Genomic DNA, 57,671 nt, shown 5'->3' with positions numbered 1-57,671 from the left:
TTAAAGTTTTGCGCTATCAAATTAAGCTCGTCTTGGCCATTTTCTGCAAGCCTAAGTGTTAAATCTCCTTCACCTTTAGCAATGTTTTCAAATGCGATAATCGTTTGCTGCATCGGCTCTGCAATGCTTCGCGTAATAACAATTAACAGGATAATAATCGGAACCCATATGATCAATAACAGCACTAAATACTGCATCACAAAAGTCGACTGTTGTATTTGAATGTCATCAATATAAATACCTGTTCCCACTACCCACCCCCACGGCTGGAAGCGCTCTACTACACTCATCTTGGGACTTGGTAAATCTTGATTAGGCTTATTCCACATATAATTAACAGTAGCATTCTTCGCTTGATTCGTGCGCTCTATCATCAATTGGAACAGTGGTACATTATCAGGGTCTCGCATAGACAACACATTGGTATCAATTAGCTTTTTTGCAAAAGCATGTTGCACCATAACCCCGTCTAAATTAATCGTGAAGAAATATTCGTTACCTGAATATCTAAGTGCATTCAAAGCCGATATTGCAGCAGCCTTAGCTTCATCCTCTGTTAGTAGACCTTCTTGAGTCTTTTGATGAAACTGAGATATAACGGAGCTGGCAACACCAACTAAAGAGGTGAGTTTTGCTTCTTTTTCTTGAACTAAAACATTATCAATTCGATTAAAAGCAAAGAAAAACATTAATATTGTTGCTAATGCTGCCACGATAATCATTGCAAGCAGTCGATTCGCGATACTTGTTTTGCGGAAAAATAGATAAACAGAATTCATGAGGTATCACCATATGATTGAAGTTTAACTTCACTTTTATCCGTTATGTTGTTGTGTAATCTATGAATTACTTAATATTTGAATAAATAAGCATAACAACCAACTGAAGAAGTGATTTATGGAAGCGTGAAACGATTTCAGCTTTAAAACACTGTAATGCATTTAGGTGCCACAAATCTCTCACTACGACTATTGTATTATCGACCGTAGACCACAAACATTGAACACTATTTAAGCAGCTATAAGTTTTGATTTGGTACTATATTGATTTAAATAAGCTTTTAATCTGACATTACCCATTATCACATTTCCGTATTAATTTATTTAAGGTCACTACCTTTTCCTTAATTAGCATTAACTTCACTAATGGCGGCACCTATTAAGGCAACACAGAATGTCATATAAGAAAAGTCACGAATCTTAAGTTAAACGTTAAACGTTAAACGTTAAACGTTAAACGAGACCGAACTTCAATATAAACCATGCCCCTAACGCTAACCGGTTGATAATCAGTGTCATCTTGAACCATTGCCATTGGCTTGTATAAATTAAGTCGCAAAAAGATAGCCCTTCAAGTAATGCTTTAAAATCAGAAGCTTGGCTGAGTCACGTATACATCAAATAATAGTGCGACCACAAAAAAGTGAAAACAGTGGAAGAAAGGAAATAGGCGAGTATCAGCTTGTCAATCTTGCTAATCAAAATAGTCAAATAATAAATAAGAAAAGCAGAAAGAACTAACCCTCAATTAGGTAATATCAGATGGTCAATATAGAAAGGTTTGAAACGTCAACAGATATATTCTGTCCAATGTGTTTACGCTGTACCCTTAAATTAATCGAACATAAAAGTCCGTATTTTAATTTAATAAAATTATTGTAGGTTATTAGTTTTTTAGATCACATATTTGCGTTTTAATCATAGTAAAGCTATTAAATTATCAGCCAATAACGCTAACTCAAATCTGTATTGCTAATCCTTTTAAAGCCAATGATGTTGAACTTTTTTGTGTTTATTAGTCATTATGTATATTAAAAAACCAATCAAATTTTATTTGATTGGTTTTTTAATATACATAGAATTGAATTCAACAAACTAATATTTTGTTAGCATGCTAATACATTTTGCTGCTTAACCACGTTAACAAAACCACTATCGTTGGACCTCGGCTAATTCATCATTTACTGTAATCATTCTTTCATTAGTTAACGAATACTTAGCCATAACAATGGCGACTAATATTCCACAAATAGCACCCGCAATACTAAAGATAAACACGATCCCCGTAAGCGCAAATGGCGTTTGCTCAGTATTAGCAACGTAACCGAAATAAGATAATAACCAACCTACAAGTGCACCACCGACTGCTAGGCCAAGCTTAATACTCAGTAAGTGCGCAGAAAAGCTCATCGCCATGATTTTACGCCCTGTCTTTAATGCACCAAAGTCTGCTGTATCTGCCACCATCGAAAACATTAATGGCACAACAATCATTTGACTGAACTGTGCCAGCATACTGATGATAAATATACTGATGAGTGCGTCAGGGGTTAAAAAATATATCACTGCATGAAACACCACGACCCCAATTAAACCCCAACGAAACAATTGAACTTTACAAAAATACTTAGAAAGTACATTCGTTGATAATGCAGCAACTAAAGATGCCAACATACCTGCTGTAATAAAGGTGCTAACTAGATCTTCTCGTCCTAAAAAATAGGTGACGTAATAAGGTGCTACAGCCCCACGCATTGACACTAAGATAAGTAAAAAAAATGCGGCAGCAGCAATCATCAGAAATGGTTTATTATGCCTTAGTGACAATAAATCACTCCAAATATTGAGCTTTGATTTACTTGTTTCAGTTGATACTTCAGGGGATGACCGCTCTTTGGTAAAGGCAAAACAAATCCAAAAACAAATAACTGCTAAACTAGATAAAATAGCCAATGTCATTGTAAAACCGTAAGCTTTATCTTCAGTACTACCAGCAAAAAAGTCGACCAAAGGCAATGTAACCGCTGTGACGATAGTCCCGCCAACCATCGCCAATGCAAAACGATATGACTGCACTGAAGCACGCTCTTTTGGGTCATTAGTAATAACACCACCCAAAGCAGAATAAGGAATATTAATGATGGTATACACAGTCATTAATGCACCATAAGTTATGTAGGCATAAATGAGCTTTCCATTTTCAGATAAATCTGGTGTGGTAAAAGCCAATACAGCTAGCACCGCATATGGAATTGATGCGTACAATAAATACGGACGATATCGACCGTATTTGCTTTTGGTTCTATCAGCAAACCCTCCCATTAATGGATCAGTAATCGCATCAAACAAGCGCACGGATAACATTAAAGTACCAACTGCTGCGGCCGAAATACCAAATACATCAGTGTAAAAGAACACCATAAAGTTAACGACGACCTGAAATACAATATTACTTGCCGTATCCCCAAGCCCGTACGCAATTTTCTCTTTTAGAAATCATAAACTGCCTTGTTATTATTCTTTTGGGTATGATGGTTTTAATAGAGCAATTAACTGAACCCTGTTAAAGGCATTCTCCTAAAAGGTAATTAAGCTATAACAATTAAATGCTATCCTACAGATTATATAATCGGCTATCGCTTAATAAACGGCTAAAGACTGAAGCAATCCCCACAATTACAACAGTCGTTAGCCGCTATTAAAATCACCTGTTCTATCTTGCGCTATTAATTAAAAACACTACTCACAGTGATGTTCTTGATAATCAAAATAATTAAATTCTGCACTAATGTCTGAACCAGTCATATCTTGGCAACACATACCGACAAAAGCCCCCGTAAAATTAGCTCCTTCACCTTTGCCTGCTTCATCTGAAATGATGCTGTAATCGAGCTCACATAGTGCAAGCCAAGCAGTTCCATCTAGAGAGTACTTAAAGATTAATGAGCCATAATTAACTTCAGCACGAAGAAAAACACGAGATGAAATTAAAGGAATTCTTTTGTCAAAAATAGGAAACTTTGCCGTTAAAGATTCATCACCTTCGCAGCTCATAACATCTAAGTGCAAACCTAACTCTTCATCGAAAGACATGTAGGCATAATGAAACTTATGGGCGTTGTAATAACAAATTAGCCCCGCCTGTTGCTGAAAATTATCAGGATTGAATACTAACTCTGTTTCAGCACTAAATGAAAAATAGCGCTGCCTTGTCGCTATTAAGGCTTGTTCAAATGTACTACCAACAGAGTGCTTACCTGTTATTATTAATTCAGCAGATTGCGGCTCTAAACGATAAAATGTTTCAGGAGTTGGCGTTCTTAACCATTGGAAATTATTTGAAATACTCCCGCCATCAAAGTTATCTCTGAATGAAAAGTCGCGCTGTGGTGTCGCTGTTAAGCTTGGTGGGTTCAACTGAGCAAGCTTATCGCCAGTGACTAACCTAAACCAGCCATCTTCAGTAAATGTTACTTCCTCAATAGCGGACTCTCGGCCTAAAGGACTTCGACGTTTCTCAACAGGTTGATTTAAATCTAAAGGCCTTGAAGTTAAGTGCGTTAAATACCACTTACCGTCAGGGGTTTCGACTAAGCCGCCGTGCCCGTTTCGCTGTAACCCATGGTGAAGATCATCTTTAGAACTCACAATTGGGCCTTGGGGATCAACTTCATAAGGCCCATCAATACTTTTACTACGAGCCATAGTACAAGCATGGTTATAACCCGTCCCCCCTTCTGCCGTTAACAGATAGTAATATCCGGACTTTTTATATAAATGCGGACCTTCGGTAAAACCAATCTCGCTACCCGCAAATATGTTCTTCGGTTTACCTATTAATTTTTCCGTTTTCTCACAGTATTCCTGTAATAGTGTTCCACCAAAAAAAGTACGATCAGGACGGTGATCCCAAACCATATTTAAAAACCATTTACGACCATCTTCATCATGGAATAAAGATGCATCAAAACCGCTACTGTTCATATAAATAGGTTTTGACCACTCACCATCAATTGTTTCACAGCAAGTAAGATAATTCGGTGTGTCTTTAAAGTTGCCATCGAAGCGCTTTACATTAGAATAAACCAGATAAAACATTCCGTTGTCATAGCTCAAGCAAGGTGCCCAAACGCCACAAGAATCTGGTACGCCGGTCATATCCAGTAAATCTTTTCTATTAAGAGGCCTATGAGCTAACGTCCAATTAACCAAATCATTTGAGTGAAAAATTTGTACCCCTGGATACCACTCGAAAGTCGAAACGGCAATATAGTAATCATCACCGACTCTTACAATACTAGGATCTGGATTAAACCCAGGCAATATGGGATTAATGTTTGGTTTCATAATAGCTTACCTTCTTTGAGTACTATTTTATTTCACGTTGTTAATACGTTTCTTTTGCTTTAATAAAGCTTTAATTGCATGAGCGCTGCGTTTTAAAGTTCTTTGTTGCGTTTGATAATCAACATGAACAATTCCGAATCGTTTGTTATAACCAAAAGCCCATTCAAAATTATCCATAAGGCTCCAGACGAAATAACCTTTAATTGGAACGCCAAAGTTGAACATATTTTCAACTTCTAACAAATGCTGATAAATATATTCACAACGAGCATCATCGTTGACCTCGCCTTCAACAACTTGATCATCAAAAGCAGCACCATTTTCTAATATGTATATTGCTTTAGGCTGATAAGAGTCATTAAGTTGTTTACAAAATTGAGTTAGACCTTGTGGGTATACTTCCCATCCCATAGCAGTAACAATTGCATCAGGGGAGACCTTGGTTTGATAACCGATATGATCTTGAGCATCCGTGACAAAGTTACGGGTGTAATAATTAACGCCCAAGTAATCTAATGCTTGCGAGATGATGTCTAAATCCCCAGGTAAAACCATGTCAAACAAATCGGGAAAGACTTTACGAAGTAATGACGGGTATTGAGCTTTATAAATTGGTTCGGCAAAAAAACTCACCATTTCATGATAGGCAAGCTCTGCTTTTAAATTATCTTCTATTGAATCAGTAAGACCTTGGGTAGGCCCGCCATTTAATACAATCCCTATTTGTGCGTTACTAACATTTTTACGAATAACTCGACAGGCTTTACCATGAGCAAGTAATAAATGATGTCCGACAATATAAGCTGTTTTTCTATCAGTGTTACCTGGCGCGTGAACACCGTATAAATTACCTAAAAATGCACTGCACCATGGCTCATTTAAAGTAGAGAAATGTTGTACTCTATCTTTAAAATGTTGGCTAATAACATCGACATATTGAGCAAATAAATCTGTTGTAACTCTATTTTGCCAGCCACCGGACATTTGTAGATATTCAGGTAAATCCCAATGATATAACGTGATATAAGGAGTAATGCCATTTGCTAATAATGCATCAACAATTCGATCATAAAAGGCTAACCCTAAAGGATTTACCTCACCTTGTTCATTCATCACTCTGGGCCAAGCTATCGAAAATCGATAAGCGTCAACGCCCAAATCAATAATCATCGCTATATCTTGATCTAGAAGGCGGTAATGCTCGCAAGCATTAGTTGGAGTGTCGCCGTTCTCAATAGTATCTTTGCGAGCAGCATAAGCATCCCAGATAGAATCAATTCGGCCATCTAGTGAACGCCCGCCTTCAATTTGTTGAGCCGCGGTTGCTACACCCAAGGTAAACTCATCAGTCAGTACGATGGCATTATTATTAAACTGCAACTTCACTATAATTTACTCCGACCAAAGTCAAAAAATGACAGTTTTGTAGCGATGCAAATAAAAGTTCAGTTGAATAACCAACTGTTTTATGTGTTGTAACATCGCATTCATGTTACCGATAACATATTTTGTTATTAACACAATGTCAACAAATAATGCTTTTCTCATTTCTTTTGTTTGAACCTTGCTCTATATAAATTATTAAATGGTTTGAGACAAACCATCAAAAAAGCAGCCATAAGGCTGCTTTTTAGTTTTGAGTTAGGTAACAATCGTTTTTGATTAATTTATCTCGACAGAGTCTCGCTCTTTAATCTCAAAATCAAGTACATGACGTAACTCAGAAAGGCTAGTCTGATCGAGCTTATCGACCTTGCCAGAGGTTAATAAGCTAATTGAAGTTTCTGCCATTGCTGCAATAGGCTGCTTCACTGTGGTGATATGTGGCCAGATAGTGGTTGCTAAAGGAGTATCATCGTAGCCTACTACACTTAAATCCGCAGGAACATTAAGCCCTAAAGAATTACCTACCGATACTACAGCAGCTGCCATATCATCATTACTTGCAAATATGGCTGTAGGTTTGTTTACCCTCTCCAACAATGACTTAGCTGCAATTAACCCCGATTTATAGCTAAACATACCTTGTTCAATATGCTCTGGCGGTACTGGTAACTTTTTAGAACGCATAGCATCTAAAAAACCCTGATAACGTAATCGACTTGCACCGACTTCAGGATGGCCAATAATGAAGCCAATATCAGTATGGCCTTTGGCAATTAATAAATTTGTCATGTCATATGCGGCTTGATAATCATCCATACAAACAAATGGCGATAATCCAAGTTCAATATCAGGTGAGACACGGATATAGGGTACATTTAATGATTTTAATTCATTAAGGATCTCTATGTTATTGCAAAATGGTGGCAATAAAATCACCCCATCAACTCTTGTCTCTTCTACAAGATCACGAGTGATTTTTAATTTTTCATCCTGAGTCCCATCACATTCATCAACAACTAAGTGATATCCACGTTTGCGGCAGCTTTTTAACGCCGACAACATAAACTGGCTAACATAGCCGCCTTCACTAGGGTTTTCATACAGTAAACCGATGAAATATGACTTTGAGCTTGCTAAACGCCTAGCGGAAATATTAGGACGGTAGTTTAATTGGCTCGCAGCTTTTTGTACTTTAGTCCGAGTTTTATCGCTGACTTTCTCATCATTATTTAACACTCTCGAGACAGTCATCTTTGAGACACCTGCCAATTCAGCCACATCTTGGATGGTGGTTTTTACTCTTGCATTTGTCTTGGTAGTTGAACTCATAAAGGGAACTCATATAAAGAATAATAATTGTTACAAGATAACAAGGTAACAAGCTCTGTTTAAAAATCAAAGTAAATAGTGCACATCCCCCATTATAAATGGGTGCGGACAAGCTAAAACTGACTTATAGCCTTAGAAAAAATTAGTTTTATAATCATTAGCTAAGCATTAAACATTACATATATGTTAACAAAGTACTGGACAAATTGTAACCTGCAACACTAGTATTGTTAGCGATAACAAAGGTTTTTAAAGTCACATTGTCAATAAATATCAAAAACCTCTTCACTGTCAAAACATCTTGTCAATACAATTATCGTTATTGGGTGGGGCCAAATGAAATTTGTAAATAAAACAACAGCAGCAGGATTACTGCTAGCAACTTATGGGCTAACAGCCTGTAGTCAATCAGATAAAGACAATAATCAAAGTGCTTCTGAATTAATACAATCTAACAAACAAACCATTACAGAGTCAGTGCAATATCAAGCATCTTCAACATTTGAAGGAGCAAAATTTTTACCTCCCAATAATAAGCAACTGCTTTTTATAGGCCAAGATTCAGACACCATTTCAGAATATATTGCTGGAAACCCAGAAGATAATATTGAAGCAATAACCTTATACACTACGTTAAAAACGGCCAATCCAGCCCAAGCATTGCCAGCTGTTTATCAAGTAGCTAACTGGCAAGCGGGAGACGTTTCATTTACACAAAGCTTATCAGAGTCACCCAATGCTGCATTAGCGATTGGTTTGGCACTCGACCGCTGCAATGATGTTGATCATGCTCAGAACATTGCCGATGGCAAGTACGACGAGAGCATCACATTAATGAACCAGTACTTTGCCTCTATTGCACCAAGAAAAGTCTTTCTTCGCATTGGTTATGAATTTGATGGTGCCTGGAATTGTTATTCACCTGAAAGTTACAAGAAAGCATTTATACGCATCAGTAACAAAATCGCCCAAGCCAATCTCGATAATGTGGCAACTGTTTGGCAATCTGCCGCTTGGCCAGATCCAACCATTGCCGGTGATGACGCTGCTAAATATGATTTCACTAACCCAGATCATTTAAATCAATGGTACCCAGGTGACCAATATGTCGACTGGATTTCATTATCTGTATTTTATCGAGATTTAACTCAATGGAATTATGAGCCTAAATACACACCTGATTTCGCTCAACAGCAAATCCTCCGCTTTGCCAAAGAACAGAAAAAACCTGTCATGATTGCAGAAGCTGCACCGCAAGGATATCGCACCTCGGCTTTGACCCACAGTTATATACAGTTAAACGAGCAAACGCCAATTACAGCGGAAGCATTATGGGATGCATGGTACCAACCCTTCTTTGACTTTGTTAAAACTAATCAAGATGTCATTAGAGCGGTTGCCTATATTAATACCAACTGGGAATCGCAAGCTATGTGGTACTGCGCAGAAAAATCAGGCCCACCTGCAGCAGATTGCGCCAATGGCAATTGGGGCGATTCACGCGTTCAAGCTAACCCGTTAATCAAGCAAAAATGGTTAGACGAAATTAACGATGCACAACGCTGGATCCAAACGAGCGAATATTAAGACGCTAAGTGAAAGGTAACCCTATGAACTATGAAAAATTAGCAGCTCAATTTCATCAAGACGGCTATTTAGTCATCGAAAATTTTTTTGATACCTCACTGATGAACTCACTGAATGCAGACATCTGTCAACATTTTGGTACTACGCCTGAATTTTTACATAATGATGAGTTTTTATCGAAAGCAGCAACTGAAGTTATACCTTGGTTCCCGCAGCGTGAGGGACATGAACAATTCGATAGAGTCGACCAAGACCCAAGGCTATTAGCGCTTACAGAAGCTATTCTGGGGAAAGAGTGGTACTCACAATATTCCATGGTAATGTTTTCTAAACAAGGTACAAAGGGGCAAGCTTGGCATCAAGATTGTCCACCAGAAAATGCTCAACAATTTAACTTAAATCGGCTGATGTACACCATGGATATCACCGAGGTAACGGGTGGTTTTACCATGGTCGTACCGGGTAGCCATAAGCGTGGTTTATTACCAGCCAGCGAGCATGATACTCACTTTGAAAATGAAGTCACACTGGTGCCTAAAACCGGCACATTAGTCTTGTTACATGGTCATTGCTGGCATAAAGTCACAGAAGTTACAGGTCAATATCGAGTATCAACCAACTTTAGAAGTGCACCTCATGGTACACCAGAAGACATCACCGATGTGTGTGTCTATCGTAATATGCGCTACCGATTCTCAACAAGTGAAGTGATTGAAAAAAGAGCCTAAGGATCCAAAAACACTGAGTCACTAAATTCATATTATTCACACAATACTGAAATTAATGACCGCATGAATAAACATTAAACAAAAAGCCAAATCATATGATTTGGCTTTTTTATACCATGACATTACTCTTTCAGCGACTTCAACATCCAAACATCACATCCACCGTGAATAGTGCCATCTAAAGGCTTATCTAAGTGTTTAAACCCTTCTTTTTCATATAAAGTAATTGCTGCTCTCATACTGGTTAAGGTGTCTAAATAACATTGTGTGTAACCAACATCGTTCGCATAAGCTAAGCATTGCCGAGTTAACAGCTTACCAAGTCCTAAGCCACGGCTTTGGGGTAATAAAAACAGCTTTCTTAATTCGCAGGTTTCTACTGAGCCATTAAAAGAAGCAATTCCCGCACCGCCGACAATTTCACCATCAACACTAGCCACTAAATATCTTGCTCTCTGCTTTGCTAAGTAATGCTGGCTCATATTATCCACTTCGGCATCTGAAGGACCAAACCCCTCTCCTACTGCGCCAAATTCCCTTCCAACAGCTTTAATGATGATTGCAATTTGTTTGTCTTGTAAACTGGAAATAGGAGAAATTTCAATACTAGGTAGACTCATAAATGTCCTCAAAAATTAAGCAAAAAAGTCTTCACCGATAAATTAAATACTATCGACAAAGACCTCAAAGCACAATTTAAGATAAGCAGTATAATTGAGTTAAATAACTCGTAATGGCTACTATTTAATGTATGTCTTCACTTGATTGATTAACTGCTGAAACGTATTTGACGAGTTAGGAGTGACAATATCTGACGTTAACCTTCCAGATAAGATATCGTCGCTTACTGCATTGATCTCGTAATCAAAACCAATAGTAATACGTTGATCGTTAAAACTGTCAACCTGAGTATCAAGCTCATATAAGTAACATTGACTTGCACGCCAGAAATCAGGAATCGCGATATAGCCCTTGTCACCGATAATATAAGCCCAGTTCTGTAATTTACATTTAAACGAAGTACCTAACGTGGCTGTCATATCGGGATAGTTGATAATAAAGCTGACATCATCTTCTACTCCGTTTGGTGCAAAGCTGGCGGTGGCATAAATCGAGTCTGGCGATAAACTAGAAAATAATTGAGCAATTGCAATGGGGTAAATACCCATTTCGAATACACAACCACCCGCTAGATCGACATCAAATTCTCTGGCATCAGGCGAATATACCTGAGGGTAACCAAAGTCAGCTTTAACATGTAAAAGTTTACCTATCTTGCCTTCTTCAACCCATTGCTGAGCCTGTTTTATGGCTGGCAAAAAATAAGTCCACATTCCTTCTATTAAATAAACCTGCTGCTCTTTCGCGATTTGAAATAATGCTTCTGATTCTTGCTGACTTACCGTTATCGGCTTTTCACATAATACAGACTTACCTGCCAACATCGCTGCTTTTGCTTGTTCAAAATGAAGGTTATGAGGAGTGGCGATATACACAGCGTCAACATTCTCATCATTAAATAGTTGCTGGTAATCCCCATAGGCAACGTCTGCTTGATACTGCTCAGCAAAGGCTTGCGCTCTTGTCTCATCACGGGCTGCCACAGCATATAACTCACTGTTGGCTACTGTTGCCATATCTGCAGCAAATTGATGTGCAATTCTTCCTGCGCCAACTATTCCCCAATTTAACTTTTTCATTTTAATTCCTTTTGTAAGTCCTTATATTTGCAATAAGGTTTAACCTCAATCCTAAATAATTGACTATTAACCCATTTCAGGCGTCAGTTTTCGCTCTAATTCTTCAAGGGTTAAACCACTAGTTTCAGGTAACAGCTTAAACACAAGTACAAAACCAATTAATGCAAAAGCGGCATATATAGCAAAAGTTAAACTTGCTCCTAAATTATCTAATTGCCAAGGAAAAACCAATTGAACTAAATAGCTAACAATACTGTTAACGACGCCAACACTTGCAATAGCAAGCGCTCTAATGTTATTTGGGAATATTTCAGAAAGTAGTACCCACATAACAGGGCCTAATGACATTGCAAAGGAAGCGACAAATCCTAATATTCCCATCAAAATAAGTTGAGCATTCAATTCAGTTTGAGCAAAACCATAAGCACATACACTCATACTGATACAAACTCCCACTAAACCAGTGAGCATTAATGGTTTCCGTCCTACTTTATCTATCAATAACATAGCAATAATGGTGAAAATTAAATTAATAATGCCTACTAGGACAGCTTGAGCGAATGCAGCATCTTTACCCACTCCTGTTTGTTCGAAAATGGTAGGTGCATAAAAATATATGGCATTAATACCGGTAATTTGCTGAATAATACCAATCACTAAACCAAGAACCAGCACGGCACGCATTTTTGGACTAATGATTTTTAGCATCCCCTCTTTCAAGGGCAAATGGTAATTACACTGTGACGAATTTATTTCTTTCCATTGATGCTTAGCCTCTTCAGGAGACATAATATTATCGAGTACTTTCTTCGCTGCTACATGGCTTTTATTAAGTGCCAGCCATCTAGGGCTTCTAGGAATAAAACTCAGTAATAAAGCATAGAAAATAGCAGGTATCGCTTCAATACCTAACATCCAACGCCAAATATTTTCTTTTAAACCCAATGAAAGCGCTAATGATGATTGGCTATCCTGAAAGTACAGAAATAGATAGTTTGCGAAATATGCAGCTGAAAAACCAATCATGATATTAAGTTGGTTGAATGAGACAAACCGACCTCGTTTATGCGCGGGAGAAATTTCTGCGATATAAAGAGGGCCTAAAATTAATGAGGCAAACGCCAATCCGCCAATAAACCTTGCAGTAATCAGCATTTCATAACTAAATGCGAAGGCTGACAAAATAGCGGAAACTGAATATAAAACTGCAATAATAATTAGAACGGGCTTTCGGCCTAATCGGTCACTGAAATAACCCGCGCCAAAGTTGGCTAAAATAGCTCCAAGAGTCGGTGCACTTACCACAAAACCTTGTTGCCAGGTGCTTAAGTTAAATTCTTCTTCAACAAAACCAATAACACCCGAAATCACAGATGCATCGAACCCAAAAATAAACCCACCTAACGAAACAATAAAGGCAATTTTCCAACTAGAACGGTAAAAAGACAGCATAATAACTTTCCTTGATATGCTGAAATTTCAGCCAGTTATTTTAAAATTTGAAAAAAAGCCGTTAACATAGATTAACGGCTGATCTTGTAGTGCTTACCCGACAAGCACTAGCTCAGAAAGTTGAGCAGATAAAAAAGCACTAAAGTAATACTACGAGCGACCTTTCTCACTTACCTTTAATGCGATGGACATACTTCTCAATTAGAAAATCATACGATTAACATAATTTTCTAATAATTCTTGCTGACCACTTTGTGGTTTTGGATCTAGCTGTTGTGCTTGAGCGAATTCACTTAAGCCCGCTAGGTCCATGCCACCATTTAAGATTTTTTGACCTAAATCGCCATCCCATCCTGCATAACGTTGCGCTACTTTTTTCTCTAACGTTGCATCAGTGAACATATCTGCAGCTTTTAATAACGCCACTGCAATCGTGTCCATACCACCAATGTGACCATGGAATAAATCATTTGGATCAATACTTTGACGACGGATTTTAGTATCAAAGTTAAAGCCACCAGATTTAAAACCACCACCTTTTAAGATTTCATGGATAATCAGTGTCATTTCTTCAACACTATTTGGGAACTGATCCGTATCCCAACCCAGTTGAGGATCACCACGGTTAGCATCGATAGAGCCAAACACATCGAGTGCAAACGCATTAGCAATTTCGTGATGGAATGAATGTCCTGCTAGCGTTGCATGGTTAGCTTCGATGTTCACTTGGAACTCTTTTTCTAAACCGTACTGAGATAAGAAGCCATGTACCGTTGCTGTATCGTAATCATACTGATGCTTAGTCGGCTCTTGTGGTTTAGGTTCGATTAATAGAGAACCTTTAAATCCAATTTTATGTTTATGCTCAACAACCATGGTAAGGAATCGAGCAAACTGTTCGCGTTCACGCTTTAAATCTGTATTTAATAGTGTTTCGTAACCTTCACGACCACCCCATAATACGTAGTTCTCACCGCCTAATCGCTGGGTTGCATTCATCGCTGTACAAACTTGGGTAGCACCATAAGCAAACACTTCAGGGTCTGGATTAGTCGCGCCACCTGACATATAACGTTTATTGCTGAATAAATTGGCCGTACCCCATAATAATTTCATGCCCGTTTCTTCTTGTTTTTGTGCAAGAACATCGGTCATTTCAGCAAAGTTATTTAGGTATTCACGAATATTTGCGCCTTCTGGTGACACATCAACATCGTGGAAACAGTAATAAGGCGCACCCAACTTTTGAAAAACTCAAAAGCAACATCGGCTTTTTGTTTTGCCATGGCTAAAGGATCACCTCCTTTTAACCAAGGTCGGTCAAATGTATTAGCACCAAAAATATCAAAACCATCCCAACAAAAGTTATGCCAGTAACATGCAGCAAATCGCAGATGCTCTTTCATCGTTTTGCCAAGCACAACTTTATTTTCATCGTAATAGCGAAAAGCCAAAGGGTTAGTTGATTCTGGGCCTTCATATTTTATCTTGTTAACGCCACTAAAGAATTCACTCATAGTTCTCTCCAAACAGTAAGGTAGATACGCATGTATTAAGTGTTAACTTATTCAATACGCTTATTTTTAATCATTAAAATAATGAATTTAAATTCTGATAAATCTGGCTAAATTTCTCGCGACGTTCTTTATGTCGTGTAAACTCTGCTAAATCGGGTTCGTAAGACTCCACGAGAGGTGGAACAGGACAAATATCTTCAATGCTGGCATTGGGTGTTACCGCGAGTTGCGCAAGTCTTGCAGCCCCAAGCGCAGGTCCTACATCGCCGCCTTGTCTATAAACTAAGTTTTGCCCGAGAATATTTGCCAACAATATGCGCCAATATTCACTTTTAGCACCACCGCCTATGAGAGATACTTCATCAGGTTTAACCCCTGATGCGTGCAAAGCATCGCAGCCATCAGCAAATGCATATCCAACCCCTTCAAGTACCGCTTTCGTCATATCAGCACGCTCTGTTGAATGGGTTAAGCCAAAGAAAACACCCTTAGCGTGTGGATTATTATGAGGAGTACGCTCACCGCTTAAATACGGTAAGAAAATCAAATCTGATGCGACATCAGATTGCTGCTGCGCTAATTCATTTAATAGTTCTGGTACACTGACATTGCCCACAAGATTTGCTAACCAGCTAAGACAAGATGCTGCGCTTAACACAACAGACATAAGGTGCCATGTACCAGGAAGAGCATGGCAAAAACTGTGAACTGCACTATCTGGATTAGATTTGTAACCGTCAGTTACCGCAAAATAAACACCAGAAGTTCCAAGAGACAACATAGCTTGACCAGACTTAATGATGCCTACACCCACTGCACCAGCAGCATTATCGCCACCACCAGCAACAACTGGTACCTGCTTAATACCCCATCGCTTTGCTAAATCTGATTTGATATAACCTGTGATTTCTGAGCCTTCAAAGAGTTTCGGCATATGGTCACGAGATAAACCTGTTGCAGATAATAAATTGTCATCCCAATCGCGTTTAGCGACATCAGTCCAGACAGTACCTGTTGCATCTGACATATCAGAGGCGAAATCACCGATAAGCAAGTAACGAACATAATCTTTTGGTAATAAGACTTTAGCCACTTGGTCAAAGATTGCAGGTTCATTCTCTTTCACCCATAACAATTTAGGTGCAGTAAAACCTGGCATGATCATGTTACCGCTAAGCTGGCGTGCATTTGGTACAAGTTCTTCTATGTCTAAACATTGCTGTGCGCTTCTACCATCATTCCAGAGCATTGCTGGTCGAAGTACATTGCCTTGCTTATCGAGTAAAGTGGCGCCGTGCATTTGACCAGAAAGACCAATCGCTTTTAAATCTGCAAGTTGTCCATTGGCGGCAAGTTTGTCCATAGCCTCCATGGCTGCATCGCCCCAAGACTCAGCTGATTGCTCAGACCATAATGGTTGTGGGCGTGAAACCGTTAATGGCACACTTACGGTATCAACGACTGTGCCAGCTTCAGTGACCAAAACTAGCTTTATACAAGATGTTCCTAAATCAATACCTAAGTACACAGTCTTTTCCTCGGAAATTATATTAAACGAACTAAAGGGGATTAAATACAATGCCCAAGTTCATACTTAACATAAACATTACATTAAAATGTTACCGCTCACAATTAAAAAGTTACTTTTTAAAGTGATTATTTCAGATGCCATTTTAAAACAGTAACTTACAAAGGTGCAGGTAATAAAAAAGCTACCATTTAACATCAATGGTAGCTTTGGGGAGAGAGATTTAAGACTCTATTTGATTGTGATTAGAAGCTGCCACGAACACCAAAACTAAAGCGAGGGCCAAAGCTTTGAGCACTGATCAATTGATTTTCAAATCGACCATGTTGACGTAACACTTCATCGGTAAGGTTTAATCCTTCTACAAACACGGTAAAGTTCTCAGTGATGTCATAACTCACGTTAGCATCTAACTGACCATATTCTTCAGTGAATACCGGCTCGTCAGGTGCACGTAACTGATCCGTTCCAGAAAGGAACTCATCACGCCAGTTATAAGCAACACGCGCTTGGAAACCATAGTTTTCATAGAAAGCAACCAAGTTAGCTGAGTCACTCAAACCCGTTAGTGCAGTTTGAGGTTGCGTGGTATACACATCATACTCAATATCGCCATTAACATAGGTATAGTTAGCTTGAGCGCCAAAACCAGATTCACCAAAAAGGTGCTGTACAGCTAATTCAAAACCATCAACTTCTGCAGAGTCTGAGTTAATTGGTGTAGTAATTTGCCAATCAATAACTGGCGAACCAGGAACATTAGTTCCATCACAAGCTGGTATATCACCACCAGTCGCACTACAACCAGCAGCAGCTAAATCACCTTGACTTGGGTCAGTATAAGCTACGCCATCTGCATTATATACTGGGCCACTTGTTGTACTATTTGTAATGTAGTTATCAACCCACTTTTTGAAGTAACCTACTGACGCATAACTACCTGGTGCGTAATACCATTCAAGAGATAAGTCCAAGTTATCAGAGACATAAGGTTTCAAGTTCGCGTTACCTTGATAAGCAAGGTAAGGACCATTTGGTCGTGAATTGGCAAGACTCACTGCAGGTCTAAGTGCGGTTAAATCGTTTCGTGTTAACGTTCGACCAGCAGATAAACGTGTTATCACATCATCAGCCACTTCTAAGCTAATATCTAAGCTTGGTAAGAAGTAAGAATAATCACCGTTAATTTCCGTTTCATTGTACACAGGGACTTCATCAAACTGAGTACGTAATTCCGTTAGACTCACATAACGTAATGCATACGGAGTTACTTGATTAGTCGTACCTGTCACATCCGTTTCTTCATAACGTACACCAGTAACAATATTTAATGGCATATCATTAAAATCAGATTGGAAGTTAAACTGAATATAAGCTGAAGCTGTTGCTTCATTAACTTCATTGTAAACTTCAGGGTTAAAATCAAATCCGTTTTTCTCAAGTTCTTTATACATTTTTTGTACATCGAACTCTAAGAACGACTCAAAAATACGGTCTCCACCACTGAAATCACTGCCAACGTCCCCACGCGGAACAGTTGTAAATAAGCTCATATCAGGATAAGTACCACCGATCCCAGTAAAATTCATTCGCCATGTAGTGTCATATTGAAAATCAACATAACCCACACCAAAATTAACTTTGGCTAAAGAATCATTGCTATCATTTACCCATTCGAAGTCTAGTTTGAATTGATCAATGGTATTTTCTACTTCATTACCACGGCCAATAACAAGGTTGTTACCTACGAAACCGTATTGGGAACTCTTTCTTTCGCCATCATATAAGTAATTTACATCAGCATTTGTAAAACCTGCTGCAGCAAATTGATCTGGATCATTCAAAACTGGCAGTTGAGTACCTTGACCATAATCAACAGTAAAACGACCTGCATAACAGCCATCACGGTAATCACAATTAAATTCTGAGTTAGTTAAGAGAATTGATTGTTCTGATAAATTACCATCTGGTTGAGCGTGTGAAACACTGTGATGATAATCAAAATTTGCTTTAAAATTATCTTGTATTTGCCAATCTAAATTAAAACCAATTGAATCATTTTCTGTTTTAATTTCATCATAATATCCAATGAAATCAGTACCACCTGCACCATTAACAATTTGAGCTATGGTACCGTTTTCGTCAGTAGTACCTGTAACCCAGTTGCCAAACCAGTGCGCTGTTTGATAGCGCTCAACTGTATCCTCATATTCCGAGAAAAAGTAGTCAACTTTAGCCACGATATTATCTGTCGGCGCGTATTGCACTACAAACTGCGCATTTTGACGAACGCGTTCATGATTACTAAAATCCATATTAAAGTTTTGTGGTAACCAGATAGCACCTTCAGGGTTTGTATTTGCACTATCGTCAATCGTGTTACCACCACAAGCATCGATTGAGGTAGAAAAACCTAATTCACAGTTACCTGCAGTTTGACGTAACCAGCCATCTGTCGCGATAATTTCTTGGCCACTATCACGTTGTGAATAAGAATAAGAGGCCAATAAACCTAATTTTCCGTCTAAAAAAACATTACTGATTAATCCAGAAACCTCTGGTGTAACAGAGTCCCCTTTATCGACAGAAGTATCAGCAGTCCCCTTAACGCTAAATGCTGATTTAAACCCATCATAATCAAACGGCTGTGCAGTTTGAATATCAACTGTCGCACCAATACCACCTGATGCTTGATCGGCGCGTGATGTTTTATAAATATTAACACCGCTGACAGATTCAGAAGCGATTTGCTCAAAGTTAAAACTACGGTTTTGTGTGCCGCCAGCCCCTTCTTGCTTAGGTGAATCTGCAAATGGCATATTACGACCATTTAACGTCACAAGGTTAAAGCTTGGGCCAAAGCCACGTACAGTGATTTGATTGCCTTCGCCGTTTTTACGGTCAATAGAAACACCCGTGACACGTTGTAAAGATTCAGCCAAGTTAGTATCAGGGAATTTACCCATATCTTCAGCTGAAATGGCATCTACAACACCGTCCGAAGTACGTTTAATATCCTGTGTTCGAGATAAACTACTACGAATACCTTTTACTGATAGTACTTCAATCGGTTCATCAGCTGCTGCTGTTTGAGTTTCTTCGGCAGACGCAGCAAAAGATGCAGTCCCCATAATCGATGCGACTGCTACCCAAAGCAGATTTGGTTTTAGTTTATTGATTTTCATATCCCCCCACAGGGCTAGTTACAATAATGTGATTTTTATTTACTTATTTACCAAACAAAAAACGTACTTCTAAACCGCCTTGTTATCGATAACATTTATTTGTTACACGTCAAACCTAACACCACAAATACAACTTTACAACAATTTACAAACAAAAGAATTGTTCGAACAAGCGACCAAGCATGAACAGTCAATAGAGAGAAATAATATAAACCATTCCAAAACAATAAGTTAATAGTTTTAAAAAATAAAAAAACAAATAGCATTTAAAGAGGGATTATAGATGTGAAATGATACTACGACTGCGATAGCAGCTATATTTCATGATTAAACAGCAAAACAAGTTGAAATTTTGTTTAAAACAGCAGAATTAAACTCATGTTACAGGTAACATTTTAGGTTATTCTAAAAGTGTTTTGATTAAAAGAATAAATACTTTATATGGTCTAATCAAAAGTGATAGTTAAACCATTACAGTCATTAACTGGCATAAAATTCTGTTTTAAATGACAGAGACATAACCTATTCCCGAAAGGATTTACTATTTTTTGAATAGAGAAAGCTGAACAATATTTTTAAGTAATCAACTGTGTGCATTCTTCTGTGAATTTTTGTACTAATTGGTTTGTGCAATGCATAAATAGAGTTATTGGATAAGAGAATAAGTCATATGCTCACCTCATCTTGGCAAATTATTCCAAATTTTGAATTGGTTAAATAGTAAGGTAATTACAGAATAGAAATTTAACTTTGTCATAACAAGACTAGCAACTAGCAAGATAAATACTAACGATAGATTAAAGTAAGTAAGGCAAGTTGGCAGGTTATAGCGTAGGAAATATAAACAGGATTTTTATCGTATAAAGAATTTCGAACTAAGAGTAACGAATTAATATATTTTGATTAAAAACATGTCGAATTAACACATGTCAGACTGAAATATAGCGGTAATTAAGATTGAACAATAGGCAACTGTGTAATACTAACCTAAAAAGAAATTAAATATCAGAGTAAGCCTGTCAAGCCTGAACACAATCATCTAACTCATGCACACTTTAGAATGAATTAATCAATCTAGAGTTATGCTGCCACAACGAGTTGTGCTTTTCTAAGTGGATTAAGTCTATTGTGCATCACTTTTATTGTTTCAAACTGCTGAAGGGTTTTATTTTCAGATAGTGGGCACTCTTTTGATAACACCATCACTAACGCAGCTTGTAAGCTATTTTCTACCACCATAACCAATACACGAGTCCCATTGGCATTAAGATTAAATAACTTACCTACTTCGCAATAAACACATTCTTGGCTAATTTCAAAAAACCAAGATTTTGGCATTTGAGGTTTTAACAAAAAGTGCGCAGCTGTTGCATTTAATGCTGTTTGAACAACAGCAGCATCAGACATGTTAATAATTTTAGGAAGGCTTTCAAGTAAGTGGATATAGAATTTAGCGTGCTCGACACTAAATTCTGATGTTATTAACGCATCAGGAATGAGGGTTTTAGTTTTGTATGGGGTTAAGAACTCCATCTCGGAACCTAATGAAATACTTAATTGCTTATAGCTTTCATTATATTCCCACTGCCAGTCCTTATTTGGCATTAATAACATTTTTGAGTACCTAATTATAAGAATACAAACTGATAATAGATTATATTTCGGACAATATCAAAACTTAATTTAAAATATTTGATATAAAGATCATAAAGTTATAACGATCGAAAGATCGAAAGATCGTAATTGCGATCGCTATAACTTTTTTAGATCTATAAATGAGATCGTTAGATTATTAATTAAACTAATTGGATCTTATTTAGCCTTATAGGCATTAACAATATCTTTAATTAATCCTGGGCCTTGATAAATAAACCCTGTATATATTTGAACTAATTGAGAACCAGCATCAAATTTAGCTAGAGCATCTTCTGCACTATTAATTCCGCCGACACCAATAATTGGGATCTCGCCGTTCAAATAACCAGCTAATTCTTTGATCACTTTAGTTGATAGATCCGTTAACGGCTTACCACTCAAGCCACCCATCTCATTGGCATTATCTAAACCAACCACTGCATCACGTGTTAACGTCGTATTTGTGGCAATTGCACCATCAAATTTACTCTTCAATAGAGACTCAGCAATTTTCTCAATCTCTTCACTGGTTAAGTCTGGTGCAATTTTAAGTGCAATTGGAACATACTTATTATATTTCTCGGCTAGCTCTGTTTGTTTTGCTTTTAATGAGGTTAATAAATCATCTAATAATTCACCGTACTGCATGGTTCGCAGACCGGGAGTATTTGGAGAAGAAATATTGACCGCGATATAATCTGAATGCTGATATACCTTTTCCATACAGATTAAGTAATCATTTTTACCTTCATCTACTGGGGTATCTTTATTTTTACCAATATTGACACCAACAATAATGTCAGTTTTCTTAGCCATTAAATTTCTGACTAAATTATCTACACCTTTATTATTAAAACCCATGCGATTAATAATCGCCTTAGCAGGTTTTAATCTAAATAAACGTGGTTGCTCATTTCCAGGTTGAGGACGAGGAGTGACTGTACCGACTTCAACATGACCAAATCCCATGGCATGAAAAGCATCAATTGACTCACCATCTTTATCTAAACCTGCAGCAAGTCCAACAGGGTTATTAAAGGTGATCCCCATGCAAGTCACAGGAGCAGCACTTACATCTTGGCTGTAAAATAGGTTTAAAGGGTTGTTTCCAGTGTTTTTTAAACTCCCAATAGCGATGTTATGCGCTACTTCTGGATCCATTTGAAACATTACTTTTTGTGCCATTTTGTAAAAAAACATGCTTTCTCCTAAACCTAAAAAAAGCCCCGGCTAATTGCCAGGGCTTGTTCATTTATTATAAATAATTATCTTGGCCCTTCGCAATGAAGAATCAATAAATTAAGTTCACGTAACGCTACCGAGAATTTAGCAAAGTCATGACTTTGAGAAACTTTAAAGTCAGCTAATAGATGGAACCAGCGCTCTAACAGCTTCTCATTATTATCAATCCATTGCTGAATGATCGAATCAGCATCACAGGTATCTGTACAAGCTCTTAGCACTGTAGAACTGAGTGCACGTTGCTGCCAATCTAGTTCTTCTCTAAATGCTGCACGAGCAAGTGCTTGCCAATGGTTAGATACTGGTTGATTACTGATTTGTTCAAGGAACCAATGTAATTCAACTTTTGCACCCAATCTAAAGTAAGTTTCAGCGACTAACTGAACTGACTTACCTTCAATTTGTGCAATCTGGGCAATATCTAACGCTGAGAACAATGTACTCATTTTAGCAACAACTTGTGCTAACTCTTGTGGTACCTTCTGTTCTGTTAATGATTTAATTTCAGTTGAAATTGCAATCACTTCAGCAGCAATCATGTACTGATCAACATTGGTTTTCAGCTCTTCAAACACAGGTTTAAAGAACGCAACCGTTTGCTCAATATTCTCACCTTTACTGCGATGACGTATGAACCAACGACAAGCACGGCGCATATTGCGGCGCAATTGATGCAGCATTTCACTTTGTACATCAGCAGATACCACACCATTCAATTCAGTAATCGAATGAGTTAAGTCAGCTAAACCAAAAACTTCGCGGGCCATAGTATAGCAAATTGCAGCTTCAGCTACTGTGGCACCAGTCTCATCTTGCATGCGTTGTACGAAGTTAAAGCCCATGTCATTCACTAGCTCATTAGCTAATGACGTAGCAATAATTTCACCGCGTAATGGATGAGCAATCATCTTATCAGCGTATTTATCTTGTAACTGCTGCGGGAAGTAGGCTGTTAGTAATTTACTTAAGAAAGTATCTTCAGTAATTTCAGCTGTCACTAACTGCTCTTTCAACACCATTTTGCCGTAGGCAACTAGCACAGATAGTTCAGGTCTTGTTAGCGGTCGGTTGTTAGCTAAACGCTCTGCTAATTCATCATCTGTCGGCAAGAACTCTAATGCTCTATCGAGCTTGCCATCTTTTTCAAGATACTGAATATAACGGATATGCTCTTTAAGCTGTGAAATACCGTGCGCTTGCGTCACTGAAATAGTACGTGTTTGATCATTACAATCTTGCAGTACAATTTCACCCACCTCGTCAGTCATTTCTTCAAGTAGACGGTTACGTTGTTTAACCGTTAACTCGCCATCAGCCACTAAAGTATTCAGAAGAATTTTGATGTTAACTTCGTTATCTGAACAATCTACCCCGCCGACGTTATCAACAAAGTCGGTATTAACGCGGCCACCATTAGCTGCAAACTCAATACGACCTAACTGGGTCGCACCTAAATTACCGCCCTCGCCAATAATTTTAGCATTAAGCTCATTACCATTAACTCGAATAGCATCATTAGCACGGTCGCCAACTTCAGCATGGGTTTCTGAAGTTGCTTTAACGTAAGTACCAATACCGCCGTTCCAAATTAAATCAACACGCATTTTAAGCAGTGCTTGCATCAATTGGTTTGGCGTCATGGTGTCTAAATCAGTCTCAAGCATTGCTTTGATTTCTTTCGTCAGCTTAAGTGACTTAGCTGAGCGATTGAAAATAACCCCGCCTTTAGACATTAATTTAGTGTTGTAATCTTCCCAGCTTGAACGCGGTAAGTTAAACAAACGCTCACGCTCTACATAACTTTTTTCAATGTCAGGATTTGGGTCAACAAAAATGTGCATGTGGTTAAATGCAGCCACAAGTTTAGTGTGACGTGATAACAACATACCATTACCGAATACGTCACCTGCCATGTCACCTACTGCTAAACATGTAAAGTCTGTGGTTTGGCAATCAATACCTTCTTCGCGGAAGTGACGCTTAACTGATTCCCAAGCACCTTTTGCAGTAATGCCCATTTTCTTATGGTCATAACCGTTGCTACCACCTGATGCAAACGCATCACCTAACCAGAAGTCATACTCAATGGCGATTTCGTTAGCAATATCTGAGAATGTCGCAGTACCTTTATCAGCAGCCACAACAAGGTATGCATCGTCTTCATCATGACGGACAACGTCTTTAGGTGGTACCACTTTGCCTTCGATGATGTTGTCACTAATGTCGAGCAGACCGCGGATAAATAAACGGTAACAAGCTTGTCCTTCATTGAAGAATGCTTCTCGGCCACCATCTGTAGGTAGTTGTTTACAAACAAAACCACCTTTGGCACCCACTGGTACAATTACCGTGTTTTTAACTTGCTGTGCTTTAACAAGACCCAGTACCTCAGTACGGAAATCTTCACGTCTATCAGACCAACGTAAACCACCACGGGCAACTTTACCGCCGCGTAAATGCACACCTTCAACTCTTGGAGAGTAAACGAAGATTTCAAATTTCGGCAATGGACGAGGCATTTCCGGAATATCTTCAGGTAAAAACTTAAACGAAATGTAAGGCTTGTTTTCGTTTGTAGGTAATGTCTGATAGAAGTTAGTACGCAGTGTTGCGTTAATTAAATCTAGGTAACGACGAATAATACGATCGTCATCTAAGCTAGAAACATCTTCAAGACGTAAATCCACCTGCTCTAAAAACTTACTTAACGTACGTGTTTTAAGCTTAGGGTTGAACTTACGAATAAACATTTTAACCAACAGATCTGCTATTTGCGGATATCGGTTAAAGGTTTCTTCAATGTAAGATTGACTAAACGTTGCATCAATTTGGCGCATGTATTTAGCGTATGCACGTAAAATAGAGACTTCACGACCGGTTAAACTGGTCGCTAAAATCATTCTGTTAAAGCCATCATCTTCAAGCTCTTTATCCCATACTTGAGATAAAGCATTTTGGAATCTATCTTGGCTATCAGCCAAGTTATCAATAGCAGCGCCCTGCACTGTCATTAAGAAATCTAAGATCCAGAATGTATGACCATCAGCAGTTTTGACTTCGTAAGGTCGTTCGTTAATAACGCGCAATCCAAAGTTTTCGAGCATAGGTAATACATCAGAAAGATGAATAGGTTCATCTTTATGGAATAGTTTTAAACGTACGTTATTGTCATTCAGCGCTGTCTCTTGCGGCTGATAGAAAAGCATGCCTAATTTGTGCTCATCATTTAATGCTTCAAGGTGTTGAATATCAACAACTGCAGAGCTAGGCAGTACATCTTCTTTATAACTTGGTGAAAATGCCGTTAAATAACGTTTTGTCAGACCCGTACCTGACTGCTCACCTAACGCATTGTTAAGTGAACTATGTAATTTATCTTCCCATGAGCGAGCCGCTTCAATTAGGTTTTTCTCAATAGCAGCCACATCGACGTCCATATTATTGTTATCAACTTTAATGATGTAATGCGTTCGCGCTAAAGTTGATTCTGAGAAGTAAGTGGTAAACTCCACATCTTCATTACTGTTAAAATGCTGAGCTAAAATGCGCTGAGTATCTTGGCGTAATTTAGTGTTGTATCTATCTTTTGATACATACACTAAGCAAGATAAGAAACGGCCAAAGCCATCTTTTCGAACAAACAATTTAAGTTTGTCACGATCTTGCATTTGTAATACACCACGGGCGATATGCGCCAGTTGATCTTCTTTTGCTTGTATTAGCTCATCGCGAGGAAGGTTTTCAAGAATGTTCATCAACGCTTTGTAATCATGAGAGCGAGGTGTAAGACCCGACTGCTCCATTACACGTTCGACTTTTCCTGCAAGTAGTGGGATTTCTCTTGGACTGCGGTTATACAAATTAGATGCATACAAACCTAAGAAACGGTCTTCGCCAATCACATTACCCGCTTTATCAAAGCGTTTAATACCAACATAATCGACATAGGCTGGACGATGAACACGGCTCTTAGTCGAACTCTTAGTCAATACTAGTAAGCTTTCATCAAGCGCTTCTTTACGAGCAGATGCTGAGAAAGTTGATAATAATAATCCGCGATCAGATTGTTGATTACGTGAACGTGTCATTAAGCCTAAGCTAGACTCTAAATCAGGAACCAGCTCTACATCCCCTTCAACACGTTTTAGCTCGTAATAACGATAACCTAACAGTGTAAAGTGATGATTGTTTAAGTAAGTTAAGAATTTAGTGGCTTCTTCCATTTCAGCTTTTTCGCCAGGAAATGGTTGCTTAGGTAATTTCTTAATGGTGTCTGATAATTTATCAGACATTTGTTGCCAGTCATCGACTGATGAAACAACATCAGCAAATACTGACTCTAGCTCTTTGCCAATGGCTTTAATATCGGCTTCACTGCTTTGACGGTCAATTTCAATTAAAAATACCGCAACGTTTTCAGTTGCTTCAGGTGCATCTTTAATAAAAGAAACTTCTTTAACCAATTCCTCATCACGGACTAATGCTAATGGTGTATGTAACACCATGTGCGCCGTGATCCCCATGCGGTTTAATGCCATAGTCACTGAATCAACCAAGAAAGGCATATCTGGTTGAATAATTTCAATAATGCTATGGGTAGATTGCCAGCCATGTTTTGACTGACTTGGGTTAAACACACGGATGTGGCTGTTGGTTTTAGCAGATTTGTTTAGCGCATTCCAAAGGCTTAATACCGCACCATAAAGGTCGCTGTCATTACGAGCATTTAAGTCGTCTTTTGACATATGGGCGTATATACAATTGGCAAATTGCTCAACTTGTTTAGCTTGAGAATTAGGGATTTTTTTATGAATTAAATTGACTACATTTTCTAGTAGTACTGAAGGCATTGCATCTTTAAAGGCCATGTTGCAGTTTCCTTAAGCGTTTATGGCAGCGCTTTTATCATTATATTGGATGCTTCGGCTTGTTGATTCAGTCTAAAACTGAGATCTGGAGCAAAGTTTATTACTAATTAACTGCTATATCGAGCACTATTTTAGTGGTAGATCCTCTAAAATCCTTGTTAACACAAGAATTATAGTCACTATTTGACCAATCAAGCGTTTAGACAGACTAACTATGCAAAAAAAAGAGGAGCCTAAGCTCCTCTTGTTGATTCTAAACCGTTTGTTTACTTGGGTTTGCGCCAGAAAACCGCTGATAATGCAGGTAAAATAATTATCGCGCCCAACATATTTACTAAAAACATGAAAGTTAACAAAATACCCATGTCCATTTGGAACTTAAGTGCTGAGAAGAACCAAGTACTCACACCAATCGCTAAAGTAAGGCCAGTAAATATCACAGCACTGCCTCGCTCAACCAATGCTTCAAAGTAAGCTTGCTGAACCGCCATACCTTGGGTGAGTTTGCCAGACATGGTAGATAAAATATAAATACCATAATCGACACCAATACCGACACCTAATGCAATAACAGGTAAAGTGCTTACAGCAAGGCCAATATCCAACCAAGTCATTAACGCTTGCGCCAAGGTCGAGACCACATATAAAGGTACAATTACAGCAACTGTTGCTTTGATTGAGCGGAAACTAATAAGACACAATACAAACACGGCGCCATAAACGTAAATCATCATTGGCAATTGCGCTTCACTTACCGCTTCATTAGTAGCAGCCATTACGCCAACAGGACCAGATGCCAGCTTGAACTGCAATGTATCAGTGTTTAATTGCTCTGCAACTTGCTTAACCTTAGCAACAACAACTTCAATCGTTTCAGCTTTATGATCTTTTAAGAATAAGAACACTGGCATAACTGAGCAATTGCCATTAAGTAAACCTGAAGTCGTTGGTACTTGCCCCACTGCTTGCACTAAACTCGCTGTAGTGCGAGGCAGAACTTGCCACTTAGGATTACCTTCGTTAAAACCTGCGTTAACACGCTTAGAAACTGAAGCTAAACTGGCTGTTGACTCCACACCAGGCGTATTACCAACCATCCATTCAAATTGATCAATTTCATTTAGAATTTCATGATAAGTACAGGCTTCAGGTGTCGCTTCGACAATCACTGTCATGTAATCAGTCGTAATTGAATAATTATCTGTGATATGGAAAGTATCTTGATTATAACGAGAGTCTAAATGCAGTGCCGGTGCCCCACCTTGTAAATCACCGATTTTCATATTGCTAGCTTGCTGGAAGCCAAATCCATATAAAATCGCAGTACCGGTTAATACAATCACCGCATACTTTGGTGTAGCAAAGCGTGAAAGGCTACGCCATAAATTCTCAATTTTAGCTTTTTTAACCGGATCTTCTTTAGTTGGTTTAATCGTCGTGTATGAAATAACCAAAGGTAATAAAATCAAGTTGGTTAAAATAATAACCGCTACACCAAGAGATGCAGAAATAGCCAGCTCTCGAATGATACCAATATCAATTGCCAGTAGAGTTAAGAAACCGACTGTATCAGATAACAATGCGACGCCACCCGGTACCAGCAAACTACGAAAAGCTGAAGCTGACGCAGCTTTAGTATTTTGACCATCAAGAACACGTCTTCTTACGGCATTAATCATTTGTACGCCGTGACTTACTCCAATCGCAAACACTAAAAATGGTACAAGAATCGACATTGGATCAAGGCCGAAGCCAACAACAGTCAATAAGCCTAACTGCCACGTTACTGCAACCAAACTACATACAAGCGGCAAAATGGTAAGAATGAGTGATTTTGAAAACAGGTAAACCATCACCGCAGTAATTAATATTGCGATTAAAAAGAACAGTAATACGCCTTGCGCACCTTCTGCCACATCACCAGCCATTTTAGCAAAACCGATAATGTGAATTTTGATGGTCTCTGTTTCGTACTTACCACGTAATTGCTGTTCTAGTTGTTTAGCAAATTGGATGGTATTAAGTGGCTTAGTCGTAATATCTTTTTCAGCACCTTCCGACTCAGCCATTTCTTCATCAGTTTTTGCCACAAAATCCATCAACTGAGCCGTCAACATAGCTGACGAATAATCATTAGACACTAATCGACCAACGATACCCGCTTTTTCAACATTATCGCGGACAATATTGAGTCCATAGTCATCATTGCGAAAATCTGCAGGGATCACAGGGCCGCCAGCAAAGCCATCTTCGACAACTTCGGTGAAACGTGTTGAAGGAGAATATAAGGACTTAACTTGCGAGCGTTCTACACCAGGAATGAAAAACAGTTCATCATGAACTTTTTTAAGCGTATCAAAGTATTCAGGATTAAATATATTTCCGCTGGTATCTTCAACAGACACCATAATCCTATTCGCACCACCAAAGTCTTTTTGATGCTTAGTATAGGTTTTCATGTACTCATGATTTAGCGGTATATTTTTACTGAAAGCCGCGTCCATTTTTAATTGGCTAGCTTGGTAACCAAGAAAAACAGTGATAAGCATGAATGATAAAATCACCCACATGCGGTTTCTAAAAAGATGGGTTTCAAATCCATTGACCAGTTTTTCTAACATCTTATCGGCCCTATTATTGTTGTTTTATTTTTATGCAAACTTAGTATTTATTTTGTTCAATTCAAACAGTAACAGATCCCAGTTGAAACTGTTACTCGCCCCCGACATTGAACACTCTCGTCCTGAGAAACCTACTCCAACTCTATTTGAGCTGAAATAATCCTTTAGAACCTGCAAACCAAACTTGTCCTTGGTTATCACTTTCTATCGCAACAATGTTCTCGCCCTGTCTGCGTGCGACAATTGTTGCTTTATCTGAACTATCAAGCTCAATAACAACACCTGCATTACCCACAAGGTATAATGAACCTGTGTCTGTAACGAACGCATTATTGATTGATGATTTGACTGGTAATTCAATTTCTTGCCATTGACTAAATTGTTTATCAGTTTTGAAAACATGGCCGCGCAGACCCATCACAAAAACAGCACCATTGACTTCAATAGCATTAAACATTGAGCCTTCATAATTGAAAGCAAGTGCACTAAAAGTCTGTCCGTTATCTGAAGATGTTGCGACTAAGCCTAATTCACCGACCATGAGTAATTGACTGTCAGATAACTGAATAACACGGTTAAAATGAGGTAATAAAGCTGAACGCTCTGACAGATATAATGCTTCATCCTCCGCTTTTAAATCGGCTAGATAAGAAACGTCTTCTGGAAATAGTAACTCTTCATGGAACTCTTGAACCCAGTTTTTACCGCCATCTAACGTGCGATAAAATAAACCGTAAGCTCCAACTGCAATGCCATCTTTCTCGTTGAAGAATAAGATGTCCATTAACGGCTTTTCAACTTCAGTTGACTGAAATTGAACTTGCCAAGTCTTACCACCATCAATTGTATGAATAATGGTGGCATCATGGCCTACTGCCCAGCCTTGATTCTCATTTAAAAAGAATACTTTGGTGAGTTGAGAAACCACAGGAGAATTAATCTGTATCCAATCTTGCTGCTGGTTAATTAATACATGACCACGCTCGCCAACGGCCACTAGGTTATCGCCTGCTTTAGCGATATCGAGAACTAAAGATGACTCTGCGAGTGGTTGTATTTGAACAGAAAGTGGATCGAATTGAGCATGGACTGGCGCAGTAGAAATAAAACAGCCTAAGCTGAGTGCGACAACATGGCGAAGTGTGCGAAACGACATACAAACTTCCTTAAAAATAATAGGGGCGCAATGCGCCCCTGATAGGTCTTAGCGAATACCTGCACGACGTAGTGCGTCAGGTGTGAAATTAGCTTCAGAAAGCTTGGCATCAAAATCGTACATGCGGCCTTCGTTATCTAATCCCATAGCTAAATAACGGCGAGATTGTAAATCATGGAAAATTTCTAACGTGCTCCAATGAGTAGGAACTTCATAGTAGTTAATCGAATGGGCTGTACCTACACGGTAAAGTTCATCACGGTTATCATACATATCTGTTAGAGAAACCTGCCAAGAATCTTCATCGATGTAGAAAACACGAGTTTTATAAATATGGCGCATGCCATCTTTGAGGGTCGCTTTAACTTCCCATACACGATGTTTTTCCCAACGCGCAAATTCTGGATTGATATGACCCGGTTTTAAGATTTGATCATATTCAAGTGAATCAGAATGTAGCTTGTAGTCATTGTAAGGAATATATAGCTCTTTCTTACCAACTAATTCCCAGTTATATCGAACAGGCGATCCATTGAACATATCGAAATCATCTGTCGTTCTTAAACCATCAGATACTGTACCTGGCGTATCAAAAGCCACATTCGGCGCTTTACGTACACGGCGTTGTCCAGTGTTGTAGGTCCAAGCTTGGCGAGGTAACGCTTCTTGGTCCATGGTTTCTTTAACAAGCAATGCAGTACCAGCAAGACGAGCTGGCTGACGTACAACTTGTTTGAAGAAGAACAAGGTATTGGATTCTTTTAGCTGATCCAAGGTAACTTCTGGGCGACTGTAGCTAAAACGAATTTCTTCAGCGGTTTCAATAAGCGTATAAGAACCACCTGCAGTTGGAGCCGCTTGGCTACGTGCAGTTTTAATATCAACACCACGATAGCGAAGAATATGGTTCCAAATGACTTCTAAACCACTGTTAGGAATTGGAAACGGCACACTAATAGACGCGCCACTTACACCATTACCATTTGCTACAAGTTCAGCATTTAATGCATTTGCTTTAGTTGCATCATAGACATACTGAGGTAACGAAGCTGTACGGCGGGTTTCATAAACATTCATTTTGTATGTATCAGGATACAGTTCAAAAAGCTTGTTTTGGCCCGGCGTTAAAAATTCTGCATACTGCGCTTTATTAGCGTTAGTAATGGTGAATAGAATTTTATCTGAAGGAAAAGGGTCTGGATGATGCATGCCCTTTTCATAGCCAGCAACTGGAGATGTAATGCCATTATCCCAAGCAGGGATAGAACCATCAGCATTACCTGCTTTAACAGCACCAATGGGTGTAAGTTCATTACCCAGTTTAGCTGCTTCAGCTTCAGATACTTTCGCCATCGCTGCAGGTGCGCTAAACGCCATGATTACTGCAGCCGATAATATCGTCAGTTTCTTCATTATTATTATCCTTCTAGATAGAATACTTGACGTTGAACGAGACGTAATCTCGATCAGTCATCGCATTAGTTGTTCCTACACCACCAAAGAAGCTGTTGTAAGAAATATCAGCGCCCCAGCGACTGCGGTAATCGAAATTAACACCCACAGCGACAGATTTACGACCTTCAGTAAATAAGAACATTGGGTCTGGTGTAATACCATCAACATCATGTGAGAAAATCACACGTGGTGACATATTCACACCAGCGAAGATATTATTGTAGTCAGCTTTAGCCACTAAACGATAACCCCAAGCAAAATCAGTTGGGAATGGATTCGTTTCAGGACCATCATGCAGTGCTTCGATAATACCTGGCATATCAGGGTTACCACCTGAACGCGCAGTACCTGGGCCATTTAAACGTAGTTCATCAAAACCAGGCATATCATGGATCCAAACACCACCGATTTCAGCAAGCATAGTCAGGTTATCCGTTCCTAATGTAGGGCCAAATAAGTGAGTAAAAGTTGCCTGCGCTTGAGTGGTATCAGATAAAATAAATCCATCGATAGATTCACCTGGCTGAACACCTTCAATTTGAGAAATACCATCTAAATCTGGACGAATACCTGCTTCAGCTAATTGCTGAGGCATACCTGCGAACAATAGTTCAACATCATCGATTTGTAATGGTTCATCGACACGGTGTGAAATTTCACCGGCTACCGAGGTGTCACCCACTAATGTGTTGAAGCTAAAACCATAAAGCTGAATATCTTCAGGATAAACAATTTGTGCTTTGGTGAAGGTTTCCATACTTAGCATAAGTTCACGGTCAATTTCGCCGCCACTTGCAGCTAAACGGCCATAATCACGAGCAACAGCTTCATCGGTGAAGTTAGACGCAGTACCACTAATCAATGGACGACGGCTATGGTAATTCATGTAGTACAAACCAAACTCGGTTTCGCCCAGTGTTGGGGCGTAATAACCCAACTTGATACCGTACTGACCATCATCACTTGGCTTTTCTTCATCTTGCACTAATGCCACTTTGGTTGCATAAGGCACCATATAAGCCGCATAAGCTGGATCAAAGTTTGCTGCCGCTGCAGCGCCATAAAGTGAAGCGTATTCATCCATTAAAAATTCAAGATTGATATCTGGATTGGCATTGAAACCTAACTGAGCATTTTGAGCATAACCACCAAAACCTGCGAAGTCATTGGTTGCAAAGTTTGAGCCCGGAGTAGGCACCCAAATCGGCTCCCAATCATATTGATAAAATGCTTCAACTGATAAATTCTCTGTGACACCTAAAGAAGCCCAAACCATACCTTGTGGACGGAATGCTTCTTTAAGCTCTGCACCTGGTGCATTCAAAATATTCAAATCGACAGAGTTAATAACACCAATACCATGTGGGATTAATGTACTTTCACCCCATGAAACTACTTGATTACCCACACGGACAGATAGTGGGTTTTTACCGTCATTTAAATCAAAATTACCGTAAACGAATGCATCTAATAGACGAACATCTTTACATTGCACTTCTGATGCGCGGTCATCTTCACACGGATCAAATTCATTGCCAGTAAGTGGGTCGTTGAAATCGTAATCACCATCGTTTAATTTGCGATCGTAGAAATACATTCCTCGCACAAATAAACCAAAGTTCTTATATTCTAAAGACAATTCATGTAAGCCTTTAAAAATTTCTGAAGTGGTATCACCTTGCGAGTAAAGTAAATTACTTAAGTCGTTGTTACTTGAATAAGAACCAGGTTGGCTCCAAATTTGAGAAGTAGTGTATTTTGGTGTTTGGCCAAACGGCGCACCAAAAGCAGAATAACCAGACCAATCAAATTGTGGTTGGTTAACTTTACCGATTTGCCCTTCCCAATCACGCTCAGAAACACGCCAGCTTGCGCCAACCGTCCAAATCGAGTCAAAGGTGCCTCGTACTTCACCCCAATCAAATGAAACAGCATTAGCGCTACTGCTCATCCCTAAAGTCAATGCCGACACCACCCCCAAAGCGAGTGCCGACTTGTTAAAGCGTCTTTTAACAATATTCATTTTTGCTTCTCTCCGTAACCTGCCGGATTCGTTGTTATAGGATTTGAACCAACATTTTGTTAGCCTGCAGGCAACACCATTGTTACAGCAATTAACATCATTGAGCAAGTTCAAAAAACATTAAATTTGTTAACGAAATGGTGTAGTTAGGAGAAATTTACTAAGAATAATCGAACGCTTATTTGAATTAGATCACACAAAATGACTACAGAGGAAGAAAAATTGAATAAAAAGAAGATATTTCATAGACTTAACTAAAACCAAGTGAAGCTAAATTACCATTTAACAATCAATTGGTCGTTTGAAGTAATTACTCTAAATTTTATTTAAAGAAATAAATTTACCTGAAGATTCTAAGCGCAAAATGAACTGTCCGTGGATACCTGAAGAAGTGACAAATGGTCTAAAGTATTTACCATTTATATGCAATATTTTGCCGTTAACATCCTTTACCTCGACATTTTTTACTGTTCCTTGGTAATAAGGAAGAAAATCTTTAAAGCTAATGTACATCGAAAATATAAATTGCATGACTGTAATCGCACATTGGAATAATGAACTGAAAATGTAACACAGGCAACGATATCGCTAAGTACAGCTCAACCGTTACCTGTTATTTACCAAAATTAATTAAGCTTGTTCTAACGCTTTTTCAACTTTCTCGAATAAATCCTTAGACAAATTCGGCAAGGCTTTTAATTGCAATAAACAACCTTTCATTTTTTGCTGGCGATCAGCATCAAATTTACTAAATTGAATAAGTGGTGTGATCATTCTTGCTGCAATTTGTGGGTTTAGCTCATTCAATTTAATCAGAATATCGGTTAAATACTCGTAACCTACTCCACTAGCATCATGAAATTGATACGTATTCGCTGCAACGTAGAAACCAATCAAAGAACGAACTCGGTTAGGGTTATTAAAGCTAAAGCTTTCATGGTGAGTCAACGCTTTAATTTGCTCTAATACATCTGCAGTATTTTGCGAAGCTTGTAGGCTAAACCATTTATCCATCACTAAGGGTGTAGACACCCATTTCTTTTCAAAATCATGCATTAATGCTTGTTGGCAAGATAACTGACCAGAAACAGCCGCTTTAAGAGCAGCTAGACTGTCTGTCATGTTAGCCGCAGATTGATACTGCTGTGTCACTAAGTCTTCATATTCTGAAGACACACGAGATAACAGCACTAAACAAATGTTTTTAAATGCACGTGATGCCGCATTGTCTTCATTAACTAATGAGCGATAACGAGTCACTAATTCATCTAAACAGGCTTCTGCTAGCTCATCAACAACAAACTCTCGTGCTGCCTGCAAAGCATCTAAATCGACAGTTTCAACCTGCTCAATAAGTGCTGCTGCACTTGGGAAAGCTAAAATTTCAGCAACAAGTGCTTTATCTATGTTCTCATCTAGAATAATGCCTCTAACTGCTTCAATGACTCTAGCATCAAGATGCATGGTTTCTTTTGCTGCTAAACTTGCAACATTTTGCCAAACCGCTTGGCTAAATAAACCGACTGAAGCTTCCCAGCGAGCCACTTCGCTGGAAGCAAAACGGGTAAGATGTACTAGCTGATCAACATTAAACTCATAATCTAAACGTACTGGCGCTGAGAAATCTTGTAATAATGAAGGCACTGGCATTGAGGCGATATTATCAAAAGTAAATGTCTGCTGCCCTTGTTTAACATCTAAAACTTGATTAACTAACGACTGACCCTGTGAGTCAAGTAGCTCAAGACTAAATGGAATATGAAGAGCTTGGCCTTTTACACCTTGTGAAGTAACAGACTGACTTACGGTTAATTGGTACTGTTTTTTCTGAGCATCATATTGATCAACTACAGTTACAATAGGCGTTCCAGCTTGGCTATACCAATTTCTGAACAACCCAAGGTCAATTCCGCTAGCTGTTTCCATCGCATTGACAAAATCATCACAGGTAACAGCTTGGCCATCGTGGCGCTCAAAGTAACACTTCATTCCCAGTTGGAAGTTTTGCTCACCTAGTATAGTGTGCATCATGCGAATAACTTCTGCGCCCTTGTTATAGACAGTCACGGTATAAAAGTTATTCATCTCGATGACAGATTCTGGACGAATTGGATGTGACATTGGGCCAGCATCTTCGGCAAATTGTTGATTTTTCATAACACGAATGGCTTGAATTCGGTTTACCGCACGTGAGCCAAGGTCTGAACTGAACTCTTGGTCCCTAAATACGGTTAAACCTTCTTTTAGACTTAACTGAAACCAATCACGGCACGTTACTCGGTTGCCAGTCCAGTTATGAAAATATTCATGGCCAACTACTGACTCGATTCCATGATAATCTTCATCGGTTGCACTGGCTGTATCTGCTAATACGTATTTTGTATTGAAGACATTCAGGCCTTTGTTTTCCATTGCTCCCATGTTGAAAAAATCAACAGCAACAATCATGTAAATATCAAGGTCGTACTCTAAGTCAAAACGTGTTTCGTCCCAAGCCATCGACTTTTGGAGAGAAACCATCGCATGATCCGCTTTATGTAAGTTTCCTTTATCAACAAAAACTTGTAATTTCACTTCGCGGCCACTGCGGGTGATGAACTTATCTTCAAGTAAATCAAAATCACCGGCGACTAACGCGAATAAATAACTTGGTTTAGGGAATGGATCTTCCCAGCGTACAAATTGACGAGTTTCACTGACATCGCCCTTTTCGACTAAATTACCGTTACTTAATAAAAACGGAAAAGCAGTTTTGTCAGCTTCAATGCGAACAGTATAAATTGCGAGTACATCTGGACGATCTAAAAAGTAGGTAATTCTTCTGAAACCTTCAGCTTCACACTGAGTACAGTATGCGCCATCTGACATATATAAGCCTTCAAGGCTTGAGTTAGCTTCAGGATCTTGCTTGGTGACTATGGTTAATTCAAAGTCATTTAATGGGGTGTTAATCAATAATTGATTGTCTTCTTCTTTGTACTCAACAGCCTCACCATTAATGTGAACAGAGATTAAATTAATCTGCTCACCTACGAGCACTAATGCTTCGTTGTGTTCGCCTACCCTTTGTACCTTACTAACAGCAACAACTTCGGTTTCAGCACCATCTAAATTAAAACCTAACTCGATGTGACTTATGGTAAAAGTCGGTGCTTGGTAATCTTTTAAATGTTTTGCTTGAGCTTGAGTCATAATTAATCCTTGTATAACACTTAGCACTTTCGGGCATAAAATTTACATAATAAAAAACGCGCTTAAAGCGCGTTTTTTGACAATGAAATAGTGGTTATTTCACTGCTGATTTTTTCGCATCAACCATGTCTAAAGTGATTAACGCTGTTTCTTCTAAGAATGCATCTGGCACTTCTAATTCATCTTCTTCAGACTCATCAGCTTCAGTCGTGTCATTTTCTACCACTTCTGTAGATTCAGCTTCTGTTTCAGTCACTTCTTCATCTTCTTCATCAAGAGAAGCTAACGGCTCTAAACCATTCTTAACACGTCGCTCATTAGTACGATCAAGTATGCGTTTTTCGTCCTCTTCACGAGAAGCAATACGTTCACTTTCAACTAAAGAAATCGTTTTATCATCATGATGCTTTTTAAACTCAGCAATATCATCGAAAATATAGCCAAATTCTACATCTGTTTTAATACGTTGTTGATGTTTAGTATCTAGTTTAGCCACTAGCTCAGGGTAAATATTACCTAAAGTTCCGTATTGCGCTACTGGCACTTTATCCCATGGTAAAGCATTCTTCTCTTCAGACTCACCGTATTCACCAGGCTCTAGTGCACTTGGGAATTTAATGTCTGGAGTAACACCTTTTAATTGTGTGCTGCCACCATTAATACGGTAAAACTTAGCGATAGTATATTGCACATGGCCAATTGGTTTTTCGTACATATCATATATACGACCTAGGCTCTTATGCTGCTGCACTGTGCCTTTACCGAAACTGGCTTCACCAACAATCAATGCACGATCATAGTCTTGTAGTGCTGCGGCAAAAATTTCCGAAGCTGAAGCACTGTAACGGTCGACCATAACGGTTAATGGTCCACTATATGCACTTTTCCCGTCATTATCACGGTTTTGGGTAACGCGACCATTGGCATCACGGATTTGAACCACTGGGCCCATATCAATAAACAAACCAGTTAATAAAGTTGCTTCGGTTAATGCACCGCCACCATTACCACGTAAATCTATGATAATGCCTTCAACTTTATCTTCTTTAAGTTTGGCGATTTCTTTTTCAACATCAACAGATAAGTTCATGTAGAAACCAGGAATTTGAATAACGCCCACTTTACGGTTTGCAAATTCACCTTCTGTTGGCTCGACTACTTTTGATGTCGCTGCGCGGTCTTCTAGACGAATTTTGTCACGAATAATGGTGACTTCGAATGTTTTAGCATTAGCGCCGCCTTTTTTAGGCAAAATTTCTAAGTTAACTTCACTGCCTTTAGGCCCTTTGATTAACTCAACAACATCATCTAAACGCCAACCAATAACATCGACTATTTCACCGTCTTTTTGGCCAACACCGATAATTTTATCTTCTGGAGAAAGCTTTTCACTGCTTGCTGCAGGGCCACCAGCAACTAAACTTTTAATTACAGTGTAGTCATCATCCATTTGCAATACCGCACCAATGCCTTCAAGGCTTAGGTTCATTTCCATTTGGAAACGTTCAGCATTACGAGGAGATAAGTAACTTGTATGAGGCTCTACAGTGCGAGCAAAGGCATTCATGACACCTTGGAATACATCTTCACTGTGAGTTTGACTTAAACGCTTAATGGCATTGTTATAACGCTTTCCTAATATTTCGACTGTTTCTTCCCAGTCTTTATCAGCAAGCTTTAAGTTTAACGCATCATATTTAACACGTTGGCGCCACAATTCATTTAGTTCTGCTTCATCTTTAGGCCACGCCGCTTCTTCACGATCAAATTCGTAGGCATCGCCCGCTTCAGCGAAGTCGAATTCTTTGTCTAATAAAGTCAAAGCGTAAGCAAAACGTTCATAACGACGTTTTTGCAATAAAGAGAACATATTAAAGGCAGGTTCGATATTGCCAGTTTTGACCATATCGTCAAACAGATGCTGATATTGTTTAAAGCTATCAACATCTGCTTGGGTAAGCACGTTACGTCTGAAATCTAGCTGTTGTAGATATCGGTCGTAAATCAACTCGGAAAAAGCATCATCAAGCTCAAAGCGATGGTAGTGAGAACGAGTGAATAAATTCGTTACCCTCTTACTCGCAACCTTGTGTTGAGGCTCTTGCTCAAGTTTAGGTAACTCGTTGATTTGAATAGTTGGTGAAATTGCCCAAGCCGAAAAACCGACAAATAAAGTGGCAATCGACGCAGCCAAAGTGAGTTTTCGCATCAACAAGTTACTCCTTAAATGATCACGATAATAAAATATGCTCTGCACGTACTTTAACGACTAAACCAGAATCAAGTTGTACATGGACATCTTCTTTCTTGATATCAGTGATAACGCCAGCAACAGGATTTTGTCCTAACTTGACACTAACACGTTGTTTTTGTTTAAGCTCGTCAAATTTTGCAGCGACATAATTAACTTTAGGTGCAGCAGGCTTTTTAGCCTTTGCTGGACGGTCTTTCTTAACAGGAGCCGCTTTTGAAGAAGGTGCTTTTTTAGCAGGCTTCTTAGGATTTGCTTTAGCTGCTTGTGCTTGACGCTTAGCTTTAGCTTTTTCTTGACCTTCTTTTAAGGTCTGCTGAGCATGATCAATATGCTCTTGTTCAAGTTCGCCACAGTCTTGGCCATCAAGGTCAATACGTTGAACGCCGGTTTTAACACCTTTAAGGTAACGCCAGCTACTTGTATAACGTCTAAGTGCAACACGTAGTTGTGTTTTACTTACTTTAGAATCTTCAGCCAACCTTTCAGCTAAATCTTGAAACAACCCAATTTTTAATGGCTTAGTTTCACCTTCTGCTATAAAGCATAAAGGAAATGTTTCATATAAATACGCTAAAACTGCGTTGGTGTCGGTCAACTTGTCTGTTGATTCCATTTTTACTTCCACGTTATATAAGGGGACTGGTTTATAGCTATCTTAGCTAGTTACAGTCGTTTATCTTTCGTTAAACAGAGTCTTGCTTAACGTTCAAATTAGCATTTCCTACATGATTGCTAAAGCAATTGAAACATGCCTTAACAAATTAACTTACTTACCTGCATATTTACAGTAAATAAATTTTGAACATAGTTATGCGTGCAGCTCAGTATTATAAAGCTCGTGTCAGCGATTGCGACCTGCAATTTGGCTTATTTGGTCGCAAATTAAGCAAATAAGCAAGATTCGAAGCTTTTAACTAAGTTTTCTAGGCCTTTTTGATCATCTTTATCAAAACGATTCAAAGAAGGACTATCAATATCTAACACTGCGATCACATCTTTACCATGGTGCACAGGCACTACAATTTCAGAATTACTGGCTGCATCGCATGCAATATGACCTTCAAATTGATGTACATCTTCAACAAGTTGAGTTTGATCTAGTGCTGCAGCTGTACCACAAACACCTTTTCCGATAACAATACGAGTACAAGCCACTTTTCCTTGAAATGGGCCCAGCACTAATTGGTCATTACGTTTAATGTAAAAGCCAGCCCAATTGATATCGTCTAAATTATCATTCAACAACGCCGAAAAGTTTGCCATACCTGCAATAAGGTCGTCTTCGCCGTCCATTAAAGCCAGCACTTGTCGATTTAAGGTGTCATATAATTCAGCTTTCATTCTACTTCCTAACAATTATTTTATTCTGCTGCCGCTTTTTTAGTGGCTTTTTTCGCCGCAGGTTTCGCCGCTGACGGTTTTGCCTTTACGACGCCTTTGAGTAAATTTGCGAGTTCATCTTTATTAGATGCAAGATAAAATGCAAGTTTCTCTACACTATTTTCGTCAATTTTTAACTCAGCGCTAGTAATAAAAGGAACTAAGTTATCCGCAATGTCGAGCATTTTGTCATAGGCATCGGCTTCTTTTTTAGATGTGAACGTCATCTTTTCCACCCCTTCTCTGACCACGACAAACTTTGTAATTACCGCCATGATTAACCTCTTACTGTTTTTATATACAGTGCATAGAGTGTCATATAACTAACTTCTGATGCAAGTATTCTGATTATTCTGGTATTATCTCATTTCATTGTAACTTGAATCCTGACAAATAAACTCAGATTGAGCTCATATTTAAGGCTAAATAGCCGATAAAACATGTCTCAAATTGCATCAGGAGTTCGCTGCTCATATTTACTAAATGGATGGTTTACGCTTTTATATGCCAAAAAATTTAGATCAAGACACCATAATATTGTGCCGCTCTTGTGATTTAGCTGTACAGCGACGTGCTCTGCCCTCTAATGTCCGGGCGTTATGCCCTCGTTGTCATACGGCACTTTACGATGTACCGTACTGCTCGGTTAATGGCATGCTTGCTTTATGTATTGCCGCTATCCTTTTCTATATCCCGGCAAACTTTCTACCTGTTTTAGAAATACATTTCATGGGCAGTATAAGAGCAACAACTGTCTATGAAACTGCAGTCGCTGTATGGAATCATGATTATTGGATTGTTGCTATCGCAGTCATTGCTTCAGCAGTAATTGCACCAGGTTTGCTTATCTTATCTATTTTATTTCAAATCATAATTGTTAAACTCAGGCTTCACTCCACCTTCTGGCAACAAACTTACAGAAGACTACTGAAAAATCATGAGTTACTTTCACAATTATCAATGTTAGAAATTTATGTTATTTCGTTCTTAGTTGCTGCCTTCAATCTTTCTGATTTTGCTGAAATATACTTGGGCATGGGTACCCTTTGTTTTGGTATTTTATTTTTAGTTATTTTATTTTTACAACGTGAATATAATTTAGAGCACATGTGGAGAATGGTCCATGACAAGTAAATTTGCTCAACAAGGCAAAGATGTCGGCATGTGCCTGTGTAATGTTTGTCGAAATATAAACCCAATTAATCAAACCCATTGCAGTCGTTGTGAGTCAAAAATACAACCACGAAATTATGCTAGCTTACAACAAAGTTGGGCACTTTTGATTACTGCAGCAATATTACTTATACCTGCAAATATTTACCCTATAACAATGCTCACAAATCAGGGAAAAGTCACTTATGACACTATTTATACCGGAATAGTTCATTTGGTCTATTTAGATATGTTCCCGATTGCAATCATTGTTTTCACCGCCAGTATTCTAGTACCACTGCTTAAAATAGTAGGGTTAGCTATTTACTTGTCTGCCATTAGTTTTAATTTACCTCTGTCAAAAAAGAAACTGATGGCGGGCTTTCATATTATTGAGTGGATTGGACGATGGTCTATGCTTGATTTATTCGTTATCGCGCTAACCGTTGCGGTAGTGAATATGGGACAACTTCTTGATGCAAAACCAGCACCTGCCGCTACAGCGTTCGCGCTGGTCATTCTATTGACTCAATTAGCTGCAAAGGTACTTGATACACGTTTACTTTGGGATCGCTTGGAAAAAAACAATGACACAAATTGAATCACCAAAAGTCGTTAAAAAGAAACTCTTCTCACCTATTTGGTTACTACCGATCGTGGCACTTGCTCTAGGCGCTTGGCTTGGGGTTAAAAGTATCAAAGAATCAGGAATTGAAATACAAGTTCATTTCCCAAGTGCCATAGGAATCGATATAGGTAAAACCCTTGTCAAATACCAAGGGTTAACAGTAGGTAAAGTGACAGATATCAGTCTTGATAAAGATTTATCAGGGGTAAATGTAAAAATTGTCATGGATTATCGCTCAGACCCATTCCTTAACAAAAATACCCTCTTCTGGTTAGTCATGCCTAAGGCCAGTATTACGGGAATTGAAGGTTTAGATACCTTGTTTTCAGGTAATTACATTGCCATTAAGCCTGGTGATGGTAGTTCTACATCTGAATTTGTTGCGTCAACAGAAGCCCCATCTATGACCCCAAATGAAGAAGAAGGTATTGTGGTAAAACTGACCACCCCGACTTTAGGCTCTCTTGATGTCGGCTCATTAGTTTTTTATCGCCAAGTTCCTGTTGGTAAAGTTGTTAATTATCGTTTAATTAACAGTGATACGATTATTATCAGCACCTTTATCGAGCAGCAATATGCTCACCTCGTTAATCAAGACTCACAATTTTGGAATGTATCAGGTCTTAAGATTGATGCATCCCTATCGGGTATCAAGGTCAACACAGAAAGCCTAGCGTCTCTATTAGCTGGCGGTATCAGCTTTAATTCTAAAACTAAAGCTGCTAAAGCCGTTACGGGAGATAACTACGTTTTATACCCAGATGAACAAAGTGCTGTTAAAGGTGTTGAATTTGTTTTAACAGCTGATAATGCAGATGATATTAATCAAGGCTCGGTTATCGTTTATCGCGGTATCGAAGTAGGTAAAATCCATCAAACCAAACTCACCGAAAACGGGGTTAAATTTTTAGCCAAATTTGATAGCCAGTATCAACAACTACTCAATGCTGATAGCCAGTTTTGGGTAGCGGGCGCCGATATCTCAATGGATGGTGTAAAGCATGCAAGTCGTTTATTAACGGGTAGTGTAGTTAATGTCTTACCTGGAGTGGCTGATACAAGTTTACCGGCACAATTCACATTACTCGATGAAGCCCCTGACCTTCTTAGCGGAGATAAACTTCATATTAAACTCACATCTGAAGAACATAGCGGGTTAACCGAAGGCGCGGAAGTAAGATACAAACAAATGCCAATTGGTGAAGTAACTCAAGTGACCTTCTCTAAAGACTTTAGTGGTGTTGAGTACAGCGTTGAAATACTGCCAGAATTTCAAACTTTATTAACCACTGACAGTCACTTTGTTTCAGAGTCAGCTCTAACTATTGATGCATCTTTAGATGGCGTTACTGTCACCACTCGTGATTTAAATACCGTTGTCGCAGGCGCTGTATCTTTGGTCAGAGGAAAAACCAAAGCGTTAGTTAGACCTAATAGCCAATTCGCGCTTTATACCTCTAGTGAGCATGCCCTTGAATCTTTAAATCAGAATAAACTAACCACAATGTCGCTTGAGAGTATTGATGGTGCAGGTTTATCTGCTGGCTCACCTATTTATTACAAAAAAATGCAAATAGGCTCAGTTAAAGCTGTCAACTGGGAAAGCCAAACTGATCAATTTTCAATAACTTTGGCTATCCAAAATAAATTTAGCCAATTAGTTCGTGATAATAGCGTTTTCTGGCGTAATGACGCAGCAAGCATAGATGCAAGTTTATCAGGAGTTGAAGTCAATATTGCCCCACTTGAAGGCGCACTAAAAGGCAGCATCAGCTTAGGGTTACTCGATGAAGATAAAATGGGTAATCAACAGCGTTTGTATGACTCAAAAGAATTAGCCCTCAAACAAGCTAAAGCCATTACCCTAACCTTACCGGCAGAGGCTAAAGTGGCATCTAAAGCCGCAATCCGATATCAAGGTCATCAAATTGGTGTTATTCAACAAGTAAAACTCAATCAAGATCTAGATAGCTTGACGGCATCGGCTTACCTCTATGGCGAATATGCGGATCATTTTACTAAAACCGATACTGAATACTTTGTCGTTGATGCTCAAATATCATTAGCTGGAATTAAAGCCCCTGAAACCTTAATCACTGGTCCATATGTGGGTGTATTACCTGGTAAGCAAGCTGAAGCGACTGATTCTTTTGAAGCACATTTAGCAGCTAGATATGACGCTGATATCGACGAAGACGCTGTCACGCTAGTTTTAGAAGATAAGCAGCTTGGCTCAATTAAAGTAGGCACACCGATATTCTTTAGAGGGATCTCGATTGGTCAAGTAGATGGATACTCGCTATCAGATAACGGCAATAAAGTATTAATGTACTCGCACATTGAAAAGCAATACACACACCTTGTTAATCAATCTAGTCGATTCTGGGATGCTTCTGGCATTAAATTGGAAGTAGGTATTTTCTCTGGGGCGCAAATCGAAACAGGTTCTTTAGAAACCTTGTTATCAGGTGGTATTTCGGTAGTCACTGAAGATGTGACGACTGATGTGAACGCTTTGTCATCAGGTGCTAGCTTTATTCTTTATAATAAGATGAAAGAAGAATGGCGCAGGTGGCAACCTGAGCAAGTTAAGCAATAAGCACAACTAATAGCTAAACAATAACGCTTCATTTATTAACAAGTCGGCTTAGGCCGACTTTTTTATTACTACTGAGAATTAAAGATTTAGCCATAAAACCAGTAACACACCCCAATAGCAGCCATAATGCCACCGACGTCAGCAGCTAAACCACACCCTAAAGCGTGACGACTATTTCTAATACCAACCGAACCAAAATAAACCGCTAAGACATAGAATGTAGTCTCTGTACTGCCCTGAAAGATTGCAGATAAACGTCCAGCGAATGAATCAACGCCGTGATGATCCATTGTTTCAAGCATCATAGCTCTGGCGCCTGAACCGCTAAACGGTTTCATCAAGGCTGTTGGCATAGCATCAACAAACCGATTATCAAAACCAAATAGCAAAACGAGATTAGATAAACCCTGCAAGGCGTAATCTAACGCACCTGATGCCCTTAAAAGCCCAATAGCCAATAACATTGCAAGTAAATATGGAATAAGCATTACAGCTTGCGAAAAACCGCCTTTAGCGCCTTCGACAAATTCATCGTATATCGCGACCTTTCGATAACCTGCGATCAAAATAAAGCTTAAAATGAGCACTAATAAAATACCGTTACCTAAGGCCGTTGATAAAGTGCCAATAGCCTCAGCTGATAAGGTCATTAAATAAAAAACACTGGCAATCAACACGCTTATCAACGTCGCGCCATAGGCGAGAACTACACTATTGAATAAGGAAATTCGCTGCACAATAGCAACAATCGTTAAACCCACTAATGTCGATGCCACTGTGGCGAGTAAGATAGGTAAAAACACGTCAGCAGGTGCAGCTGCGCCCTGTTGAGCCCGATATAAAAACACAGTGACCGGAACTAAAGTAACAGAAGAAGTATTGAGTACTAGAAATAAAATTTGCGCATTAGTTGCTACGGTTTTTTCTGGGTTAAGACTTTGAAGGTCTTGCATCGCCTTTAAACCCAATGGCGTCGCAGCGTTATCAAGGCCGAGCATATTAGCCGTTAAATTCATCGACATACTGCCGTAGGCAGGGTGCCCTCTTGGTACATCAGGCATTAATTTTGATAACAAAGGTTCAAATAAGCGAGCGAAAACGGCTACAACCCCTGCCTTTTCCCCAACCTGCATTAATCCCATCCACAGCGCTAACACGCCAATAAGACCAATAGATATTTCTGCAGCGAGTTTTGCGCTGCTAAATATGGCATTAACTGAATCACTTAAGACTTCAACATGACCATTAAACAATTGCACAAGGATAGCAATCGCAGCTGTTAGGAAAAAGAATAACCACACTCTATTCAGCACTTAATACTCCATCATTATCGACCGACGCTATTCGCGTTTTTGTTTAGCTTTTATATTACGGGGAACCTAAGCCTTATTAATGCATGATATAATCTATTTCATTATTACACAGTTGTTTTATCGAAATTTTTTACTATGGCTCAAATTAACCCTGATTACCTGACACACATTGCGGCAGAACTTCCTGAACACCTTGATATGGATGAGTTTATCTCAGCCTGTCAACGTCCATTAAGAAAATCAATTCGCGTAAATACACTAAAAATATCGGTGGTTGATTTTAAACACATCATGCAATCCAAAGGTTGGGAGTTTGAACCTATCCCATGGTGTGATGAAGGATTTTGGGTTATCCATGATGAAACACAACAACCAGGAAATAGTGTCGAGCACATTCAGGGGCTGTTCTACATTCAAGAAGCCAGCTCTATGCTGCCTCCAGAAGCATTATTCGATGATTTCGATACTACTGATTTAGACAACCAGCCAATTGTATTGGATGTTGCCTCAGCGCCAGGTTCAAAAACCACTCAACTCGCTGCATTAATGAAAAATCACGGCTTATTAATTGCCAACGAATACTCAGCAAGCCGCGTTAAAATTTTACATGCCAATGTCCAACGCATGGGCGTTCGCCAAACAGCCTTAACTCATTTTGATGGCAAGGTATTTGGTGAATATCTCTATGAGAAATTTGACGCGATTTTACTTGATGCCCCTTGTGGCGGCGAAGGCACAGTGCGAAAAGATGTTAATGCACTTAAAAACTGGCAACTGGATGATGTCACCGATATTGCTGAAACCCAAAAGCAATTGATCGAATCTGCTTTCTTAGCATTAAAGCCCGGTGGTTCACTGGTTTACTCAACTTGTACGTTAAGTCAGATTGAAAACCAACAAATATGTCATTTTATTCAGCAACAATATCCAGACTCAGTAGAGTTTTTACCGCTAAACCATTTATTCCAAGATGCAGAAAAAGCCTGTACACCCGAGGGCTTTTTACATGTTTGGCCGCAAATATTTGATAGTGAAGGATTCTTTGTCGCCAAAATCAAAAAGACAGAGTCGGTTCCAAGATTAAAAAAATGCCCTAAACAGCAACGCAACTTCCCTTTTGTCTCAGCTAAAGCGAAACAAACTGAAGAAGTCGCTGAGTATTTAGCTAAGTCATTTAATATTCAGTTACCGCAGAAATTTGATGTGATGATCCGTGATGATGAATACTGGTTATTCCCAGCCCAGTTTAGTCAATTTATTGGATTAATGCGTTTTCAACGTATTGGATTCAAACTCGCAGACGTGCTCAAAAAAGGCTTTAAAGTTAAACATGAGGCTATCATTGCCTTAAGTGATTTTATTAACAACCAAGATAGAGTTATTGAATTAAATCGTTCCCAAGCAATTGAATTTTTAATGGGCCGTGATATTCCAACCAGTGATATAGAAGGGTTAGATACCACACCAGCAGGTGAGATGATTGTTAGCTTTCATCACAAACCACTTGGCGTGGTAAAGCATTTGGGGCATCGCCTTAAAAATAATTTACCAAGAGAATTGGTTAAAGATAAAATTGAAGCAATTTAGTTGGTGCAACAATCAAACAGCTAAAAGTGACGAGTCAGATATTATCTGAAAAGTTTAATTGACTCTAATTCAATTAATTTACTGTTTTTTCAGTCAGTATTGCAGCTGACATAAGCCATTAATTCGTTTAAAAACCAATTTTAGCGCATTAATTGTGCAAATTTTAAATAGGCAACTATAATTTGTGCAGACGATTTGTTTCGAGAATAAAGCGGCTCGGTAGCTTTATTCTCGTTTATGTTTACTGAGAATAGCCTCTCAACAGTAGCGCAGGGCTCTTTTTAATAAGAGCCATTCCCCTAGACCCAGAACAATTGGATAGTTTTGGGTCTTTTTTTTGTCTTCGCAAAAGGGAATAAATGACTTTATAGGTGACTAGCGACCAATCAACTTGGCTGCATCTGTGAATAGATTAAAGAAGTTCTCAGATGTGTAATCCGCTAAATCTTGATATTTTTCACCGCGAAGCTCAGCGACAAACTCCGCTACATCACGAACATATGCAGGTTGATTTTCTTTACCACGATGAGGAACTGGGGCTAAGTAAGGCGAGTCTGTTTCGACTAATAATCTATCTCGAGGAACTTGACGAATAACGCTACGCAATTCACCAGCATTCTTAAAGGTCACAATACCGGATACCGAAATATAAAAACCTAAATCAATTGCGGCTTTAGCCATTTCCCAGTTTTCAGTGAAGCAATGCAGCACACCGCCCACTTTGTCAGCATTGCCTGCTTTTAACATGGCAATGGTATCTTGTCGGGCATCACGGGTATGGACGATTAAGGGTTTATTCACCTCAACAGCTAATGATATTTGTTGTTCAAAGCACTGCTGTTGTAGGGTTTTCGTTTCTGGTGCATAAAAATAATCTAGCCCAGTTTCACCAATGGCAACTACTTTTCGGTCGGTGGCGAACTGTTTAATTTCAGCGACATTTAAGCCATCTTGGACATCAAGCGGGTGAACACCAGAGGAAAGAAACACATTATCAAATTGCGCCATCTTTTCACGCATAGATTCGAAACCTTGCTGGCGCACATTGACGCACAGCAGGTAATCTACACCGCGGGATTTAGCGCCATCAACAATGGCTTGTAAACTAGAATGGTCAGGTGCCGCTTTTAAACGGTCTAAGTGGCAATGTGAATCAATTAACATGGGAATTCTATCAAAAGCTAAAATAAGCCAGCAAGAATACCTAGCTACATAGTGCAGGTCAAATCACTTGAAGAAAGTTCACTTGAGAGTAATTTTTCAATGTGATGCTTATGACTTTCAGGATCCGTTTTAATCTTAACGCCAATCCCTGCAGGTCGACCGCCTGATGCCCCTAATGGGTTTATCCAAACTACCACGCCTTTAAAGTCGGTCATTTGCATAGTGCCGGGTAACTTGTACGAAATCGACAGCTCTTGACCCAAAAAATGGCTTTCGGTTGTCGAGATAAATAAACCCGCAGGCTTAATAAACGGCATATAAGCTCTGTACAATTGGTGCAGAGTATCAAAATTTACAACAAGATCGGTCATAATCTCAGTCTATTATTTAAGATGAATAAGTTGTCTAAATTCGAGTATGTAATCCTGACATAAAGCAGGTGCATTGATACTCGCCATAGTCGCTAGTCGTTGGCACATTTGTGCCACTTTTGAAGACAAACCAATAATGTTACTCACAGCTAATGCATCTAGCTCTTTACTTTTTAACACATATTGTCTTAAGTACAAATATAAAACATTAAGTGCATCAACAATTTGATGCTCAGATACTTTAATTAAACTGCCGCTTAAGTGGCCCGACTTAATACTTATCGCCCAATCAGTTCGAAACTGTATCAACTGCTGATAGTGATTGCTGTCAAGGCTCTCAGCTAACTTTAAAGGTCCGCCTATCATACTCAAACACCAAGTGACATCATGTGGCTTCTCGCCAGCGCTGACAGGAGGCAACAATTGATTCGCTTGTAACCACTGATAAACTTGCTTTCTGTCGGGTGCGTGAAAAGCCACTTGCTGGCAACGACTTTTAATTGTCGCAAGCAACCTAGAAGGCACATCAGTCTGCAAAATAATTAAAATATTATTGCCTGGTTCTTCTAGGGTCTTAAGTAATGCATTCGCCGACGCTAAGTTAAATTGCTCACAATTAAGAATAATAGCAACTCGTTGGCCACCTTGCTGAGCCGTTACGGTAAGCTTTTGACATAAATCACGGATCTGGTCGACCTTAATCTGCGTTCCATCAGCTTTAATTAGATGACAATCAGGGTGAGTGCCGGCCTTAAAAAGTAAGCAACTCTTACAATGCCCACACGCACCGACAGGTGTTAATGCCGTGCACATAGCCGCTTCAGCCATCTCATTTGCTAGAATATGGCCACCTAAACCTTGGTCAATACTGACCAACTGGGCATGGGCACTATGGCCACTGCTTCGCTCTTTAACAAAGCGCTCAAATGGCGCATCTAACCAAGGTAGCTGTTGTAAACCAAATGCTTGCATTATCTGCTTGCCTTATTGAACATTCTTGACATGTATTAGCTTAACCTAGCAGTTAATTCACGAGTAATTTGTGCATGAACTTGCTCAATCGTCTGACTTGCATCAATCACAATGATGGAGTCATCTTCAGCTGCAAAAGATAAAAATGTTGCTCTAGCTCGTTCAAAAAATTCAATTTTTTGTACTTCAATTCTGTCTAATTCGCCGCGATTTGCAGCTCTTGCAAGACCTAATTGTGGGTCAATATCCAAGTACAGAGTCAAATCAGGCTTAAAGCCTTTTAAGGTAATGTCACTAATTGATTTAACTAAAGGCATAAGCCCTCGCCCACCGCCTTGATAAGCTAATGAAGATAAATTATGACGGTCACCTAACACCCAAGTTCCTTTGGCTAACGCAGGTTTAATCACATTAGCAATCAGCTGCGCTCTTGCGGCATAAAAAAGTAAACATTCAGCTTCATCACAAAGAGGGTCTGTTTCATCAGCGATTTTAACTAAATCTCGCATTTTTTCAGCAAGCGGTGTACCACCTGGCTCGCGAGTACATACTGGTTCTTGATGACTATGCTGAGTGATGATTTTTTTTACCAGTTCAATCGCGCTAGATTTGCCTGCGCCTTCTAGTCCTTCAATAACGATAAACTTTGCTTGCTTTTGGGTCATTTTCTATTTCTCTGGTATTCGTTTACTGCGCGGTTATGCTGCGCTAACGTCTCTGAAAACACATGGCTGCCATCATTACGTGAGACAAAATATAAATAGTTTACATCTGCAGGTTTTGCTGCAGCAAAAATCGCTGCTTTGCTTGGCGCTGCAATGGGGGTCGGCGGTAAACCGTTAATGCGATAGGTATTAAATGCAGTATGTTCGCGTAAATCACTGCGGGTAATATTACCCTTATATCGCTCTCCCATACCGTAAATGACAGTTGGATCGGTCTGTAAACGCATCCCCAATTTCAAGCGGTTATTAAATACAGCGGCAACCCAATCTCTTTCAGATGGTTTACCCGTTTCCTTTTCAATAATCGACGCTATGGTCAGTAATTCATACGGCGTTGTTAATTTAAGATCAGGGTCTCGCTCATCCCAAGCAGCTGCAAGTGTTTTTTGCATCATTTGGTAGCTACGCTCTAAAATCGACTCAAGTGAATCGCTCGCTTGGTATTGATAAGTCTCTGGAAAAAACTTGCCTTCAGGTAGCCCAGAGTCATCACCATTGTTGACCAAAATACGATTAAACACATCTTCATCAAAACTCAAATGCGGTAAATCAATCAAGGATTCATGCCACTCTTTAATGGTCTTACCTTCAATTAAGGTGACTGAAAAAGTCATTTCATCGCCGCGATTAAGCTTGGTGAGTAAACTGTCGATGCTATCACCAGGAGTGATTTGATATAGCCCAGTTCGAATATGTGCATATTCAGGCTTAATTTTAACAAGGTACTTGAGTTTCCAACTATCAGAAATAATCTGTTTAGATTCTAAATCTGCCCCAAGTTTAGTGACATTCATGCCTTGAGCGATAGTCAATTCAGTGGGTTCATCAATTGTTAACACCTGATTTGGGTAAGCAATAATTTGCTGGTAGCCCCAAAAGCCGATGACACATGCGACTGTTGTCAATGTCATTAGCGATGTAAGTATGATTGTTATGGTTTTTTTCATATTATTTTTAATAAAAACCTTAGTATAAAAGTTTAAGCTGAGTTAATAAATTATGGGTCATTGCCCAAGGTTTATAGTGAGAGGTAGAGCTTAAATTGGCATTAATCGCGCCTAAATTAATGTGATTGATATTCACCATACCTAATAAACTATTACTGATAAATACGTGGTCGGCATTTTGTAAGTCACTTAAGGTCACGGTTTGCGCCATTACTGCAATATTATTCTTTAATAACGCATCAATTATTTGTTCACGCATAACACCTGACACACCACTTTGTGACATGGCAGGAGTGATAACTTGATTACCTTTGACAATAAAGACATTTGCCATGGAGGATTCTATAACATGGTCATCAGTGTCTAACACTAGCCAATCATCGATCCCTTGCGGAAGCGCTTGTTGTTTTATCAATACCTGCTCAAGACGATTTAGGTGCTTCATACCCGCTAATAATGGCTGCTTCGCTAATGCCACTGGAGAAAGCGCTAAAGCAATACCATTGGTTTGCCACTGGGCATATATTGCAGGTAATTCATGTAATGAAATGACTTCACAAACTTCTGGTGATTCTGGAGCGGTATAACCTCGACCACCAACACCTCGGCTTAACAGTAATTTAATGCAACCTTGTGTGAGTGTTTTAGCATGGAGATTTAATCGATTAATTAATGAGGTTGTATCTTGAATATTAAAACCTAAACGGTGACAAGCTTGCTGCAACCTTTGTAAATGCTCATTCAAAAACAGAATCTGACCTTGTGCAACGCGCATAGTCGCAAACGCACCATCGCCATAGGCAAGCCCTCTATCAAGCGCTTGAACCGTATTATCAGATTGTCCATTCACAAATACCGAAACCATGATTTCCCTGTCTTAAGGTGTTGTAAAACTTGTCTATTATTTTAGTCAGACTTAGCTAATTTAACTAACTATTTATGCGAATAAGTTAAGTTTAATAATCGCTGCGATTAGCAAGCATTGCAAAATGGCAAATTAAAGATAGCGGCAAAAGTGAATGTGAGAGCATGGAAACACTGATACCAGAGTAGTCTCAGTTTAGAAATAGGCTCCACAGTAATGAAGCCTTTATCTAGCAAATCTGAGATCACATCCTTGTTATCTTAAGATTATCTCGCTAACAGATGTTGGATCCTTGCTTTAAGGATATCTGTTGCAATACGGTTTTTACCACCGCGAGGGACAATAATATCAGCGTGTTGCTTTGATGGTTCAATGAACTGTAAGAACATTGGACGAACAGTCGCTTTATATTGAGCAATCACTGACTCCATAGTACGTCCGCGCTCTGCAACATCACGAGTTAAACGACGTAAGAAACAAATATCCAGCGGTGTATCCATAAATACGCTCGCATCCATAAGTTCGCGTAATTTAGGGTCAGTTAATAGTAAAATACCTTCTAAGATAATCACCTTTTTAGGTTGCATATCAAGGGTTTTACTCATGCGAGTATGTTCTTTGTAGCTATAACAAGGAATGTTTACCTGCTCACCCTTCTTTAATTGCTTAAGATGTTCAGCTAATAACTGATGATCCAGTGCTTTAGGATGATCATAGTTAGTTTTAACACGGTCTTCCATTGTCATATGACTTTGGTCACGGTAATAAGCGTCTTCATTAATCACACCGATTTGATCGGTGCCTAGGTCGCGCTTTAGCTCTTCAAAAATCGTTTGGGCAATTAAACTTTTGCCTGATGCTGAAGCACCTGCGATACCAATAATGACACATTGCTGAGAATTCATTACTTAACCTTACTCGTCGTCTGAAATACTGATTGAAACTGTGTTTTTGTTTTGCTGCTTCGCAAGTTGAGCGCCCACTTTACGAGCAATTTCACGATAAATAGCAGCAACTTCTGAATCTGGGTTACTGACAACCGCAGGGTTACCTTCATCCATTGACTCACGAATATTAATATTAAGCGGTAATGCGCCCAATAATGGCACTTCATAACGTTCAGCAATCTTGCTGCCGCCATGGGTACCAAAAGGATGTTCTTTATGGCCACATTCAGGACATAAATGAAAACTCATGTTTTCAATAATACCTAAAACTGGAATATCTACTTTTTGGAACATAGTGATGCCCTTTTTAGCATCTTCAAGTGCGATATCTTGCGGCGTTGTCACTACAACGGTGCCACTAACTGGAAACTTTTGTGACAGTGTTAATTGTATGTCACCCGTTCCAGGTGGCAAATCTATTACCAAATAATCTAATTCTGGCCACTGAGTTTCAGTTAATAACTGGTTCAATGCACCTGCTGCCATTGGACCGCGCCAAACAGCGGCTTCACCATCACCTAGCATAAAGCCAATTGATTGAGCAGAAATGCCATGCGCAGACGCTGCAGTCATCATTTTGCCATCTGGTGATGTAGGTTTAAAACCTTGAAGTCCCAACATCATCGGAATTGATGGACCATAAATATCAGCATCTAAAATACCGACTTCAGCGCCTTCAGCTTTCAATGCCAACGCAAGGTTTACAGCAGTGGTCGATTTACCAACACCACCTTTACCAGAAGCCACAGCAATCACTTGCTTGATATTTGGAATAGGCTCTACTGAGGCTATGGCTGAAAATACACGAGGCTGGAAATCAATTTCGCATTCTACTTCGTCGATAGCGTCTAACACGGCGAGTTTTTTTGTCACATCCATAACCGTATCACGATATTGCGTCATACAAGGATAAGGGTATACCAAGCCAAGAAGCAGTCGTTTGCCTTCTATGGCAAGCTTATTAACACAACCTGCAGACACTAACCCTTCGGTTAAATATGGATCTTGATGTGCATCTAAAATACTCAATACTGGACCAAGAAGGTCATCACTTAATTGATAATCTGTATGCGAAGTAGACAAAAGCAGAACTCCCTGCGAAAAATTTGCCCAAGTGTACCAGAATTAGAGAAAAATGAGCGCTAATTTAGCCGTTTTTGTTGTTGTTTGATGAAATAATCACTTTGATCGGTTAGTATCTTGACCATATATTTAGTGTAATCGATTGTTGAGACAAAATGACAAATTCACAACGTAAAATCCTGGTGACAAGTGCCCTCCCATATGCCAATGGTCCTATCCATTTAGGTCATATGCTTGAGTATATTCAAACTGATATTTGGTCTCGTTACCAAAAGCTTCGTGGACATGAATGTCACTATATTTGTGCTGATGATGCCCATGGCACACCAATCATGCTCAAAGCTCAACAAATGGGTATCACCCCAGAAGAAATGATTGCACAAGTTCAAAAAGAACATGAACAAGATTTCGCTGACTTTAATATTCAATTTGATAACTTTCATAGCACTCACAGTGATGAAAACCGTGAACTGTCTACTCAGATTTATCTAAAACTGAGAGAAGGCGGTTACATCAAAAGTAAAACTATCTCGCAGTTATTTGACCCTGAAAAAGAAATGTTCTTACCTGATCGTTTCGTTAAAGGTACTTGCCCGAAATGTAAGAGTGAAGACCAATACGGTGACAACTGTGATAATTGCGGCGCGACATACAGCACGACTGATTTAATCAATCCGTACTCTTCTGTATCTGGTGCCACACCGGTCATGAAAGACAGCGAGCATTTCTTCTTTGATTTGCCAGCATTTGAAACCATGCTTGGCGAATGGTTGTCTTCTGGTTCAATGCAAGCAGAAATTGCCAATAAATTGAGAGAATGGTTCGACCAAGGTTTGCAACAATGGGATATCTCTCGTGATGCACCATACTTTGGGTTTGAAATACCAGATCAACCAGGTAAGTTTTTCTATGTTTGGCTAGATGCACCGATTGGCTATATGGGTTCATTCAAAAACCTATGTGACCGTCGTGATGATATCAATTTTGATGATTTCTGGAGTAAAGATTCAACAGCTGAACTTTACCACTTCATTGGTAAAGACATTGTCAACTTCCACGGTTTATTTTGGCCAGCAGTATTAGACGGCGCAGGTATTCGTAAACCTACTGGTATTTTCGCTCACGGTTATGTGACAGTGAATGGCGCTAAAATGTCTAAATCAAAAGGTACGTTCATTAAAGCGCGTACTTATTTAGATAACCTAGATCCAGAATACTTGCGTTACTACTACGCCGCTAAGTTAAACAACCGTGTTGATGACTTAGATTTAAATCTTGAAGACTTCGCCCAGCGCGTTAACTCAGATTTAGTCGGTAAATTAGTTAACCTTGCATCGCGCACCGCAGGTTTCATTAGCAAACGTTTTGACGGTAAATTAGCTAAAATTAACGACAGCACGTTAACTGACACTTTCCTAGCGAAACAAGACACCATTGCAGAGCTTTACGAAACCCGTGAGTTCGGTAAAGCAATGCGTGAAATTATGGCGCTTGCTGATTTAGCCAACGCATACGTTGCTGAAGCTGCACCATGGCAGTTAATTAAACAAGAAGATAAGCAGGAAGAAGCGCATCAAGTATGCAGTAATGCACTTAACTTGTTCCGCATTCTTGTAACTTACTTAAAGCCTGTACTACCAACTCTTGCTGAAAATGTGGAAAGCTTCCTGCAAATCACATTAACTTGGGATAACTTAGACCAAGACTTAGCTGGACATGAAATTGCTAAGTTCAAAGCGTTAATGCAGCGCATTGAAATGAAAAGCATTGAAGCGATTATTGAATCTTCAACTGAAAACCTTCAAGTTTCGCAAGCAAAAGCACCGCAAGCTGAAGCATCTAAAGAAGAAGTTGAGCAAACGGAACTTGAAAAAGAACCATTAGCACCTGAAATTACTTTTGATGATTTTGCTAAAATTGATTTACGGATCGCATTAATTGCTAAAGCAGAACA

At 39.1% G+C, this 57,671-nt stretch carries 39 protein-coding genes and 1 pseudogene (2 of these 40 only partly in view); 7 read left to right on the top strand and 33 right to left on the bottom strand.

The window, feature by feature from the left end; genetic code table 11:
• The 5 genes from AC0L4E_RS07635 to AC0L4E_RS07615 form a co-directional block, all read right to left on the bottom strand.
• Positions 1–779: the start of a methyl-accepting chemotaxis protein gene (locus AC0L4E_RS07635; protein ID WP_473678694.1), read on the bottom strand. The gene continues 868 nt to the left of window position 1, outside the view; 779 of the gene's 1,647 nt are visible here — the first part of the coding sequence; its start codon is at positions 777–779; the stop codon falls past the left edge of the window.
• Positions 780–1,931: 1,152 nt separating this feature from the next.
• Positions 1,932–3,260: a glycoside-pentoside-hexuronide (GPH):cation symporter gene (locus tag AC0L4E_RS07630; RefSeq protein WP_473681562.1), complete on the bottom strand. Its 1,329-nt coding sequence runs from the start codon at positions 3,258–3,260 to the stop codon at positions 1,932–1,934.
• 258 nt (positions 3,261–3,518) lie between these two features.
• Complete coding sequence (locus AC0L4E_RS07625; RefSeq protein ID WP_473678693.1) at positions 3,519–5,126, bottom strand: glycoside hydrolase family 43 protein; 1,608 nt, start codon at positions 5,124–5,126, stop codon at positions 3,519–3,521.
• Between the two features lie 27 nt (positions 5,127–5,153).
• Positions 5,154–6,512: a GH1 family beta-glucosidase gene (locus AC0L4E_RS07620; RefSeq protein ID WP_473678692.1), complete on the bottom strand. Its 1,359-nt coding sequence runs from the start codon at positions 6,510–6,512 to the stop codon at positions 5,154–5,156.
• A 276-nt stretch (positions 6,513–6,788) separates the two neighbouring features.
• Positions 6,789–7,841, bottom strand: a complete 1,053-nt coding sequence (locus tag AC0L4E_RS07615) for a LacI family DNA-binding transcriptional regulator (RefSeq protein WP_473678691.1) — start codon at positions 7,839–7,841, stop codon at positions 6,789–6,791.
• A 336-nt stretch (positions 7,842–8,177) separates the two neighbouring features.
• On the opposite strand from AC0L4E_RS07615, the gene AC0L4E_RS07610 reads away from it, so the two are divergent.
• Together AC0L4E_RS07610 and AC0L4E_RS07605 are read left to right on the top strand one after the other, a co-directional pair.
• Entirely contained in the window at positions 8,178–9,428 is a 1,251-nt protein-coding gene (locus AC0L4E_RS07610) for a glycoside hydrolase family 26 protein (protein WP_473678690.1), read from the top strand.
• A gap of 23 nt (positions 9,429–9,451) precedes the next feature.
• Positions 9,452–10,156 carry a phytanoyl-CoA dioxygenase family protein gene (locus tag AC0L4E_RS07605; protein ID WP_473678689.1) on the top strand — a complete coding sequence of 235 codons (705 nt, stop codon included), beginning with the start codon at positions 9,452–9,454 and terminating at the stop codon, positions 10,154–10,156.
• Between the two features lie 122 nt (positions 10,157–10,278).
• Here the strand turns inward: AC0L4E_RS07605 and AC0L4E_RS07600 are convergent, their stop codons facing one another.
• From AC0L4E_RS07600 to AC0L4E_RS07510, 19 genes and pseudogenes are all read right to left on the bottom strand, one after another.
• A complete protein-coding gene (locus AC0L4E_RS07600) occupies positions 10,279–10,776 on the bottom strand; it encodes a GNAT family N-acetyltransferase (protein WP_473678688.1) in 498 nt (165 codons plus the stop codon).
• 120 nt (positions 10,777–10,896) lie between these two features.
• Positions 10,897–11,856, bottom strand: a complete 960-nt coding sequence (locus AC0L4E_RS07595; protein ID WP_473678687.1) for a Gfo/Idh/MocA family protein — start codon at positions 11,854–11,856, stop codon at positions 10,897–10,899.
• 66 nt (positions 11,857–11,922) lie between these two features.
• Positions 11,923–13,308, bottom strand: coding sequence for a sugar porter family MFS transporter (locus tag AC0L4E_RS07590; protein WP_473678686.1), 1,386 nt, complete (start codon positions 13,306–13,308; stop codon positions 11,923–11,925).
• 201 nt (positions 13,309–13,509) lie between these two features.
• Positions 13,510–14,825, bottom strand: a pseudogene (gene xylA / locus AC0L4E_RS07585) (xylose isomerase).
• Between the two features lie 73 nt (positions 14,826–14,898).
• Positions 14,899–16,353 carry a xylulokinase gene (gene xylB / locus AC0L4E_RS07580; RefSeq protein ID WP_473678685.1) on the bottom strand — a complete coding sequence of 485 codons (1,455 nt, stop codon included), beginning with the start codon at positions 16,351–16,353 and terminating at the stop codon, positions 14,899–14,901.
• A 245-nt stretch (positions 16,354–16,598) separates the two neighbouring features.
• The gene (locus tag AC0L4E_RS07575) at positions 16,599–19,538 is read right to left on the bottom strand and encodes a TonB-dependent receptor (RefSeq protein ID WP_473678684.1); all 2,940 of its coding nucleotides are present in this window, start codon (positions 19,536–19,538) and stop codon (positions 16,599–16,601) included.
• A 1,080-nt stretch (positions 19,539–20,618) separates the two neighbouring features.
• Positions 20,619–21,152: a cell division protein ZapC gene (locus AC0L4E_RS07570; protein ID WP_473678683.1), complete on the bottom strand. Its 534-nt coding sequence runs from the start codon at positions 21,150–21,152 to the stop codon at positions 20,619–20,621.
• A gap of 198 nt (positions 21,153–21,350) precedes the next feature.
• A complete protein-coding gene (gene pyrD, locus AC0L4E_RS07565) occupies positions 21,351–22,373 on the bottom strand; it encodes a quinone-dependent dihydroorotate dehydrogenase (RefSeq protein WP_473678682.1) in 1,023 nt (340 codons plus the stop codon).
• A gap of 65 nt (positions 22,374–22,438) precedes the next feature.
• Positions 22,439–27,283 (bottom strand): NAD-glutamate dehydrogenase, encoded by a 4,845-nt coding sequence (locus AC0L4E_RS07560; RefSeq protein WP_473678681.1) that lies wholly within the window; start codon positions 27,281–27,283, stop codon positions 22,439–22,441.
• 266 nt (positions 27,284–27,549) lie between these two features.
• A complete protein-coding gene (locus tag AC0L4E_RS07555) occupies positions 27,550–29,904 on the bottom strand; it encodes an efflux RND transporter permease subunit (protein WP_473678680.1) in 2,355 nt (784 codons plus the stop codon).
• A 142-nt stretch (positions 29,905–30,046) separates the two neighbouring features.
• Positions 30,047–31,060, bottom strand: a complete 1,014-nt coding sequence (locus tag AC0L4E_RS07550; RefSeq protein WP_473678679.1) for a WD40/YVTN/BNR-like repeat-containing protein — start codon at positions 31,058–31,060, stop codon at positions 30,047–30,049.
• A 48-nt stretch (positions 31,061–31,108) separates the two neighbouring features.
• A complete protein-coding gene (locus tag AC0L4E_RS07545) occupies positions 31,109–32,473 on the bottom strand; it encodes a DUF1329 domain-containing protein (protein ID WP_473678678.1) in 1,365 nt (454 codons plus the stop codon).
• 13 nt (positions 32,474–32,486) lie between these two features.
• Complete coding sequence (locus AC0L4E_RS07540; RefSeq protein WP_473678677.1) at positions 32,487–34,538, bottom strand: DUF1302 domain-containing protein; 2,052 nt, start codon at positions 34,536–34,538, stop codon at positions 32,487–32,489.
• Positions 34,539–34,853: 315 nt separating this feature from the next.
• Positions 34,854–35,069, bottom strand: coding sequence for a DUF2835 domain-containing protein (locus AC0L4E_RS07535; RefSeq protein WP_473678676.1), 216 nt, complete (start codon positions 35,067–35,069; stop codon positions 34,854–34,856).
• Between the two features lie 99 nt (positions 35,070–35,168).
• Entirely contained in the window at positions 35,169–37,730 is a 2,562-nt protein-coding gene (gene pepN / locus AC0L4E_RS07530) for an aminopeptidase N (RefSeq protein WP_473678675.1), read from the bottom strand.
• A gap of 94 nt (positions 37,731–37,824) precedes the next feature.
• Positions 37,825–39,939 carry a carboxy terminal-processing peptidase gene (prc, locus tag AC0L4E_RS07525; RefSeq protein WP_473678674.1) on the bottom strand — a complete coding sequence of 705 codons (2,115 nt, stop codon included), beginning with the start codon at positions 39,937–39,939 and terminating at the stop codon, positions 37,825–37,827.
• Between the two features lie 22 nt (positions 39,940–39,961).
• Positions 39,962–40,597 (bottom strand): RNA chaperone ProQ, encoded by a 636-nt coding sequence (gene proQ / locus AC0L4E_RS07520; RefSeq protein WP_473678673.1) that lies wholly within the window; start codon positions 40,595–40,597, stop codon positions 39,962–39,964.
• Between the two features lie 269 nt (positions 40,598–40,866).
• The gene (locus AC0L4E_RS07515; RefSeq protein WP_473678672.1) at positions 40,867–41,325 is read right to left on the bottom strand and encodes a GAF domain-containing protein; all 459 of its coding nucleotides are present in this window, start codon (positions 41,323–41,325) and stop codon (positions 40,867–40,869) included.
• Positions 41,326–41,345: 20 nt separating this feature from the next.
• Positions 41,346–41,639, bottom strand: a complete 294-nt coding sequence (locus AC0L4E_RS07510) for a YebG family protein (RefSeq protein ID WP_473678671.1) — start codon at positions 41,637–41,639, stop codon at positions 41,346–41,348.
• Positions 41,640–41,868: 229 nt separating this feature from the next.
• Between AC0L4E_RS07510 and AC0L4E_RS07505 the strand changes: the two genes are divergently transcribed.
• The 3 genes from AC0L4E_RS07505 to AC0L4E_RS07495 are packed head-to-tail and all read left to right on the top strand — an operon-like array spanning position 41,869 to position 45,743.
• Entirely contained in the window at positions 41,869–42,498 is a 630-nt protein-coding gene (locus AC0L4E_RS07505) for a paraquat-inducible protein A (RefSeq protein ID WP_473678670.1), read from the top strand.
• Positions 42,488–43,117, top strand: coding sequence for a paraquat-inducible protein A (locus AC0L4E_RS07500; RefSeq protein WP_473678669.1), 630 nt, complete (start codon positions 42,488–42,490; stop codon positions 43,115–43,117). Before AC0L4E_RS07505 ends, AC0L4E_RS07500 begins: the two co-directional genes overlap by 11 nt.
• A complete protein-coding gene (locus AC0L4E_RS07495) occupies positions 43,104–45,743 on the top strand; it encodes an MlaD family protein (protein WP_473678668.1) in 2,640 nt (879 codons plus the stop codon). The genes AC0L4E_RS07500 and AC0L4E_RS07495 overlap by 14 nt, the downstream gene beginning before the upstream one ends.
• A gap of 86 nt (positions 45,744–45,829) precedes the next feature.
• Here the strand turns inward: AC0L4E_RS07495 and AC0L4E_RS07490 are convergent, their stop codons facing one another.
• The gene (locus AC0L4E_RS07490) at positions 45,830–47,056 is read right to left on the bottom strand and encodes a nucleoside recognition domain-containing protein (protein WP_473678667.1); all 1,227 of its coding nucleotides are present in this window, start codon (positions 47,054–47,056) and stop codon (positions 45,830–45,832) included.
• Between the two features lie 135 nt (positions 47,057–47,191).
• On the opposite strand from AC0L4E_RS07490, the gene rsmF reads away from it, so the two are divergent.
• The gene (gene rsmF, locus AC0L4E_RS07485) at positions 47,192–48,643 is read left to right on the top strand and encodes a 16S rRNA (cytosine(1407)-C(5))-methyltransferase RsmF (RefSeq protein ID WP_473678666.1); all 1,452 of its coding nucleotides are present in this window, start codon (positions 47,192–47,194) and stop codon (positions 48,641–48,643) included.
• 375 nt (positions 48,644–49,018) lie between these two features.
• Here the strand turns inward: rsmF and AC0L4E_RS07480 are convergent, their stop codons facing one another.
• The 8 genes from AC0L4E_RS07480 to apbC form a co-directional block, all read right to left on the bottom strand.
• Complete coding sequence (locus AC0L4E_RS07480; RefSeq protein WP_473678665.1) at positions 49,019–49,807, bottom strand: TatD family hydrolase; 789 nt, start codon at positions 49,805–49,807, stop codon at positions 49,019–49,021.
• A 44-nt stretch (positions 49,808–49,851) separates the two neighbouring features.
• Positions 49,852–50,178 (bottom strand): PilZ domain-containing protein, encoded by a 327-nt coding sequence (locus AC0L4E_RS07475; RefSeq protein ID WP_220754690.1) that lies wholly within the window; start codon positions 50,176–50,178, stop codon positions 49,852–49,854.
• 12 nt (positions 50,179–50,190) lie between these two features.
• Complete coding sequence (holB, locus tag AC0L4E_RS07470) at positions 50,191–51,150, bottom strand: DNA polymerase III subunit delta' (RefSeq protein ID WP_473678664.1); 960 nt, start codon at positions 51,148–51,150, stop codon at positions 50,191–50,193.
• Positions 51,151–51,185: 35 nt separating this feature from the next.
• Positions 51,186–51,815 carry a dTMP kinase gene (gene tmk, locus AC0L4E_RS07465; RefSeq protein WP_473678663.1) on the bottom strand — a complete coding sequence of 210 codons (630 nt, stop codon included), beginning with the start codon at positions 51,813–51,815 and terminating at the stop codon, positions 51,186–51,188.
• Positions 51,812–52,822, bottom strand: a complete 1,011-nt coding sequence (gene mltG, locus AC0L4E_RS07460) for an endolytic transglycosylase MltG (protein WP_473678662.1) — start codon at positions 52,820–52,822, stop codon at positions 51,812–51,814. Before mltG ends, tmk begins: the two co-directional genes overlap by 4 nt.
• A gap of 19 nt (positions 52,823–52,841) precedes the next feature.
• Positions 52,842–53,687, bottom strand: a complete 846-nt coding sequence (gene pabC / locus AC0L4E_RS07455; protein WP_473678661.1) for an aminodeoxychorismate lyase — start codon at positions 53,685–53,687, stop codon at positions 52,842–52,844.
• Positions 53,688–53,953: 266 nt separating this feature from the next.
• Complete coding sequence (gene udk / locus AC0L4E_RS07450; protein ID WP_055024449.1) at positions 53,954–54,592, bottom strand: uridine kinase; 639 nt, start codon at positions 54,590–54,592, stop codon at positions 53,954–53,956.
• 9 nt (positions 54,593–54,601) lie between these two features.
• Positions 54,602–55,717, bottom strand: a complete 1,116-nt coding sequence (gene apbC, locus AC0L4E_RS07445) for an iron-sulfur cluster carrier protein ApbC (RefSeq protein ID WP_473678660.1) — start codon at positions 55,715–55,717, stop codon at positions 54,602–54,604.
• 155 nt (positions 55,718–55,872) lie between these two features.
• Here apbC and metG point away from each other — a divergent pair, with 155 nt between their 5' ends.
• Positions 55,873–57,671, top strand: the 5' portion of a protein-coding gene (metG, locus tag AC0L4E_RS07440; protein WP_473678659.1) for a methionine--tRNA ligase. Its footprint extends 259 nt past the window's final position; only the first 1,799 of its 2,058 coding nucleotides appear in the window; it begins with the start codon at positions 55,873–55,875; its stop codon lies off the right edge, out of view.

This window comes from Shewanella sp. GJ50-10 (genome assembly GCF_055808815.1).
The sequence above is the reverse complement of the archived record's forward strand: the minus strand, read 5'-3'. Positions and strand labels throughout refer to the sequence as shown.

Excerpts from the sequence above, each read along its gene's own strand:
- AC0L4E_RS07625 (WP_473678693.1), bottom strand. The coding sequence starts at position 5,126 with ATGAAACCAAACATTAATCCCATATTGCCTGGGTTTAATCCAGATCCT.
- AC0L4E_RS07615 (WP_473678691.1), bottom strand. The coding sequence starts at position 7,841 with ATGAGTTCAACTACCAAGACAAATGCAAGAGTAAAAACCACCATCCAA.
- AC0L4E_RS07610 (WP_473678690.1), top strand. The coding sequence starts at position 8,178 with ATGAAATTTGTAAATAAAACAACAGCAGCAGGATTACTGCTAGCAACT.
- AC0L4E_RS07605 (WP_473678689.1), top strand. The coding sequence starts at position 9,452 with ATGAACTATGAAAAATTAGCAGCTCAATTTCATCAAGACGGCTATTTA.
- AC0L4E_RS07600 (WP_473678688.1), bottom strand. The coding sequence starts at position 10,776 with ATGAGTCTACCTAGTATTGAAATTTCTCCTATTTCCAGTTTACAAGAC.
- AC0L4E_RS07595 (WP_473678687.1), bottom strand. The coding sequence starts at position 11,856 with ATGAAAAAGTTAAATTGGGGAATAGTTGGCGCAGGAAGAATTGCACAT.
- AC0L4E_RS07590 (WP_473678686.1), bottom strand. The coding sequence starts at position 13,308 with ATGCTGTCTTTTTACCGTTCTAGTTGGAAAATTGCCTTTATTGTTTCG.
- AC0L4E_RS07575 (WP_473678684.1), bottom strand. The coding sequence starts at position 19,538 with ATGAAAATCAATAAACTAAAACCAAATCTGCTTTGGGTAGCAGTCGCA.
- AC0L4E_RS07570 (WP_473678683.1), bottom strand. The coding sequence starts at position 21,152 with ATGTTATTAATGCCAAATAAGGACTGGCAGTGGGAATATAATGAAAGC.
- pyrD (WP_473678682.1), bottom strand. The coding sequence starts at position 22,373 with ATGTTTTTTTACAAAATGGCACAAAAAGTAATGTTTCAAATGGATCCA.
- AC0L4E_RS07560 (WP_473678681.1), bottom strand. The coding sequence starts at position 27,283 with ATGGCCTTTAAAGATGCAATGCCTTCAGTACTACTAGAAAATGTAGTC.
- AC0L4E_RS07555 (WP_473678680.1), bottom strand. The coding sequence starts at position 29,904 with ATGTTAGAAAAACTGGTCAATGGATTTGAAACCCATCTTTTTAGAAAC.
- AC0L4E_RS07550 (WP_473678679.1), bottom strand. The coding sequence starts at position 31,060 with ATGTCGTTTCGCACACTTCGCCATGTTGTCGCACTCAGCTTAGGCTGT.
- AC0L4E_RS07545 (WP_473678678.1), bottom strand. The coding sequence starts at position 32,473 with ATGAAGAAACTGACGATATTATCGGCTGCAGTAATCATGGCGTTTAGC.
- AC0L4E_RS07540 (WP_473678677.1), bottom strand. The coding sequence starts at position 34,538 with ATGAATATTGTTAAAAGACGCTTTAACAAGTCGGCACTCGCTTTGGGG.
- AC0L4E_RS07535 (WP_473678676.1), bottom strand. The coding sequence starts at position 35,069 with ATGCAATTTATATTTTCGATGTACATTAGCTTTAAAGATTTTCTTCCT.
- pepN (WP_473678675.1), bottom strand. The coding sequence starts at position 37,730 with ATGACTCAAGCTCAAGCAAAACATTTAAAAGATTACCAAGCACCGACT.
- prc (WP_473678674.1), bottom strand. The coding sequence starts at position 39,939 with ATGCGAAAACTCACTTTGGCTGCGTCGATTGCCACTTTATTTGTCGGT.
- proQ (WP_473678673.1), bottom strand. The coding sequence starts at position 40,597 with ATGGAATCAACAGACAAGTTGACCGACACCAACGCAGTTTTAGCGTAT.
- AC0L4E_RS07515 (WP_473678672.1), bottom strand. The coding sequence starts at position 41,325 with ATGAAAGCTGAATTATATGACACCTTAAATCGACAAGTGCTGGCTTTA.
- AC0L4E_RS07510 (WP_473678671.1), bottom strand. The coding sequence starts at position 41,639 with ATGGCGGTAATTACAAAGTTTGTCGTGGTCAGAGAAGGGGTGGAAAAG.
- AC0L4E_RS07505 (WP_473678670.1), top strand. The coding sequence starts at position 41,869 with ATGCCAAAAAATTTAGATCAAGACACCATAATATTGTGCCGCTCTTGT.
- AC0L4E_RS07500 (WP_473678669.1), top strand. The coding sequence starts at position 42,488 with ATGACAAGTAAATTTGCTCAACAAGGCAAAGATGTCGGCATGTGCCTG.
- AC0L4E_RS07495 (WP_473678668.1), top strand. The coding sequence starts at position 43,104 with ATGACACAAATTGAATCACCAAAAGTCGTTAAAAAGAAACTCTTCTCA.
- rsmF (WP_473678666.1), top strand. The coding sequence starts at position 47,192 with ATGGCTCAAATTAACCCTGATTACCTGACACACATTGCGGCAGAACTT.
- AC0L4E_RS07480 (WP_473678665.1), bottom strand. The coding sequence starts at position 49,807 with ATGTTAATTGATTCACATTGCCACTTAGACCGTTTAAAAGCGGCACCT.
- AC0L4E_RS07475 (WP_220754690.1), bottom strand. The coding sequence starts at position 50,178 with ATGACCGATCTTGTTGTAAATTTTGATACTCTGCACCAATTGTACAGA.
- holB (WP_473678664.1), bottom strand. The coding sequence starts at position 51,150 with ATGCAAGCATTTGGTTTACAACAGCTACCTTGGTTAGATGCGCCATTT.
- tmk (WP_473678663.1), bottom strand. The coding sequence starts at position 51,815 with ATGACCCAAAAGCAAGCAAAGTTTATCGTTATTGAAGGACTAGAAGGC.
- mltG (WP_473678662.1), bottom strand. The coding sequence starts at position 52,822 with ATGAAAAAAACCATAACAATCATACTTACATCGCTAATGACATTGACA.
- pabC (WP_473678661.1), bottom strand. The coding sequence starts at position 53,687 with ATGGTTTCGGTATTTGTGAATGGACAATCTGATAATACGGTTCAAGCG.
- udk (WP_055024449.1), bottom strand. The coding sequence starts at position 54,592 with ATGAATTCTCAGCAATGTGTCATTATTGGTATCGCAGGTGCTTCAGCA.